At 27.8% G+C, this 57,671-nt stretch carries 49 protein-coding genes and 2 pseudogenes (1 of these 51 running past the window's edge); 42 read left to right on the forward strand and 9 right to left on the reverse strand.

From position 1 onward, the window contains the following. Nucleotides 1–167: 167 nt before the first annotated feature. The 27 genes and pseudogenes from RSF37_RS04615 (at nucleotide 168) to RSF37_RS04745 (ending at nucleotide 22,838) form a co-directional block, all read left to right on the forward strand. Complete coding sequence (locus RSF37_RS04615; RefSeq protein WP_332563224.1) at nucleotides 168–716, forward strand: hypothetical protein; 549 nt, start codon at nucleotides 168–170, stop codon at nucleotides 714–716. A 249-nt stretch (nucleotides 717–965) separates the two neighbouring features. Further along, complete coding sequence (locus tag RSF37_RS04620) at nucleotides 966–1,634, forward strand: hypothetical protein (protein ID WP_332563225.1); 669 nt, start codon at nucleotides 966–968, stop codon at nucleotides 1,632–1,634. A 3-nt stretch (nucleotides 1,635–1,637) separates the two neighbouring features. After that, the gene (locus RSF37_RS04625; RefSeq protein WP_332563226.1) at nucleotides 1,638–2,861 is read left to right on the forward strand and encodes an NAD(P)/FAD-dependent oxidoreductase; all 1,224 of its coding nucleotides are present in this window, start codon (nucleotides 1,638–1,640) and stop codon (nucleotides 2,859–2,861) included. 358 nt (nucleotides 2,862–3,219) lie between these two features. Next, complete coding sequence (locus tag RSF37_RS04630; protein ID WP_332563227.1) at nucleotides 3,220–5,106, forward strand: endonuclease MutS2; 1,887 nt, start codon at nucleotides 3,220–3,222, stop codon at nucleotides 5,104–5,106. A 215-nt stretch (nucleotides 5,107–5,321) separates the two neighbouring features. Next, nucleotides 5,322–6,050, forward strand: a complete 729-nt coding sequence (locus RSF37_RS04635) for a CPBP family intramembrane glutamic endopeptidase (RefSeq protein WP_332563228.1) — start codon at nucleotides 5,322–5,324, stop codon at nucleotides 6,048–6,050. Nucleotides 6,051–6,180: 130 nt separating this feature from the next. Beyond that, nucleotides 6,181–6,966 carry a pseudouridine synthase gene (locus RSF37_RS04640; RefSeq protein WP_332563282.1) on the forward strand — a complete coding sequence of 262 codons (786 nt, stop codon included), beginning with the start codon at nucleotides 6,181–6,183 and terminating at the stop codon, nucleotides 6,964–6,966. Nucleotides 6,967–7,113: 147 nt separating this feature from the next. Further along, nucleotides 7,114–7,431 carry a hypothetical protein gene (locus RSF37_RS04645; RefSeq protein ID WP_332563229.1) on the forward strand — a complete coding sequence of 106 codons (318 nt, stop codon included), beginning with the start codon at nucleotides 7,114–7,116 and terminating at the stop codon, nucleotides 7,429–7,431. Nucleotides 7,432–7,552: 121 nt separating this feature from the next. Beyond that, nucleotides 7,553–7,957 (forward strand): PH domain-containing protein, encoded by a 405-nt coding sequence (locus tag RSF37_RS04650; protein WP_332563230.1) that lies wholly within the window; start codon nucleotides 7,553–7,555, stop codon nucleotides 7,955–7,957. A gap of 518 nt (nucleotides 7,958–8,475) precedes the next feature. Next, nucleotides 8,476–9,021 (forward strand): hypothetical protein, encoded by a 546-nt coding sequence (locus tag RSF37_RS04655; RefSeq protein WP_332563231.1) that lies wholly within the window; start codon nucleotides 8,476–8,478, stop codon nucleotides 9,019–9,021. A gap of 330 nt (nucleotides 9,022–9,351) precedes the next feature. Next, on the forward strand, nucleotides 9,352–9,828 hold the full coding sequence (locus tag RSF37_RS04660) for a hypothetical protein (protein WP_332563232.1): 477 nt from the start codon (nucleotides 9,352–9,354) through the stop codon (nucleotides 9,826–9,828). A gap of 64 nt (nucleotides 9,829–9,892) precedes the next feature. Further along, nucleotides 9,893–10,825, forward strand: a pseudogene (locus RSF37_RS04665) (ABC transporter ATP-binding protein). A 9-nt stretch (nucleotides 10,826–10,834) separates the two neighbouring features. Continuing rightward, a complete protein-coding gene (locus tag RSF37_RS04670; protein WP_332563233.1) occupies nucleotides 10,835–11,572 on the forward strand; it encodes an ABC transporter permease in 738 nt (245 codons plus the stop codon). Between the two features lie 13 nt (nucleotides 11,573–11,585). Further along, nucleotides 11,586–12,563, forward strand: a complete 978-nt coding sequence (locus tag RSF37_RS04675) for an ABC transporter permease (protein ID WP_332563234.1) — start codon at nucleotides 11,586–11,588, stop codon at nucleotides 12,561–12,563. Nucleotides 12,564–12,693: 130 nt separating this feature from the next. Continuing rightward, nucleotides 12,694–13,584, forward strand: a complete 891-nt coding sequence (locus RSF37_RS04680; protein WP_332563235.1) for an ABC transporter ATP-binding protein — start codon at nucleotides 12,694–12,696, stop codon at nucleotides 13,582–13,584. Between the two features lies 1 nt (nucleotide 13,585). Further along, nucleotides 13,586–14,794, forward strand: a complete 1,209-nt coding sequence (locus RSF37_RS04685) for an ABC transporter permease (RefSeq protein WP_332563236.1) — start codon at nucleotides 13,586–13,588, stop codon at nucleotides 14,792–14,794. A 124-nt stretch (nucleotides 14,795–14,918) separates the two neighbouring features. Further along, nucleotides 14,919–16,130: an MFS transporter gene (locus tag RSF37_RS04690; RefSeq protein ID WP_332563237.1), complete on the forward strand. Its 1,212-nt coding sequence runs from the start codon at nucleotides 14,919–14,921 to the stop codon at nucleotides 16,128–16,130. A 380-nt stretch (nucleotides 16,131–16,510) separates the two neighbouring features. Next, a complete protein-coding gene (locus tag RSF37_RS04695) occupies nucleotides 16,511–16,705 on the forward strand; it encodes a YwbE family protein (protein ID WP_332563238.1) in 195 nt (64 codons plus the stop codon). A gap of 23 nt (nucleotides 16,706–16,728) precedes the next feature. After that, on the forward strand, nucleotides 16,729–16,884 hold the full coding sequence (locus RSF37_RS04700; RefSeq protein ID WP_332563239.1) for a hypothetical protein: 156 nt from the start codon (nucleotides 16,729–16,731) through the stop codon (nucleotides 16,882–16,884). Nucleotides 16,885–16,959: 75 nt separating this feature from the next. Next, nucleotides 16,960–17,088 (forward strand): hypothetical protein, encoded by a 129-nt coding sequence (locus tag RSF37_RS04705; protein ID WP_332563240.1) that lies wholly within the window; start codon nucleotides 16,960–16,962, stop codon nucleotides 17,086–17,088. Nucleotides 17,089–17,261: 173 nt separating this feature from the next. Beyond that, nucleotides 17,262–18,239 carry a polysaccharide biosynthesis protein gene (locus RSF37_RS04710; RefSeq protein WP_332563241.1) on the forward strand — a complete coding sequence of 326 codons (978 nt, stop codon included), beginning with the start codon at nucleotides 17,262–17,264 and terminating at the stop codon, nucleotides 18,237–18,239. 12 nt (nucleotides 18,240–18,251) lie between these two features. After that, nucleotides 18,252–19,316 carry an undecaprenyldiphospho-muramoylpentapeptide beta-N-acetylglucosaminyltransferase gene (locus RSF37_RS04715; protein WP_332563242.1) on the forward strand — a complete coding sequence of 355 codons (1,065 nt, stop codon included), beginning with the start codon at nucleotides 18,252–18,254 and terminating at the stop codon, nucleotides 19,314–19,316. Nucleotides 19,317–19,484: 168 nt separating this feature from the next. Next, complete coding sequence (locus tag RSF37_RS04720; RefSeq protein ID WP_332563243.1) at nucleotides 19,485–19,934, forward strand: LytTR family DNA-binding domain-containing protein; 450 nt, start codon at nucleotides 19,485–19,487, stop codon at nucleotides 19,932–19,934. A gap of 1 nt (nucleotide 19,935) precedes the next feature. After that, nucleotides 19,936–20,352, forward strand: coding sequence for a DUF3021 domain-containing protein (locus tag RSF37_RS04725; RefSeq protein WP_332563244.1), 417 nt, complete (start codon nucleotides 19,936–19,938; stop codon nucleotides 20,350–20,352). 72 nt (nucleotides 20,353–20,424) lie between these two features. Then, nucleotides 20,425–21,000 carry a beta-class carbonic anhydrase gene (locus RSF37_RS04730; RefSeq protein ID WP_332563245.1) on the forward strand — a complete coding sequence of 192 codons (576 nt, stop codon included), beginning with the start codon at nucleotides 20,425–20,427 and terminating at the stop codon, nucleotides 20,998–21,000. Between the two features lie 88 nt (nucleotides 21,001–21,088). After that, nucleotides 21,089–21,790 (forward strand): carbonic anhydrase, encoded by a 702-nt coding sequence (locus RSF37_RS04735; RefSeq protein ID WP_332563246.1) that lies wholly within the window; start codon nucleotides 21,089–21,091, stop codon nucleotides 21,788–21,790. 57 nt (nucleotides 21,791–21,847) lie between these two features. Then, nucleotides 21,848–22,393 carry a ferritin-like domain-containing protein gene (locus tag RSF37_RS04740; RefSeq protein WP_332563247.1) on the forward strand — a complete coding sequence of 182 codons (546 nt, stop codon included), beginning with the start codon at nucleotides 21,848–21,850 and terminating at the stop codon, nucleotides 22,391–22,393. Beyond that, nucleotides 22,380–22,838, forward strand: a complete 459-nt coding sequence (locus RSF37_RS04745; RefSeq protein WP_332563248.1) for a staygreen family protein — start codon at nucleotides 22,380–22,382, stop codon at nucleotides 22,836–22,838. Before RSF37_RS04740 ends, RSF37_RS04745 begins: the two co-directional genes overlap by 14 nt. A gap of 99 nt (nucleotides 22,839–22,937) precedes the next feature. Here RSF37_RS04745 and RSF37_RS04750 read toward each other — a convergent pair whose 3' ends face one another. The 5 genes from RSF37_RS04750 to RSF37_RS04770 form a co-directional block, all read right to left on the reverse strand. Continuing rightward, complete coding sequence (locus tag RSF37_RS04750; protein ID WP_332563249.1) at nucleotides 22,938–24,263, reverse strand: MFS transporter; 1,326 nt, start codon at nucleotides 24,261–24,263, stop codon at nucleotides 22,938–22,940. A 149-nt stretch (nucleotides 24,264–24,412) separates the two neighbouring features. Continuing rightward, nucleotides 24,413–25,441 (reverse strand): ABC transporter substrate-binding protein, encoded by a 1,029-nt coding sequence (locus tag RSF37_RS04755; protein ID WP_332563250.1) that lies wholly within the window; start codon nucleotides 25,439–25,441, stop codon nucleotides 24,413–24,415. After that, nucleotides 25,422–26,210 (reverse strand): DUF3919 family protein, encoded by a 789-nt coding sequence (locus RSF37_RS04760; RefSeq protein WP_332563251.1) that lies wholly within the window; start codon nucleotides 26,208–26,210, stop codon nucleotides 25,422–25,424. Before RSF37_RS04760 ends, RSF37_RS04755 begins: the two co-directional genes overlap by 20 nt. 29 nt (nucleotides 26,211–26,239) lie before the next feature. Then, nucleotides 26,240–27,628 carry a sensor histidine kinase gene (locus RSF37_RS04765; RefSeq protein ID WP_332563252.1) on the reverse strand — a complete coding sequence of 463 codons (1,389 nt, stop codon included), beginning with the start codon at nucleotides 27,626–27,628 and terminating at the stop codon, nucleotides 26,240–26,242. After that, nucleotides 27,621–28,289, reverse strand: a complete 669-nt coding sequence (locus RSF37_RS04770; protein ID WP_332563253.1) for a response regulator transcription factor — start codon at nucleotides 28,287–28,289, stop codon at nucleotides 27,621–27,623. The genes RSF37_RS04765 and RSF37_RS04770 overlap by 8 nt, the downstream gene beginning before the upstream one ends. Nucleotides 28,290–28,499: 210 nt before the next feature. Here RSF37_RS04770 and htpG point away from each other — a divergent pair, with 210 nt between their 5' ends. The 7 genes from htpG (at nucleotide 28,500) to RSF37_RS04805 (ending at nucleotide 40,312) form a co-directional block, all read left to right on the forward strand. Further along, nucleotides 28,500–30,380: a molecular chaperone HtpG gene (htpG, locus tag RSF37_RS04775; RefSeq protein ID WP_332563254.1), complete on the forward strand. Its 1,881-nt coding sequence runs from the start codon at nucleotides 28,500–28,502 to the stop codon at nucleotides 30,378–30,380. A gap of 543 nt (nucleotides 30,381–30,923) precedes the next feature. Then, entirely contained in the window at nucleotides 30,924–32,306 is a 1,383-nt protein-coding gene (gene hydA / locus RSF37_RS04780) for a dihydropyrimidinase (protein ID WP_332563255.1), read from the forward strand. Between the two features lie 20 nt (nucleotides 32,307–32,326). Further along, complete coding sequence (locus RSF37_RS04785) at nucleotides 32,327–33,637, forward strand: M20/M25/M40 family metallo-hydrolase (RefSeq protein WP_332563256.1); 1,311 nt, start codon at nucleotides 32,327–32,329, stop codon at nucleotides 33,635–33,637. Nucleotides 33,638–33,743: 106 nt separating this feature from the next. Beyond that, nucleotides 33,744–33,878, forward strand: a complete 135-nt coding sequence (locus RSF37_RS04790; protein WP_332563257.1) for a hypothetical protein — start codon at nucleotides 33,744–33,746, stop codon at nucleotides 33,876–33,878. A 107-nt stretch (nucleotides 33,879–33,985) separates the two neighbouring features. Next, complete coding sequence (locus RSF37_RS04795; RefSeq protein WP_332563258.1) at nucleotides 33,986–35,407, forward strand: MFS transporter; 1,422 nt, start codon at nucleotides 33,986–33,988, stop codon at nucleotides 35,405–35,407. A gap of 206 nt (nucleotides 35,408–35,613) precedes the next feature. Beyond that, nucleotides 35,614–37,854, forward strand: a complete 2,241-nt coding sequence (locus tag RSF37_RS04800) for a glycoside hydrolase family 31 protein (RefSeq protein WP_332563259.1) — start codon at nucleotides 35,614–35,616, stop codon at nucleotides 37,852–37,854. Nucleotides 37,855–37,873: 19 nt separating this feature from the next. Continuing rightward, complete coding sequence (locus tag RSF37_RS04805; protein ID WP_332563260.1) at nucleotides 37,874–40,312, forward strand: glycoside hydrolase family 38 C-terminal domain-containing protein; 2,439 nt, start codon at nucleotides 37,874–37,876, stop codon at nucleotides 40,310–40,312. 278 nt (nucleotides 40,313–40,590) lie between these two features. Here the strand turns inward: RSF37_RS04805 and RSF37_RS04810 are convergent, their stop codons facing one another. Together RSF37_RS04810 and RSF37_RS14770 are read right to left on the reverse strand one after the other, a co-directional pair. Beyond that, on the reverse strand, nucleotides 40,591–41,127 hold the full coding sequence (locus tag RSF37_RS04810; protein ID WP_332563261.1) for a hypothetical protein: 537 nt from the start codon (nucleotides 41,125–41,127) through the stop codon (nucleotides 40,591–40,593). 159 nt (nucleotides 41,128–41,286) lie between these two features. Next, nucleotides 41,287–41,388, reverse strand: a pseudogene (locus tag RSF37_RS14770) (transposase-like zinc-binding domain-containing protein); the annotation flags it as partial. A gap of 350 nt (nucleotides 41,389–41,738) precedes the next feature. On the opposite strand from RSF37_RS14770, the gene yjeM reads away from it, so the two are divergent. Beyond that, on the forward strand, nucleotides 41,739–43,244 hold the full coding sequence (gene yjeM / locus RSF37_RS04815; protein ID WP_332563262.1) for a glutamate/gamma-aminobutyrate family transporter YjeM: 1,506 nt from the start codon (nucleotides 41,739–41,741) through the stop codon (nucleotides 43,242–43,244). A gap of 39 nt (nucleotides 43,245–43,283) precedes the next feature. On the opposite strand, the gene RSF37_RS04820 is transcribed toward yjeM, so the two are convergent. Both RSF37_RS04820 and RSF37_RS04825 read right to left on the reverse strand, forming a co-directional pair. Beyond that, on the reverse strand, nucleotides 43,284–44,588 hold the full coding sequence (locus RSF37_RS04820; protein ID WP_332563263.1) for a glycoside hydrolase family 125 protein: 1,305 nt from the start codon (nucleotides 44,586–44,588) through the stop codon (nucleotides 43,284–43,286). A 162-nt stretch (nucleotides 44,589–44,750) separates the two neighbouring features. Beyond that, a complete protein-coding gene (locus tag RSF37_RS04825) occupies nucleotides 44,751–45,431 on the reverse strand; it encodes a DUF624 domain-containing protein (RefSeq protein ID WP_332563264.1) in 681 nt (226 codons plus the stop codon). Nucleotides 45,432–45,635: 204 nt separating this feature from the next. Here RSF37_RS04825 and RSF37_RS04830 point away from each other — a divergent pair, with 204 nt between their 5' ends. From RSF37_RS04830 to RSF37_RS04860, 7 genes are all read left to right on the forward strand, one after another. Further along, nucleotides 45,636–47,366: a cache domain-containing sensor histidine kinase gene (locus RSF37_RS04830; RefSeq protein WP_332563265.1), complete on the forward strand. Its 1,731-nt coding sequence runs from the start codon at nucleotides 45,636–45,638 to the stop codon at nucleotides 47,364–47,366. A gap of 4 nt (nucleotides 47,367–47,370) precedes the next feature. Beyond that, complete coding sequence (locus RSF37_RS04835; protein WP_332563266.1) at nucleotides 47,371–48,891, forward strand: response regulator transcription factor; 1,521 nt, start codon at nucleotides 47,371–47,373, stop codon at nucleotides 48,889–48,891. Between the two features lie 209 nt (nucleotides 48,892–49,100). Further along, a complete protein-coding gene (locus RSF37_RS04840) occupies nucleotides 49,101–50,060 on the forward strand; it encodes an ABC transporter permease (RefSeq protein ID WP_332563267.1) in 960 nt (319 codons plus the stop codon). Nucleotides 50,061–50,080: 20 nt separating this feature from the next. Next, a complete protein-coding gene (locus RSF37_RS04845; RefSeq protein WP_332563268.1) occupies nucleotides 50,081–51,025 on the forward strand; it encodes a carbohydrate ABC transporter permease in 945 nt (314 codons plus the stop codon). Between the two features lie 110 nt (nucleotides 51,026–51,135). Further along, nucleotides 51,136–54,267, forward strand: coding sequence for an alpha-mannosidase (locus tag RSF37_RS04850; RefSeq protein ID WP_332563269.1), 3,132 nt, complete (start codon nucleotides 51,136–51,138; stop codon nucleotides 54,265–54,267). Nucleotides 54,268–54,357: 90 nt separating this feature from the next. After that, nucleotides 54,358–56,778, forward strand: a complete 2,421-nt coding sequence (locus tag RSF37_RS04855) for a chitobiase/beta-hexosaminidase C-terminal domain-containing protein (protein ID WP_332563270.1) — start codon at nucleotides 54,358–54,360, stop codon at nucleotides 56,776–56,778. Nucleotides 56,779–56,798: 20 nt separating this feature from the next. Beyond that, nucleotides 56,799–57,671 carry the 5' end (the start) of an endo-beta-N-acetylglucosaminidase gene (locus tag RSF37_RS04860; RefSeq protein ID WP_332563271.1) on the forward strand. Its footprint extends 2,760 nt past the window's final position, so 873 of the gene's 3,633 nt are visible here — the first part of the coding sequence; the start codon lies at nucleotides 56,799–56,801; its stop codon lies beyond the right edge, outside the window.

Genomic DNA, 57,671 nt, shown 5'->3' on the forward strand with positions numbered 1-57,671 from the left:
AAAATTGCTTTTTACTTTAGCATAAATTTTATTAAATAACTCAATATCTTCTTTTAGTAATGTACAACTTGGAATATATGTTTTAGCAGCTGTCTAAACTAAATTAACTTGTATAAATTATTATTTTATGCTAAAATATATCAAAATTGGTATAAAGGTGAGGAAATGTGAATTACAAGTATTCAGTAGATGATAGAATATATAATAATGAAATAAATAACTTTATAAAAAATAGTCTTACTTTAAGAAAAATTAGATTAAAAACAATGCTTTACAGTTTGCTCATAGGAGGAATTGTAGCAATTGTTTTATTTATCAAAAGTGTTATTGAAAACAAATATGATAGAGATTTTATTTATATATTTTTAGAATATATTATAATTTATATCGCAGTTGTAGCTGTTACAGTGGTGTTTATTAGCTTCTATTTTAAATTTAAAGTAAGGAAAACTTTGTTTAAATATTGGAAAGTAGATCATGTTCATAAATTAGGCATTGAAGATGAAAAAATATATTATTATGGTGTTAATGATAAAAAAATAGAACTAAATAATATTAATTTGAAGGAAATAATAGATTTAGGTAATATGTGGGGAATTTTAATTATTGGCAAAAAAAATGTATGTTCTATAATTCTTATTCCTAAAAACATATTTGAATCAAAAGAATCATTAAATAAATTTGAAAATCTTTTAAGCGGTAAATCAAAAAAATAAAAAATAATAGATTTTAGTTCAATAGCGTTTAGTTAGTAAAAGATATTGAAAACAAATTTTTGAAGTGAGGTATAAAATATATACCTCACTTTTTTCTATGAAGAAGATCACTTGTAATAGAAGTGAGTTTAGAAAATTGAAGGATTATTATAGAAAAAATACTATATTTACATTTACTATTTAGGATAAAGCAATGCAATTTACAAATAATAAAGATATAAATGTAATAAGTGAAAAGAGGATTAGAATATGAGTAAAAAAAGATATTTTGTAATAGTTGCACATTGTTTATTAAATCCATCAACAAGAGTACATTTATTAGGCAGAAGGTTTGGTGTTGCCAAAAAGGTTTGCGATTACTTTTTAAGTAAAAATATATCTGTTATTCAACTACCTTGTCCAGAATTTACAGCAATGGGATATTGGAGAAATCCTCAAGGGAGACAACAGTATGATAATATTTTCTTTAAAAAACATTGCAAAGAGTCATTAGAAGATTACTTGGATATGATTAGTGAATTAAAAAATAATGGTCATACGCCATTATGCTTTATAGGAATACAAGGTAGCCCAACTTGTAGCATTAAGTGGGGAAAACATAAATGCAATAAATATAAGACAGAATCAATGCATGAAGATATAAATGCAAGTGGAGAAAAAAGTATGTATGGAGTATTAACTACTGTCTTAGATGAAATGCTTAAAGAAAGAGAAATAAATATTCCGTATGTAGAGGCACCAATTAAAGAGGCATTAGATTCTAAAATGTCAGTAGAATTTTTTAACACATTAGATGATATATTAAATATTCCTGAAAAGTATAGAAGTGAAGAGTATATTTCACAAGAAGAAAGAAATATTTTAAAGAAATTAAATAGTGAAAAAGAGAAACAAATAGCACAAGAAGAAGGAGTGTAATTTATGGATTTACATTATGTACAAGGAAAATCTATTTTTACAACAATAAATAAAGTTCCAAAACAATATCCATATTTAACAGAAGATATAGAAACAGAAGTAGTTGTAATAGGTGGAGGGGTAACAGGTGCTATTGTTAGTTACTATATGAATCAGTCAGGAATAGATTGTACACTTATAGAAAAAGGCAGAATAGCACATGGAAGCACTAGTATAACAACCTCTTTGTTGCAATATGAATTAGATAGTAATGCAAGAGAGTTACAGCAATATACTACATTAGAAAATGTTATACATTCATATAAGTTAGGGATAAAAGCTTTAAATGAGATAGACAGTTTTATTAAAACTTATGGGAATAGTTGTGATTATGTAAAAAGAGATACATTGCTTTATACAAATAAAGAAAAAGAAAGTTTGGAATTGAAAGAGGAGTACAATATAAGAAAAAGTGCAGGTTTTGATGTGGATTTTATCAACGAAGAAAATAATCCTTTAAGTTTTGATATAAAGGGAGGAGTATACTCTCATAATGGTGGAGCTGAACTAGATCCATACAAATATACACATCATTTATTAAATATTAGTTATAATAATGGATTAAAAATTTACGAAAATACAGAAGTAATTAAGGTTAACTATTTAGAGGATAGAGTAGAAGTAGAAACAGAATATAATTATAAGGTAAAAGCTAAAAAGGTAATTATAGCAACAGGATATGATACTGATAAGTTTAGCTTCAGAAAATTTGGTACAAAGACAGTAACTTATAATATAGCAACAAATCCATTAAGTTCACTAGATGGATGGGCAAATAAAGTACTTATTCGTAATAATAAAGATCCATATAATTATTATAGAACAACAAAAGATAATAGAATTATAGCTGGAGGAGAAGATATTCCTTTTAACCCAGGAATCTTTAATGAAGAAATAGCAGAAGAAAAGTATAATAAGTTATTAAATAATATAAAAGAAATGTTTCCTAGTATATCAAATGTTCAAAAGGAATATTGCTATTGTGGAGCTTTTGCATCTACTAATGATAATTTAGGGTTTATTGGACCTGACTCTAATAATAACAACTTATGGTACTGTTTAGGTTATGGAGCTAATGGAATTTTATTTGCTATATTAGGTGGTATGATGCTATGTAAACTATATAAAGGTGAAAGAGATGAATATTTAGAATTGTTTAGAATCGATAGGTTTGATGGTAAATTATGATTTGTAGAAACAACAATAATATTGTTGACATTATTTAGTTGATTAAGTATATTTGTATTAGATAGATTTAAAAGAGAGAGGTATTTTTGTGAGTGTATAGTATCTAAAATAGTTAATTGAATATTAATTCCTTAAAAATGGGTATATAATACCTTTTATTTGTTGTGGAATTAATTAGTACTATTAAAGATACAAATCCGCGAATTTACTTTAAAGGGTAGAGGTCTACCTTTATTAATGTAAAATTTTAAGCTGTGGAAGTATCCACAGCTTTTTTTGATACATAAAAAATATAATCTATCATAGAGAGATCCTTTCGCTGATTTGTAATGTAATAAATAAAAAGGAGCAAATTAAAATGGATAAAATCACATTAAATAAATTACATTATTATGAGTTAAAAGAAATAGTTAAAGGATACTGCGTAAGTGGTTTAGGAAAATCACTAATAGATAAATTAGAACCTAGCAGTAATATAAATGTTGTAAATAAAAGATTAAATGAAACATTAGAAGGAAGAAGATTATTAGATGCTTCGTATCATATACCTTTAGAAGGGATTTTTAATGTTTTACCTATCATAGATAAAATAGAAAAGGGAAATTCATTAGAACCAACAGATTTAACTATGATGTCAGATTTCTTAAGAGGATGTAGAAAAGTTAAGATGTTTATAAAAGATAAAGAGGGGTATGCACCTACTTTAAGTAGTTATGGTGAAAATATTTCAGACTTAAGTTATATAGAGGAAGAAATAAATATATGTATTAGAGGAACAATGGTAGACTCTAATGCTAGTAAAGAACTGAAAAAAGTAAGAAGATATATAGACATATGCGAAGGTAAAATAAAAGAGAGACTAGAAAGATTTCTAAAAAATAGTACTAACAAACAATACATTCAAGAATCTTTTATTAGCCAAAGAAATGGAAGGTATACTATTCCAATTAAATCCTCATATAAAAAGTATGTTGAAGGAAATATTATTGAAGTATCTCCAAAAGGAACAACAGTATTTATGGAGCCTAATGTAATTGCAAAACATACCAGTGAATTAGAATCATTTAAAATTGAAGAAAGTATAGAAGAATATAAAATATTATCTATATTAACAGGGCTATTATACGAGAGAATAAGAGATTTAAAAATGAATATTGAAGTCATATCAGAATACGATATGATATGGGCAAAAGCTAAATACAGCAGTGAAATAGGTGGTATAAAACCAAAGATAAATGATAATGGATACATTAAAATTATTAAAGGTAAATATCCCTTAATTAAAAATGGTGTACCATTAGATTTTGAAATAGGAGAAGAATTTAGAAGTTTAATAATTACAGGTCCAAATGCAGGAGGTAAAACTGTAGTATTAAAAACAGTTGGTATGTTAACTTTAGCAACACAATCTGGATTTCATATAAGTGCTAAAGAAGGAACAGAAATTTCAGTATTTGATAAAATGTTTGTTCATATTGGAGATGATCAAAGTGTTTTAAATGCATTAAGTACATTTTCTTCACAAGTTAAAAATTTAGCTGGTATTATAAAAGAAAGCACTAAGTCAACATTATTACTATTCGATGAAATTGGAAGTGGTACAGAACCAAACGAAGGTGCTGCATTAGCTATAGCTATATTAGAGGAGCTTTATCATAAAGGATGTATAACAATAGCAACTACTCATTATGGAGAAATAAAAAACTTTTCTAATGAGCATCCTCACTTTGAAAATGCTGCAATGGAATTTGAAAGTGATACTTTAGAACCATTATATAAGCTTCATATTGGTAAAAGTGGTGATAGTAATGCATTATATATTTCTAAAAAGATGGGTATATCAGATTCAATTATCGAAAGAACAAGAAAGTATATAGAAGATAAAAATTATAATTATAACTTAATAAAAGACAGTAAAATATTAAAGAAAAAGGATTTTTCAAAGGATGGTAAATATTATGATTACTCAACTGGAGATAAAGTAATTCTTTTAGAGAATAACGAAGCTGCAATAATATACAGAGGGAGAGATAACCTTAATAATGTAGTTGTATTATATAATAAAGAATTTATAGAAGTTAATTATAAAAGAATTAAATTAGAATTAAAGGCTAGTGAACTTTACCCAGAAGGATATGACTTAGATCAATTATTTGTAAGTTATAAAGAACGAAAGTTAGAACATGATATTGAAAGAGGTTCTAAAAAGGCTTTAAAGAAATTAAAGAGAGAACAATTAAAATAAGGGAAAAGCACTTACTAAGTAGGTGCTTTTTCTTTATTGAATTTTTAAAGGATAAAAATATATTTTTAGGTAAAAATATGATTTATGATTAATAAAGTAATAAGATGTATAGGATAAACTTAAGAATTCATAAAGTCTATTGATAGCATGTATATGGGTATATATAATATGGGTAAACCTGTGCAGGCATTTTAAAAACGAGGAGCGTATTTAATATGAAAAACACTGATTTTTTTAAATTTGAAAATGCGAACGATGATTTCCCATTTTATAATGGAAAACCATCTTCAATTACACTTATGCAAAGTATTTTTTTTATTATTATGTCTATTGTTAGTATTGTTATATTCGATTTTGCAGGAGACAGATTACCGAGCTTTATAGGACCTTTTATAAATATAATAATTCCACTTGGTTCATTTATGCTTGTTACTAAATCGGGATGGACTAAGCTATTTAGAAAGATTCATTTAAAAGATATTAAGTTAATAATAATTGTACTTATATTTAACTTAATTGCAACTGTTATAATGGGATCCTTAACTTCTAAATTTGCTGGTGCTGGTGCAAATCCAGCAGCGGGCTTTATTCAACATAATTCATTAAGTGAAAATATAATATTCTACATAAAGGTAATTCCAATGTTACTTGGAGAAGAATTAATTACAATTATTCCATTTTTAGCTATATTAAATATTTCTACTAGATATCTTAAGTTTTCTAGAAAAAAGGGAATAATTATAGCATGGATTATGTCAGCTTTAATTTTTGGAGCTATTCATTTACCAACTTATGATTGGAATATAGTTCAAGCAATTTTAGCAATTAGTATTGTTAGACTTATACTTACATATCCATATATTAAAACAAAAAACATTTGGGTATCTTGTTGTTTACACGTATTAAACGACTGGATATTATTCTTACCATCTTTATTAATGTAATAAAATGATTTAAAAACTCTCTTAAGTAACAACTTGAGGGAGTTTTTATTGTTATTTATAAATGATTGGATTAAGAAAAATGATATAATAAATAGAAATTATAATAGCTTAGGAGACGACGTGAATGGTAATGAGATTAGATAAATTTTTGGCACAATCATCTGTTGGTAAGAGAAAGGATGTTAGAATTTATATTAAAGATGGTAAAGTTAAAGTAAATGGTGAGGTTATAACAATACCTGCAATAGATATAAATGAAAAATCAGATATAATTGAATATTTAGATGAAGTAGTTTCATATACAGAGAAAGTATATTATATGTTTAATAAACCAGCTGGCTGCATTACTGCAAAGAAAGATGAAGTTTATAAAACTGTATTTGATTATTTTAAAGATAAGGATACAAAGGGATTATTTCATGTTGGTAGATTAGACAAAGATACAGAAGGATTATTGTTATTTACTAATGATGGTGAGTTTGAACATAGATTAATGTATCCAGAAAAGCATGTTGAGAAAACTTATTTCTTTATTTCACTTGGTACATTAGATAAAGAAGATATAAAGAAGCTAGAAAATGGAGTTTATATAGGGCAAGGTGAAATACTAACAAAACCTGCAAAAATAAAAATAGATAAATGCGGATTATATAATGATTTTAAAAATCAAATTAATATAGATAACTTTAATAACATAGATTCAAACAGATATAATCAACCAGTTGTTTCTGGATATTTAACTATATCAGAAGGTCGTAAAAACCAAGTGAAACGTATGTTAAAATCAGTTGGATGTTATGTAGTTAGGCTAAAAAGAATATCAATAGATAAAGTAATATTAGATGAATCGCTTAAGCAAGGTGAATATAGGTCGCTTACAGAATATGAACTTAAACAGTTAGGGGGAAGGGAATAAGTATTTTAATATATAATTTACAAAAAAAGCCTATGTGAAGGAAAATTCACACTAAATATATATTTGATTTGTTATAATAGATAGTAAGCAAAGGTAAAAGATAACAAAGCTTTTACTGAACAATTAAGCTGAGAGGGTGGAAAAAGGATGACAAATAAGAAGAGAAAAGTATGTGCAGGAAGCATAGTACTATATGTAATAGCAGCAATTATACTTATTTATATGTTCTGGGCAATAGCAAACTGTCATGAATATATTGCAGCGATGATAGCGCAAGGTGGAATGACATTTAGCGGTAATGAATTTAATATTATAAATTATTACATGGCAAATTGTGCTCAATATGGATTATTTGCAATTGTTTTAATAGCATTAGGAATTATAATGCAAAAGTTAGGTAATGAAAAACTAAACGTAACTTCTAACAATGTTATAATAGAAGAAACTTCAAAAGAAGTTAAATAATTATAAAGCTGACTTTTATATTAGGAAAGTCAGCTTTATTTATTTATTTAGAAAACATTTACATAAAGAGGGAAACAATGTATAATTTAATTGCAAATAAATTGTAATTAGGAGTGGTTTTATGGGGTTTTATGATAAATTAACGGGAAAAGCAACTGTTGGAGCTGATTTGAAGTATGTTAAGGAATTTTTATTAGATGATGAAGATGTAATTGCTTCATATCAATTTATACGAGATTCAGTAATATTAACTAACTTAGGATTATACATAGTTGATGTACAAGGTCTAACAGGAAAGAAAGTAGAAACTAAGTTCTTCCCAAAGAAAAATATTAAAAATGTTTCATTTGAAACAGCAGGGAATTTTGATTTAGATGTTGATATAAAAATTGGAGTTGAAGGAAATACTGTAGTTCATTCTTCAGGAATGTTATATAGTGCACCAATATCATTTAAAGTTCCAAAGGCGCAAAGTAAAGAAGCTAAAGAAATAATTAATTTAGTAAAGATTAATTATTTAATATAATAAAGGAATTTAAACTGTCTACAAGTTATTGTAGGCAGTTTTTTTATAAAATAAAATGTATAGATAAAATAATCGCTTCATCTTGAATAATCAGGTACTGTATGAACTGGATACTCTATCAAAAATAATAAAAGAGTAAATTGATTATTTTTATTAATATTTGCCATATATTTACAAGATTACATATATCATCTGCTCGTACTATACCCACTCTATTTCCATTTATTGTTTTTAAGTCAAATGAATACGTGAATATTTCTTTGTCATATAAAGCTCCAAGACTTTATCCACTTGAATTTAACACCTTAAATTTTCTTCCACTCATATTTTTTTCTAAAAAATTATATTGCAATATTAAATCTTCTTCTATTTATTATTTAGCTATTAATAAGAATAAATAGCTATAAATATAAACTTAAAACACCTAATATTTACTTAGTTTAAAAGTATAACCTAATTTTTTTCCTTTATATTTTTATGATACAATATCTAAAAAAGGAAGAAATGAGGTTATATATATGAATTCTAATTTTATTTGTAGTTTTAATCAAAAGTTATCTTATAATGATTTTATTAATTTTAATAACTATATTAAAATCAATAAAATTAAATCTAATCTCACTTTTAAAGAAAAAATATTGGAGGCAGCAATAAAAATATTATTATTTTTTTTAATATTGTTTTTAGCATCTATTGGATTAAAATCCTCCAGAACAGGTCAAAATATTATTCTCAGTATACTTGTTTTATTTGTTCTTTTTTTACTAGTACTTAATAAGCTTTCATTAGTACTTGCTAGAATTTATTCCATAATATCGGTCGAAAAAAAAATTACTTTATTTGAAAATTGCATTTTTTATAAACCTATTAATGAATCAAAAGATATTGAAAAATATAAATATTTAACAAGAGATATATCAGAAATAATATTTACGTCTGAATTCTGTGCTATAAATTTTATTTCTAAAACTATATTAATAAATTTATCTAATATAACTCCTGAGATCACTACTATGATAAACTATATAAAAAATAATTATTCTAATAAAATTGTTACTACATAAAAATTTAAATATAGCTTTATATAAAATTTTACCTATTTAATATATAGAGAGAATTTATTATCTCTACAAATTGACTTAATAATCGCATTAAATATTTTACAAAAAGACTGTCTACAAGTTATTGTAGGCAGTTTTTTTCATGGATTTTGAAATGGAGTTAGTGCTTTGTTAAGTACATCTTTAATGAGGAAAAAAAGTTAAGAGAATAAGTTAAATAAAGTAGCAAGGTAAGAGAATCGGTTGAAATGTAATCACTATAAGTGGTAAAATATAACTAAAATTAAAAAAAGTGTATAATACAGTAGAGTATATAAATAAAAGGAGTATTATATGAGAAAGTATAAAAGTGCTATTTTGATTATGGTAGTTGGAGTTATAGTTATATTCATAGGATATAGGATTTATAGCAATGTAGATTTAATTATACCGAAATTAAAAGTATATTGCGAAGAAAATAATTCTGAATTTTGGGCAGACACTAATGGGGGAAATTGGTTTAGTTCTTATGGTGGAAATTCATTTGATCTAGGAGACTATGATTATAAAAGATTAAATGAAATTGAAACAAGAGAAGTTCCTAAAGAAAGTTTAATAGAATTTAATTTTTCACATAATGTAGAATTTAAAAAGGTAGAGTTATATTTGATTAAAGGAAATTCCAATGAAAATACAACATTAGAAAAGGTAGATTATAATAATAATAAATTTTATTCCTCTGAAAAAGAAGGAATATATGGATATGTATTAGAAAGTTATTTGGATGAAACTCATAATATAAGGTTTATATTTAAGTTGAAATGTGTATAAAAAGGGGGTGTTGAAAAACAATTAGCTGATCAAATGTGGAAAATATATTAAAAAGGGGATTTATATGAAAATATTAGAGGTTAAAAATTTAAAAAAGAAGTATGGGGATGCTGAAGTTGTAAAAGGTATTTCATTTGATGTAAAAGAAGGAGAGATATTAGGTTTTTTAGGACCTAATGGAGCAGGAAAAAGTACAACGATAAATATACTTTCAACGGCACTTAAAGCAACAGATGGACAAATAAAGTTCATGGACAAAGATATATTGAAAAATAAAAGAAACTATAAATCAAGTATAGGAATAGTACCACAGAATCTTTCAATATTTGAAAGCTTACCAGCAATCGAAAACGTAAAATACTTTGCAAGTTTTTATGGATTAAAAGGTGAAACTTTAAAAAGAAAATCAGAAGAAGCTTTAGAAATGGTTGGACTTTTAGAAAGAGCAAAAGATTTACCAAAGACATACTCAGGTGGTATGAAAAGACGATTAAATATAGCCTGTGCATTAGCACACAATCCTAAATTACTTATCTTAGACGAGCCTACAGTCGGAATAGATCCACAATCAAGAAATCATATTTTAGAATCAATAAAAAAATTAAGAGATAGAGGAACAACAATTATATAGACAACTCACTATATGGAAGAAGTAGAAGCTATAAGTGATAGAGCACTTATAATAGATAAAGGTGAGATTATAGCAGAAGGAACATTAGAAGAGTTAAAAGAGAATATATCAGATAATACTGTATACAACATTTCTGCAGAAGGAATAGAGTGTTTAAGTACTGAAGAATTATATTCTATTGATGGAGTTGAAAAAGTAGAAACTAAAGATGGGCTGAGAGTTAGCACTTCAAAAGATGCTAATAACTTAGATAGAATAATAGTAAATCTCATGGATAATAAAGTTAAAATAAAAAATATAGTAACAGAAGAACAAAATTTAGAGACTGTATTTTTAAATCTAACTGGCAGAAGCCTGAGAGATTAGGGGGAAGCTATGAATTTAATAAATATGATTAAGTTTGAACTTAAAATGATGTTTAAAACACCGGTAATGATACTATCATACTTTATTTATCCAGTACTATTAACTGTAATAATAGGATATTTAGCACAAGATAGTTTTGGTGGAGATGTATCTTCCTATGAGTATTACTCAACAGGTATGATGTTATTTATATATTCAGGTGCAGGTCTTGCAAGTGCATATAATTTCATAGATAAACCTATAAAAGAAGGTAATTTAAGAATGATATTTACACCAATTAAGACGATTAATATATATTTATCTCAAATATTAAGCGGAACAATATTTTCATCTATTGGAGTAGCAATGACTATGTTTTTATTCCAAACATTTGGAATAGTTAATTATAACGGAAATGAATTAATTGTATTTCTATCATTTTTAACATTATCATTTTTATCAAGTGCATTAGGAATTTTTCTGTGTACTGTTATTGATGATAGTGGAGTTATTAATATGATTTTCAATATGATACAAGCTATTTTATGCATGCTTGGTGGGGCATTCTTCTCCTTTGAGTCATTAGGGGCTGTGCAAGCTTTTATTGCAAAGCTTTCACCTATAAAGTGGATACTAGATGGATTATTAAATAGTATATATGATAATAATAATTTCCTTCTTTATGTAATAGTTGTAGTAAATATAGTTTTAGGGTTAGCACTTGTAGCTATTTGCAAGGTAACTTTTAAGACTGAAAAATATATATAGATAGGAGATAGTTATGAGAAATATATTATTAATAATAAAAAATAATTTATATAGGCTAACGAAGATGAAGATTATGCTTGTTATGATAATAGTAGTACTACCTATTATTATTTATGGAGGAATATACTTTAGTAAAGCAGATAATATTAAAGGGAAAATAGCTATAGTAAATGCTACTAGTACTCAAGAAGAAGCTATGAAAAAGTCAACAGAAGGTAATGACAATATAACTTTTGAGTTTTTAAGTAAAGAACCAGCAAAGACAGATTTAATAAAAGGTATTTATATAGCTGAAATAAATTTTGAGGGCACTGAACCAAAAGTAATTAGCTATGGAAATAAAGAAATTAAAAAACAATTAGAAGCAAGTCTAAGAGGTGAAGTTTACGAAAGTGATGTAGAAATAACTACTATAGAAGGTAGGATAATAGGATTTTTGATTATGTTTTTATTTATGGGATCTATAATGGCTATGGAATTTTTCCTTACAGATAGAGAAAATGGAACATATGTAAGAGTGTTATCAAGTAATGTATCTTATTACGAATATATTATAGGACAAATAGCATATCTTGTCTGCACATTAACAGTACCAACTTTAATAATATCGTTGATTATGTTAAAAGTACTATCTATACAACTGAATATGACTATTGGATTATTCTCATTACTAATATTAATTATAGGATTATTAAGTAGTAGCTTTTCAGCATTAGTATGTACTTTATGCAAAGACAAAGTATCAGCAACAATGAGTGGATCTGCAATAACTATGATTACATGTTTATTAGGTGGATGTATTATAAACATTGTAGATAACAATAAAATAGTTGAGGCGTTAAGAAACTTAATACCACAGAAAAGATTAATTGATTTAGCTAATAGTTATAATAATGAAGATCTAATATTTATAATTGTAGTAATAATAGTATTTACGTCAATTAGTATAGTGCTTGGTAAAAGGCAATATGAAAATGGAGATTTTGTTTAATGTGATAAGTTAATAAATAGCTATCTAAAAATTACTGTTAGGTAGCTATTTAGATTAATAATACAATATATTACAAAAAACCTAATCTATGTTATAATTATAATAAAATTTTAATCAAAAGGGGGATATTATGAAAATAGAAGCAAAAAATATAAGTAAATCCTTTGGGGATGTACAAGCTCTTAAAAATTTAGATTTTACGATCAATAGTGGAAAAGCATTAGGATTACTCGGGCGTAATGGAGCAGGAAAAACAACAGCAATCAGAGTTCTTCTTGGAATACTACCAAGTGATGGAGGACAAGTTTTAATCGATAATAAAGAGAGAAAATTTGATCAAAATTCCTTTGGGTACTTACCGGAAGAAAGAGGACTTTATTTAAAGTTTACAGTTAAAACTCAATTACTATACTTTACATCTCTTTATGGAATTAATAAGAAGGATGGACTTAAAGAAATAAAATACTGGCTAGAAAAATTTGAAATAAGTGATTATCTTAATAAGAAAGTTGAAACTTTATCAAAAGGTAATAAGCAAAAGATACAACTAATAGTAGCAATAATACATAATCCCGATGTAATAATTCTTGATGAACCATTTAGTGGATTAGATCCAGTAAATGTTGAGGTGTTTAAAGAACTTATAAGAGATTTATTAAAAAAGGGAAAAACTTTAATTTTCAGTAGTCATAGAATGGCTGATGTTGAAGAGTTTTGTGATGACATAATAATGCTTAAGCAAGGTGAAACTATACTTCAAGGAAGTTTAAAAGACATAAAAGATGATTATGGAATAAAAGGACTTGTTATTGAAGGTGATAAAGAAATAGAGAATATATTAAAAGAGGAAAATATAGATTGTTATGAGTATGTAAATGGAGAATTCCATGTAAATATGAATGACGTAAGCAGAGGAAAAGAAATTCTTAAAAAGATTACTAACTCTAATATTGATATCAATGGATTCTACTTTAAGAAGCCATCTTTAAATGATATTTTTATAGAAAGGTTAGGTGAGTAATTTGAAGAAGTTTTTAACTATATTTGGATTTACGTATAAAGAGACAATAAAAAATAAAGGACTTATAATATCAACAATAATAACACTTATTATAATGGCTGGATTTATGAATGTTGATAAAATTATGGGTCTGTTTAAAGGTAACTCATCAGCAGATGAAATTATGATAAGTGCTGTTGGAGATAATAAATTAATAAATGATGATTTTATAAAGAGTATAGATGATAGTGACTATAAATTTGTTATAGCTAAAAATGCTAATGATGTTGATACAGTTAAAAAGGAATTAGAAACTGGTGATTCAAAGTATGTAGCATTATTAGAAGTAACAAATAATGCAGATTTAGAAGGTAAATTATATGTTACTAAATCACCAGGAAGTGATTTAGAAGGAAAAATAAATTCAGTATTAAATGATCTTAAAATAGTTTCAAATATGCAAAAGTATAAGTTAAGTCAAGAAGCATATAAAAGTATAATGACTCCAGCTCAACTTGAAGTAATTCAAAAAGGAAATTCTTCTAAGGAAAGAATGGTACTTGTATATGCACTTATATTTGGTATATACATGATTACTTTGACATTTGGTTCTATGGTTGCAAACTCTGTTATTGAAGAGAAGACTAATAGAATTATGGAAACTTTAATAACTATGGCAAAGCCTATGGAGTTATTCTTTGGTAAAGTTTTAGGTGTATGTGCAGTTGGATTAACACAGATAGCTGTTATTTTAGGAGCAGGATTTGTATTACTCAAAACATCGGGAGTTAGTATGGAAACATTAAATGCATTAAACTTAAACTTTGGAATAGTATTTGCATTTATTTTCTACTTCTTACTTGGTTATTTAACTTTCTCAATGCTTTATGCTGCTGTTGCATCACTTGCATCAAGCCCACAAGATGTTAATTCATCAATGGGTGCAATTACTTTAATATTTGTTGTTGTATTTATAGTTGCTATGAATTGCATGGGTAATATAGAGACTACATTTGCAAAAGTACTAAGCTATATTCCATTTGCATCACCACTATTGATGTTTGAAAGAATAGTTTTATCTAATGTAAGTGTTTTTGAAATAATAATAACAACTATAATAAATGTTGCATTTATAGTTATAGTTGGTATATTCAGTAGTAAACTATATAGAAGAGGAACTCTTCATTATGGAAATAAGATTTCTCTAATGAAGGCATTTAAAGGAAAATAGACTTTATATAAAAGTAGGATTGCTTTAGCAGTCCTACTTTTTTTATGTATACACCATTTTAATATAAGTAATACTAATAATATGCGAAAGTTATATATATTAAATTTGCATATAGGAGTTATATATGAATATTAAAAATAATGTTTTATTTAAGAAAAAGGAATTATTACAATTTTGCACTTATAGGTTTACTTTTGGAATTAGCTATAGTTTTATGATTCCTATAATTCCATTGTTTTTTAGTTCAATAGGTATTAGTACAATGATGATAGGAACTATTATGTCTTTGTATGGTGTAAGTAAGGCACTTGCACAAATTCCTTTTGGAATTGTATCAGATGCTATTGGAGATAAGCTACTATTAATAATAGCTTTAGGACTTATGACATTTATACCATTTGCTTATACGATAGCTAGTAGTAAGGTAATTGCTAGTGGTATTTATGTTTTACAAGGTGCAATACTTGGGATAGCGGCACCAGCTACATTTTCAATATTATCAAGGTCTTTAGATGAAAGTAAAAGAGGTGAAAGTACTGGATTTGCATCTGCAGTATTTACACTTGGGGGTGGAATTGGGGCTGCAATTGCAGGATTTATTGTTGCAAAGTTTAGCAATTATAATATGGTATTTTATATGGCATCTGTTGGGGTTTTTCTAACAGGTTTATTTGTATTTTTTAAAATAAAAAAACCAACTATTTCAAATAAGAAAGAAAAAAAGATTAAATGTAAAAATAGAATAAAAAATATATATGAAGATATAAAAAAACATAAACTTGGATGTAAGATTATATTATTAGGTGCAATTGCATTGCTGGGTGACTTTATATATGGTTGTGTAGTATCAATTTTTCCATTCTATGGTCAGGAAGTACTTGGTGCATCAACTTTGTATACTTCAATTATAATATCTCTTTACTTATTTATATTTGGTTTTGGAGCACCCTTTGCAGGGTGGGTAAGTGATAAGATAGGTAATAAAAAGCAATTATATGTTTCATTTTTTGTTATGAATGGAACATTACTCGCACTATACTTTGTAAGAAATATTATTTTCTTTGCGGTTGTTATTATAATATATTTTTTAGGTGCAACATTTTTAAATGCAGCACTTCAAAGCCTTCTTTCAGAATTTGGAGAAAATGATAATATAAAAGGAATTGTGTTTGGATTCGTTGGAGCATCGGAATCACTTGGATATGCACTAGGACCAATAATCTCTGCATATATATATGATATAAATAAATCGTGGTTATTTCTTTGTTTATTAGTAGTATCAATTATAGTATTAGGTGTATATTGCTTGTTATGTAAAAAGTCATGTATAAGTTAATATTAAAATAAAAGTTGTTATCTTTCAAAAATGTAATCTAATTAAAAGCTAAATCAATACGTAATATTAAAGAGTGAAGCTATAATTATAAATGTAGTCAGGAAAACTTAACAAACAGCTACAAAAAATATAATTACAAATTTAATTTAGTATAAATAATAATTGATTAAACGGAGGATGATAATTATGAAAAAGATATTTGAAATAGTAAAAGCGGTAACAATAGCAACATTTGTAGGATACAATGAAGATTCATTAACTAAGTAATAAGTTATATAACTTTCCAAAAGCACTGATAAATAGTATATTATAAGTAGTAAACATATTTCTTTATATGAAATCAAAATAGAAAAGGTAAAGAAATAGAAAGAGGATATATTATGGATGGAACTAAAAGATCAAATTTAAAACCAGGTATAAGAGTTATGGTTGTACAGAAACAGGATCAACGTTCTGGTAAATTAACAGAAGGTATAGTACAAAGAATACTAACTAACTCAGCAAATCACCATCATGGAATTAAAGTAATGCTAGAAAGTGGTATTGTTGGTAGAGTTCAAGAAATACTTGATTAGATTGCTTTTGAAAAGGAGACACTATGAACAAGAACATAGAAATGATGAAAAAGCTTATTGAAGAAAAGAAAAATAAAGGTGCTAATACTAAAAATAGTATGAAAGCTAAAAAAAGTATTGGAAAAGCAGCGTCTAAAGGTGTAAAGACTGGAAACGGTGGAGGCTTATTTGATAAATAAATTTTAATAGATATCTTCTATTTAAATATAATAAAATATATGTAGTAAACCTACATCCGAAAGAAGGACATTATAATGAATAAGAACGTAGAAATGATGAAAAAACTTTTAGAAGAAAAGAAAGCACAATCAGCTAAGAAGCAAGGTAAGAAAATACCAGACAGATACGGTAAGCAAAGTGCTGGATCAAGCAATATGCATTAATAACATTATTTAATTAGTTTAATGAATCTTTATTCCTATTAAAAGGAATGAAGATTTTTTTTCGTACATTTTTATTACAATTTCGCCTATAATTTAAAAAATTACTTGCCGTAACAATAATGTAACATACAAGTTATAGTATTCTAACTAACAAGTTATTAGGAGTGATACAAATGAAAAATAAAATAATATTAGTAACAGGTGGAACAGGATCATGGGGAGTAGAATTAGTTAAACAATTAATAGATAGAGATGCAAAAGAAATAAGAGTTTTAGCAAGAAACGAATTTTTACAATATGAAATGAGCGAAATATTTAAAAATTCTAAAGTAAAAGGTGTAATTGGTGATATAAGAGATAAAGACCTTGTAAGACAGGCAATGGTAGATGTTGATATAGTATTCCATTTAGCAGCTTTAAAACATGTACCAATATGTGAAGAACAGCCATTTGAAGCTATAAAAACTAATGTAATTGGAACAGAAAATATAGTAGACTGTGCAATAGCAGAAAATGTTGATAAAGTAATTTACTTATCTACAGATAAAGTATCAGAGCCATCAAGTACTTATGGATTAACTAAAGCTATCGGAGAAAAAATAGTCATAAATGCAAATAGTAGAAAAGGTAACACTAAGTTTTCAGTTTTAAGAAGTGGGAATGTATTAGGATCGAATGGAAGTGTAATTCCTCTATTTAAGAAAGAATTAGAAGAGGGAAAGGACATTACATTAACTCATAGAGATATGAATAGATTTTTTGTTAGCTTAAATGAATCCGTAGATTATTTAATAGATGTATGTGAAGTAACAAAAGGTGGAGAAATTTTCATAATGAAGATGCCATCATTTAAAATAGTACATATTGCAGAGATAATGCTTGAGGCTTGTGGGACTGGTACTAATAAAATAATTGAAGTTGGACCAAGACCAGGTGAAAAGTTAGATGAAGTATTAATTACAAAAGAAGAGGGCGAGAAGATATACGATTTTAGTGAAAGATTTTATGCTATATTACCTAATGGATACAAGGAGAAATATAATTTAGATCATATAGTAAAGAGACCAATTGGAAGATATAGTTCTGATAAAGCCATTATAGAGAAATCAAAAGTTCGTGAAATCTTATTAAAGAACAACTACATAGCTTAGGAGGAATATATAGTGAATAAAATAGTAATGACTGGTGGTGGAAGTGCTGGACATGTTATTGTAAATACTGTACTTATTCCTAAGCTAATTAATGAAGGATGGGAGATTATTTATATTGGTTCTAAAAATGGACCAGAAAAAGTTATGATAGAGGCTATTGATGGAGTTAAGTACTATGGGGTAAGCACAGGGAAACTTAGACGATATTTATCTATGGAAAATTTTAAGGATATTTTTAAAATAATAAAAGGAATAATTCAGTCATTCTTTATAATAAAAAGAGAGAAAGCAAATGTTATATTTTCTTGTGGTGGGTTTGTTACAGTGCCAACTGTAATTGGCGGATTTTTTAATAGAGTACCAACTATTATTAGAGAAACAGACTATAGTATAGGGTTAGCTAACAAAATATGTATGCCTTTTGCAAAACATATTTCAGTTACGTTTTCAGATACAGTGAATGAGGTAAATATAAATAAGTTTATTAAGAGTGGTCCAATAATTAGAGAAGAACTAAAAAGAGGTTCAAGAGTAGCTGGACTTAAAATTACGAACTTTAAAGGTGATAAGCCGATTATTTTAGTAATGGGGGGAAGCCAAGGGGCAAAGATTATAAACGATTCTTTAAGACAATCTATAAATGAGTTAGTAACTGACTTTGATATAATCCACTTATGTGGAAAAGGTAAAGTAGATAATAATATTAAAGTACAAGGATACATTCAATATGAGTATGTTGGTGAGGAGTTATCACATATGTATGCTATGTCTGATATTGTAGTTGGTCGCTCTGGATCTAATGGTGTGTTTGAAGGAGCTCTCTTAATGAAGCCTATGTTACTTATACCTATTTCTAAAAAAGTAAGTCGTGGAGATCAAATTTTAAATGCTAAGTATATGGAAGGAAAGGGTGTTGCAAAAGTTCTTTTAGAAGAGGACTTAAACTGTAATTCTTTAGTTTCAGGAATAAAGAGTATATATAATAATATGAATAAGTACTTAATCAATCTATTAAAGATTAGCGATGAGAACAATATTGAAAGGCAAATTAATATTATAAATAAATATAAAAAATAATTAGATATAACCTTACCCATATTAATTGGAGTAAGGTATTTTTTTGTATAAAAAAATATAATAGTACCACTTAGTGCTATAAAAGAGCCGCTTGATTAAAATATATAGAAATAAAGGAATTGTTTTACTATAATAAATTTAAAGTAGAACATAAGAAGAGAGGTTCATATGAAGATAGATATTGATATAAATGAAGAATATGAAGAAACTATTGTATTAATTAAATCGCCAAAGTTAAATGAGGAGGTTTCAACATTAGTTGGTAAATTACAAAGTACAAGCTGCAAAAAGATTGTAGGTAAAATTAATCAAAAGATGCGCATTTTAAATCGTGATGAAATTTTAGTGTTTTATAGTGAGAATCATAAAATATTAGCTGATACAAGTGAAGTAACTTATGAGATAAAGCAGAAATTGTATGAAATAGAAGAGAATTTAAAAGGAACATCCTTTATTAGAATATCAAAGTTTGCTATAGCTAATATAGAAAAAGTAAAAGAGATAGAAGTAAGCTTTAATGGAAGTTTAGTAGTTAACTTTATAAATGGAAGGCAAGAGATAATATCAAGAAGGTATGTATCAAAAGTTAAAGAGTATTTAGGAATTGGAGGAAAATAATATGGAATATATGAAGAAATTTTTATTAAGAGGATTAGCAGGAATGACATTAGGTGTATTTATAAATCAATTTATATTTATAATATATTCTTTAGGAAATGAAACAATTATAGTACAATCATCAGCTGTTATTTTTCAATTTATAATTTCAAGTTTAGTAGGGTTTTATTGTGCAGGAATAACTGTAATTTTTGAAGTTGAGAAGTGGAGTAGATTAAGACAGACTATAACTCATGGAGTAGCAATGCTTGTATATTTTCCACTTGCAATATATGCAGGTTGGATGCCAAGTAATGTAATTGGAATAGTTATGTTTATTTTATTTTATGTACTAGTGTATTTTATTACTTGGATTTCATTTAAAAAGTATTGGGAAAAGGAAGCGAAAGAGTTAAATAATGTATTAAAGAAAAGATAATACAAAAATATAGTTTTAATTAAATAAATACTGTATAATACTTCTTAAATATTATAAATTCGGGGTGAAGTTATGAGAGAATATGGGTTAAAAATATTAGATAAAATTTTATTAAGTAACAAGGAATTTGTAGAGGGCAGAGAATATGAAAAGTATATAACAACAAAGCATCCAAATAAAAAAGTAGTAATATTATCTTGTATGGATACAAGGCTTACAGAACTATTACCAAAAGCCATGAATATAAAAAATGGCGATGCAAAAATAATAAAAAATGCAGGAGCAACTGTAATGCATCCCTTTGGAAGTATAGTTAGAAGTATAATTGTAGCTATTTATGAGTTTGGAGCAGAGGATGTAATAGTTGTTGGTCATCATGGTTGTGGAATGAGCAATTTAAATTCAAAAGATATACTTGATAAAATTAAACAAAGAGGAATACAAAAAGAAACTATAGAAACAATTAAAGATTGTGGAATAGATATTGATAAGTGGCTACATGGTTTTGAATCAGTAGAAGAATCAGTAAAAGAAAGTGTAAATTCAATTAAGAATCATCCATTAATACCGAAAGATGTTAATATACATGGGCTTATTATGGATCCATACACTGGAAAACTTGAAGTTGTAATAAATGGATATAAATAAATTGACTAAAAAGCTTTAGAAATTCTAAAGCTTTTTTTTATACTAATTTAATTTAATGGTTAACATAATATAAAAGGAGGCTATGTAAATGAGAAAGAAGGCATTTATAATAACTTTAATATTATGTTTAAGTTCAATTTTATTAACGGGATTTATTAAGGATAGTACTACTACTATTGAAGCTTCAAACCAATTATCACCAAGTAGTATTAATTTAAAACAGAAGACACCAGATGAGGCATTACAAATACTTAAGGATGGAAATACTAGGTTTATTAATGATAAATCATGCTTAATAAATGTAAATAAGGATAGAAGAGAACAATTAAAATCAGGTCAAAATCCATATGCAGTTGTAGTAAGTTGTTCAGATTCAAGGGTAAGTCCACCATTGATTTTTAATGTAGGTCTTGGTGATTTATTTGAAATAAGACTTGCTGGTAATGTAATAGATACTAGTGCACTTGCATCTATTGAATATGCAGTTAAGTATCTTAATACACCATTAATTGTAATTATAGGTCATGAAGATTGTGGTGCCGTTAAATCAGCATACAATATGATAAAAAATGGAGAAGTATATTCAGATAACTTAACAGAACTTCTAAAGAAAATAGAGGGGAGTGTAAGAAAAAGTAGCACCATTGAGGAGGCAATTAAACTTAATATATTTAATTCAGCTAATTTAATTAGTGAGGATTCTATAATTAATAACAAGGTACATACAGGTAAACTTAAAGTAATAAAAGGTTATTATAACTTAGATGGGAAAGTAGATTTTTTATTGTAACATATGTAATCATAAAATAATAAATTGAAGTGTAACAATAAATTCAAGGGGATATATATGAGTTATACTACAAAAAGACAGCCACAAGGGTTTATAAAAAGTGTTGAAGCGTTATTAAGAGAAGGTATGATTGCTGAAATAGTTGCAATAAATGATTATAGTAATTTTATAAGCGCAACTGATAATAAAGAAGTAAAAGATATTTTTCATCATATAATGGAAGAAGAAAAAGAGCATTATGGATTATTTTTGGAGCAATTAAGAAAAATAGATAAAGAGGAAAGAGAATTACAAGAAGAAATAAAAAAAGAAAATACAATTACATCGAAACAAAAGTATAAAGAAAGCAGCAGTAAAAGTACTAAGGGGAATTTACTAGATAATATAAGAGAAGCTATAAAGGGAGAACTTGAAGCGATAATATTATATGAAGACTTAATACAATATATAGAAGACAAATCTATAGTAGCAACAATAAAATATATTACAAAAGATGAGAAGGAGCATGTTGAGGAATTAACTAAAGCACTCCTAATATTAGATAAAGATGAGTACGGTCCACTTAATGATGAGAATAAGAGGAAAACATATGGAAGTCATTAATCCACAAAAGGTATTTACAGAGTACAGAGATAAAGTAACGAAGGTCTCTCCAATCAAAGGTCGTAAGTATACTATGACACATTCTGATGAGACTGCTGATTTATTCGTAACAGTAGGATTAAATTATGCAGAAGATAGGATTGATAAGATCAGAGATGAAGTTAAACTTGAGTGGATCGAAGAAGATGGAAAGCTTATACTATATGGAGAAGTCTTAATTGATGGAGAAGGCATTTCAGGTAATGAAAGAATTAGAAATAATATATTTATGAAAGAGATGCCATTAGCGCTTCAATCAGTAAGGTACGGAGATCGGGAATTATTTAAAAATAATGAGCATTTAGATTGTGCTATTATTTTAATTCATTTTAAATCAGATATTCCAAAATACGATAGAGTATGTAATTTTGGCTCTATGGAAATGTATAGAGTATATTTAGTATAAAAAGTAAATAAGCCATAATAAGAAGGTCATATAATTCTTATTATGGCTTATTTTAATATTAAAATTGGTTATATGTTTGTTACGTAGTAGTTTTGATTTTTAGATTGTTTGTTTTTCTTTTTTAATATTTAATGTTAAGGATAAAAGAATTAGAGCTGCAAAAGCACCTAGAATTATAAATATAAATGCTCCATTCCATCCAAAAGTATCAGCTATAAATCCAACAACTATATCTGCTAAAGTTTCACCTATAAGATATGCACAAAGCCCTGATAAACCAACAGCTGCACCGACAGCAAAGTTTGGAACTATATCAATTAGGTTCATTCCAATTAGAAGTTGTGGACCATATATAAAGCAACCAATGACTGCTACTGATATCATAGTTATAAGGTGGCTAGAAGTTGTCCAATAAGCAATAATTGCAAATATAACACCAACCATACAGAACATACTTAAAGGAGCACGTTTACCTTTAAATAATACATCTGAAAGCCATCCAAGTAATATAGATGCTGGAATTGCAGCATATTCGAATAAGAACATTGCCCAATTTGAATCAGCAACTGAGAAGCTTTTAGCTTCTTGAAGATATATTGGAATCCAGTTAACTACACCTTGTCTAATTAAATAAACAAAAATATTAGCTAAACATAAATACCATACATATTTATTTTTAATAACATATTTAATAACAATTTCTTTTGTACTTAAAGTTGTTGCATCAGTATTAGTTTTTACTTCAGCATAATCATTTCTATATTCATCAATAGGAGGTAATCCTACTGATTCAGGAGTATCAGCTCCGATAAAGAATACGAATATTGAAATTACAATACATATTGCAGCTGGAACAAAGAAAATACTTTGGAAGTTATTAGCACCAAATATTAATAGTGATAATGTAGCTAAAGGAGCTATAAGACCACCACCTATATTATGAGATGTATTCCATACTCCCATTTTAAGACCTCTCTCATTTTGAGAGAACCATTTACCTATTATAATAGAACATGGAGGAGCTCCCATTGCTTGGAACAATCCATTTATAATCATAAGAATTAAAAATACCCAAACAGCACTTGTAAATCCCATGAATATACTAATAATAGAAGAAGCTAAAAGACCAAAGCCAAGAAAGTACTTAACATTAGATTTATCAGCTAAACTTCCTAATATGAACTTACCTAATCCATAAGCAATAGCAAGTCCTGCACTTATTAATCCTATATCTGTTTTACTAAAATCATAATTATTAATTAAAAAAGGTGATGCAATTGTGAAGTTTTTTCTTACTAGATAATAACCTGCATATCCAACATACATCATAAGAAACATACGAATACGGTAAGCTTTATAAGCTGAAGGTATTCTTTCTTTTGGCAACCTGTCTATAGCAGGTGCTTGTTTAAAAAAATTAAACATTATAAGTCCTCCTAAATACGTAAAAAATCTGATTACGTTTTCTGTATTTGATTACATTACTATAATAAAATAAAGAGGATACAATAAAATCTCTTAAATGTTTCATAAATGTAACATTTAAGAGATTTTTTAAAATAATGTGTATTTTTTTATTTAGAAACACTTTCACTAAACATTTTCATAATATTATTGCGCGTAAGGGCAGCATCTTTAAAATCATAATTTAAATAAATACTATTAGTGATATCATTACTTTTCTTTGTTGATATAGCATTTGAATAAGTAGATAAATTATTAGAAATATCATCTGATAATATAAAATCTATGAAAGCTTCAGCTACCTCTTTATTTGCACAATTATTAATTTCAGCAATAGAATCAACATTCCAACCAGTATTCTTTGGAGTAATACTTATTAAATTAGGATCGAATTTACGTTCAATAAGTTGATCACCTAAAAAGTTTACTGTAACTGCATACTCACCAGATGATACTCTTTGTATTGAATTAAAACCACTTACAGTATAAGCACCAACATTTTCAGTGAATTTATTTAAAAACTCTTTATATTTAGTTTCTCCAAGTTCTTGATATAATGTGGCAAAGAAAGTATAGCCAGTTCCTGAAGTTTCAGGGTTTGGCATTATTATTTTGCCTTTATATTCACTTTTAAGTAAGTCATTAAAATCTTTAGGCATTGGAATGCCTTTTGAAGCAAAATCCCTATCCCATATTTCTTTATTTATACCAATTGATAATGTATCTAATTGAAATCCAGTCCAGTAATTAGATGAATCTTTATACTTTGAAGGAATTGAATTAGAATTATAAGATTCATATTTAGCTAATGCATCATTTGCTTTTAGTAACTCATAAGCATCACATGTTCCTCCAATAAATATGTCGCCATTAGGCTTATCCTTTTCAGCAAGTATTCTTTTAACAGCTTCTTCAGTAGGAAGTTTTATATATTCGTAAGTACATCCAGTTTCTTTTTTAAACTTCTCTAAAAGAGATTTAGCTTCTTCTTCTCTTAAAGCAACGTATACAGTAAGATGTTTTCCTTTAAGATTCGGATATTTCACTTCATGCTTAAAGCAATAAAAATAAAATATTACTGAGATTATAATAAGTATAGGAATAATAAGTAGTAATTTTTTATTTAAAATATTTTTCATAAAGATCACCTTTTACATAAATATTTTTACCATTTTCATCACCTAAATATTGAATAACTAAGTAGTTCTTATAGACAATAAGATATATAGTATTGTTAGCACTTAAATCATCATTTCCATTTATGAAAATATTAAATACGCCTACAGGTTTTTCATTTAAATTAATATTAAGAAAGTCTTTATTATCTTCCATAGTCTTAAATTTCTTTAGAGAAGAAATTAATTCTGATCGTTTTTCCTTATTAACTAGTTGTGATGAATTATTACTTTTATAAATAATTTTTGACTTAGGATTACCTATAATTTCAACTATATTAGAGTAATTATAAAGACAACTAAATAGAGTATTCCTTAATGAGTTAATGTAATAAGAGTTATTGGAGTAAGTTTTATTTTCAAGTACTAAAGAATTATTCACAGTAAAACTTTCATCACTACCATTAGAATAAAAAACTTTACCTGATAAATTAACAACATTATCATTTTTAACTTCATTACGCTTAACTGATTTAGATGATGTTATATTAGAAAAATATTGAAGTATGTCATTCATTATTATATTATCCTGGAGTGTAACGTCACCTAAATATTTATTATGAATTATTATTTTATCTGGTACTTTAGTATTAAAAGATTTTTTACTTGAGTCAAAGTTGTCGATAACTTTCACATTGTTATAAACCGCCTTTGTTGAGTAGAAATAAAAAACTAAAGTTAGTACGACAAATAGTAAATATAGTGTAAGTATATTTTTAAAATTCTTTTTCATAGAAGTATCCTTTCTATAAGAAATGAGTATTAATTATGTTGTTTTAAAAAGGTTATTGTTGCAATAGTACCAGTATCTAAAGTGCTAGTTACTTTAAAACTTCCTTTTTGAGTAGATAATATATCTTTACAAATATTAAGTCCAAACCCATTTCCTTTAGTATTTTCCGCATTTAAAATATCAAACCCAACACCATCATCACAAATAGAAACATCTACTTTATCATTATATGATTTTGCAGAAATTTCAATATTTTCACATCCGCTATACTTAATAGCATTATCAATAATATTAATAAATACTTGCTTTGTCTTATCATAGTCACCATATATAAATATATTGTCATAGTTTTTAATTATATTTATATGATAATTATGGAGTTTAATATTTAGTATATTTAAACATTCATCAATTAAAGATTTAATATTTATATAAGTAGCTTCAATTGCAAAGTTCTCTTTGTTTGATTTAGATAGTAATAGAATTTCTTCAACTAAAGATAAAAGTCTACGACCTTCTTTTTCTATAAGTGTTGAACATTCTATTATTTGATTATTACTATTATCTATTTTAGGGATTAACTCTGAAAAACCTATAATAGCAGTTAGGGGAGTTTTAAATTCATGAGATATATTATCAAAGAATTTCTTCTGACGAGCTTTAGCTTCTTGAAGTTCATTTATATATATTTCAATATTTTCACTCATAACATTAAAAGTACTAGCGAGGTCTTCAATTTCATCACCGCTATTAATTAAAACCTTTTCTCCAAAGTCACCATTAGATATTCGCTTTGATTGTTCTTTTAAAGTTAAAAGAGGGTGCACTAATTCTTTTGAAAAAATATGTATTAACATAATTCCGATACCGATTGCAACAATACTTACTATTATCATAATCATAAGTGTATTGTTTAATATAGTGACGGAAGATGAATTTTTAAGTACTAATCTTAAAACTCCACATTGATTGTTTTTATAAAATATTGGGGTAGATAAAAATATACATGGTATACCATCTACTTTCTTTATAATATATGATTCCGTTCCTTCTAAAGCTTTATCAATATCTCCATTATAGAGGCTAGTCTTATTCTTATCAGAGTCATAGTATATTTGACCGGAAGTACTAATTGTTTGGACTCTAATATTAAATCTGTTACTTAAGTTTGTTGCTATAAAAGGAGAGATAGATTTAAAAACTTCTTCCTTATGTGTATTGCTGTTACCTTCAATGAGATTTTCTGTATAAACTCTCATAGTAGTAGTCTCTTTAAGCAAGTATTCAAGAGAATTATCTAATAAATTTTTTGATAAAGTATTAAAAGTAATTATGTATATGAAAGCAATTATAGGAACTAAAATAGCTATATTAGTTAATATAATTTTACGTTTAAGTGACAAGTGCAACTTAAACATCTAACTTATAACCTGCTTTATATAATGTTTTTATGTAACTTTGGCAAGAACCTAATTTTTTTCTTAGTCTTTGAATTAAAATATCAACAGCTCTTGTTGTACCTTCAAAGTCATATCCCCAAACTTTATTAAGTAGATCTTCACGACTGAAAACTATACCTTTATTTTCACATAGGCAACTTAATACCTCAAATTCCTTGAAAGTTAAGTCTACATACTCTGAATCAACTAACACTTTTCTCTCGTTAATTATAATTGTAATTCTCCCTATAGTTAGAGTTTGATCAGTTTTCTTTGAGAACTTATTTATCCTTTTTGATATTACTTTTATTCTTAAAAGCAATTCAGTACTATTAAATGGTTTTGTTATGTAATCTTCAGCACCTAGCTGTAATCCTAATAGTTTATCATTAATGTCACCTTTAGCTGTAAGCATAATAATTGGAATATCATTTATTAATTTTATTTTGTTAATAAGTTCAAAACCACTTATATCAGGTAACATGGCATCTAAAATTATTATGTCAGGCTTTTCCTTTATTGTAAGCTCTAAAGCTTCATTTCCGCATGTTGCTGTAATAACATTATACTTTTGGAGTTCGAGATTCATCTTTATAAGATGTAATATACTAATTTCGTCATCAACTACTAAAATATTCAAATTTTTTCTCCTTTAGTTAAATTATTATTAAATTTATATGTTAATTATACAAAAGTATGGAAGGGTTTACAATTGTAAAGGATTTATTTATAAAGTAAATTTGACATAAATTTGGAAATATGATATATAAAAACTATAGGTTAGCACTCGATAGGTAAGAGTGCTAACTGATGAAAATATTATAGTTTATTGTGAAGGGAGATATTTAAGATGGAAAAAAAGCAATTTAAAGCTGAATCAAAAAGACTTCTAGATCTTGTAATTAACTCAATCTACACTAATAAGGAGATTTTTTTAAGAGAGCTTATATCTAACGCTAGTGATGCAATAGATAAAATTTATTATAAGGCTCTAGTGGACAACTCTATAACATTTAATAGAGAAGATTACTATATTAAAATAACTCCAAACAAAGAAGATAGAAAATTAACAATATTAGATACTGGTATTGGAATGTCAAAGGAAGAACTTGAAGATAACCTTGGTACTATTGCAAAAAGTGGTTCATTTAAGTTTAAAAATGATACAGAAATTCAAGATGATCACAGTATAATAGGACAATTTGGTGTTGGATTCTACTCAGCATTTTTAGTTGCAGATAAAGTTACTGTAATAACTAAGGAGTTTGGAAGCGATAAGGCTTATAGGTGGCAATCAGAAGGAATTGATGGATACACTATAGAAGAAACAGAAAAAGATAGCTTCGGTACAGAAGTAATATTACACATGAAAGAAAATACTGAAGATGAAAATTATGATGAATATTTAGACTCATATAGATTACAAACTTTAATTAAAAAGTATTCAGACTTTATAAGATATCCAATTAAGATGGATATAACAGAAAAGAAGTTAAAAGAAGGAACAGAAGATGAATACGAAGATGTTATTGAAGAAAAAACAATAAATAGTATGGTTCCAATATGGAGAAAAAATAAGAAGGAACTTACTGATGAAGATTATGATAACTTCTATATTGAGAAGCATTATGGATTTGATAAGCCTTTAAAACATATTCATATAAGTGTTGATGGAATGATTAGTTATAATGCAATATTATATATTCCAGAAAATATGCCATATGATTTCTACACAGCAGATTATGAAAAAGGATTAGAACTATATTCAAATGGTGTATTAATAATGGATAAATGTTCAGACCTTCTTCCAGATTACTTTGGATTTGTTAAAGGGGTAGTGGACTCACCAGATTTATCACTAAATATATCAAGAGAAATACTTCAAAATGATAGACAATTAAAGTTCATAGCAAAAAATATAAAGAACAAAATTAAAAATGAACTTAAAAAGATGTTAAAAGATGAAAGAGAAAAGTATGAAAAGTTCTATAAATCTTTTGGAAAGCAATTGAAGTATGGTGTTTATAGTGACTTTGGAGCAAATAAGGATATATTAAAAGACTTATTAATGTTCTATTCTTCAAAGGAGAAGAAGCTAGTAACTTTAGATGAATATGTAAAAGGAATGGCTGAAGATCAAAAGTTCATTTACTATGCAGTTGGTGATTCTAATGAAAGAATTGCAAGAATGCCACAAACTGAAATGGTGCTAGATAAAGGATATGAAATATTATACTTTACAGATGATATAGATGAATTTGCAATAAAGATGCTTATAAACTATGAAGGTAAAGACTTTAAGTCAGTGTCAAGTGGGGACCTTGGAATTGATGAAAAAGAAGATGAAAAGGATACTGAAGAAAGTAAAGAAAATAAAGAAATACTTACTTTCATGAAGGATACTCTAGAAGGTAAAGTTAAGGATGTTAGAGAATCAAAAAGATTAAAGAACCATCCAGTATGTTTATCAAATGATGGAGATCTTTCAATTGAAATGGAGAAAATTTTAAATTCTATGCCAAACAACGAACAAAGCATACATGCAGATAAAGTTCTTGAAATAAATGTTAATACAGATGCATTTAAGGCATTAAAAGAATCATATGAAAAAGATAAAGATAAGGCTAAGTTATATACAGATATATTATATAATCAAGCACTTCTTATTGAAGGTTTACCAATAGAAAATCCAGTAGAATTTACAAACAATATATGCAAGTTAATGAAATAGAAATATAAAAATAAAAGCTTAAAAATATTATGATATCATAAATATTTTTAAGCTTTTTTTATTTTATAAATTCACACGCTAGTCTTAAAATTAATCCGAATAATAAAAATAAATACATAAAAAGTAGACCGCGTATATGATGTAAATTTAATAATGATATTACTAATAATGCAATTATATTAAATGTAATTAAGAGGTTAGAACAATAAAGTAGTATTTTCTTTTTCATAAATTATATCACCTACTTATTAGATAATAACAAAGAATAATATATAATTTAAATACTAAGTTTTTATTATATATATAGGTAAAATGATATATGTAATCTTATAAAACTATAAAATATATTAAAGTAATATAAAAAGATAATATAAACTTAAATAAAAGTATAGAAAATTAAATTATGTTGAATAAAATGACTCACAGTCATTAATAAAATGAGGAAATGTTAATTGAGAATAAGAAAATGTTTACATATAAGTGATATACTACAAGTATAAATATAAACTATGATTCACTAAAAATAATTAGGGAGGAGATAATATGAGGTTTGATACTATTATTAGAAATGGAACTATCATAACTGCAACTGACATTTTTAAGGGTGACATAGGAATAAAAGACGGAAAGATAAACAAGATAGGAATAGCATTAGAAGAGGGGGGAGATATAGAAATAGATGCTAAAGACAAATTAATTTTCCCTGGAGGAATAGATCCTCATACACACTTAGACATGCCATTTGGAGGAACATTTTCAAGCGATAATTTTAAAACAGGAACAATAGCTGCAGCTTGTGGAGGGACTACAACAATTATAGATTTTGCAGTTCAACCAAAGAATATGGACTTATTAGAAACAGCAAGAATTTGGAGAGAAAAATCAGATGGTAATGCAGTTATTGATTATGGAATCCATATGAATATAACTCATATAGATGATGAAATTTTAGATGAAATTCCATTAATGATTAAAAAAGGTTATCCAAGTTTTAAAGTTTTCATGACTTATAAAGGCATGAGAGTAGATGACGGAACACTTTATAAAACATTAAAGAAAGTAAATGAGAATGGTGGACTTACATGCGTTCATGCTGAAAATTTTCATATAATAGAATGCAATGTTGAGAAACTTATTAAAGAAGGAAAGACAGAGCCTAAATATCATGCAATTTCAAGAGGACCTTTAGTTGAAGGTGAGGCTGTAGCTAGAGCTATAAATATAGCAAAGATGGCAGACTCACCACTATATATTGTTCATAATACTTGCAAAGAAGCAGTTTTGGAAATAGCTAGAGCTAGGGAGGAAGAATATCCTATAATGGGTGAAACTTGTACACAATATTTATTATTATCAGATGATGAATATAATAGAGATGGATTTGAAGGCGCTAAGTATGTAATGTCGCCACCACTTAGAAGTAAAGACAACTTTAAATATTTATGGAAAGCTATAAGGAACAATACACTTCAAGTTGTAGCAACAGATCATTGTCCATTTTTTATGAAACAAAAGGAACTTGGAATTAATTCATTTGATAAGATACCAAACGGAGCACCAGGAGTAGAGCTTAGAATGGCACTATTATATACTTATGGTGTTTTACAAAATGAAATAAGTATAAACAAATTTGTAGAAGTAACATCAACTAATGCAGCAAAGATATATGGAATGTATCCTAAGAAAGGAACTATAGCTGTTGGTAGTGATGGAGATTTAGTTATTTTTGATCCTAGTAAGGAATTAGAAGTTACTTTAGATATCCTTCATGAAAATGTAGATTATACCCCTTATGAAGGATTTAAAATTAAAGGATTTCCAGAGGTAACTTTAAGTAGAGGAGAAATTATTGCAAGTAACGGAAAGTTTGTTGGAAAGTCAGGGAGAGGAGAGTTCATTAAAAGAAATTCTCCTATAATTTTATAATAAACTAAGGAGGTAATTTTATGGGACTATACGAAGATATAAATAAAATTTCAAAGGAATTACACTTAGATGCAGTAGATTTTGCAAAGAGGCTTTTAAAGGTACCTGCATTATCTGGAGATGAAAAAGGTGTAGCAGATCTTTATATAAAAGAGATGAATGACTTAGGATATGATGAAGTTTTTAGAGATGATTATGGAAATGTAGTTGGAATAATAAATGGAGAAGATGATGGAAGAACAATAATGTATAATTCTCATTTAGATCATGTTGATACTGGTGACTTAAGTGAATGGGGCGGATATGATCCTTATGGAGGAGAAATTGATATTTGCGAAATATTTGATCAAGACCAAGTTTTATTAGAAGAAACTGAAGTTATACATGGAAGAGCAGCAGCAGACGTTAAAGTCGGTGGAGCATGCCAAATTTATTCAGGTAAAATACTTTTAAAACTTAGGGAAATGGGATATAAATTCAAAGGCAGATATATGTTTACAGGAGTTGTTCTTGAAGAACCAGCAGAGCAATTAGGAATGAAAATGCTTTTAGATAATACATTTAAGGAAAGAGGAATAGAGTACGATGGTGTAGTATCAAGTGAAGCTACTAGCTTAAAATTGTACTTAGGTCATAGAGGCCGTGTTGAATTACTAGTAACTGTAAGTGGTGTAACATCACATGGTAGCGCACCTTGGCTCGGAGTAAATGCAGTTAATAAGTCAACAAAACTTATAGATAGAATAGAAAAAGTTGTTAGTGAAAACTCTAAAGAAGATGAGCATTTAGGTAAATCAAGTATAGCATTAACTATAATTAATTGTACCCCAGGTTCTATGTGTATAGTACCTGATAGATGTCATATAACTTATGATAGGAGATTTGTACCAGGCGAAAATTATGAAGAATGTGTAGATCAAATACAAAATGTAATTGATGAACTTTCTAAAGAAGATAAAGATTTTAGAGCTAAAGTTGAAGTCGCATCAGTTCCAAGAACAACATATACAGGTAAAACTGTTGAAGTTTTAAATATTAAAGAAGCTTGGAAGATTGATAGAAATAGCGAGTTCGTAAAAGCTTGCGCGGCAGCTTTAGAAAATGTAGGACAAGAAGTCAAATATGGATATTGGGACTTTGGTACAGATTTATCAGTAATTGCAGGCCGAGATAAGAAACCAGCTATAGGATACTCACCAATGCAAGAATATTATTGTCATAGACCAGTAGATAGAGCTAGATTAGACTTTATGAAAAAAGCTTTAGCAGGTAATGTAAGTATATTCTTATCATTAAGTGATCTACCAAAGGAAGAGTGTAATATTAAATAATAAACTAATTAAAAGCATAAAAGTATTAGTGTATAACACTAATACTTTTATGCTTTTTTAGAATATGTTTATATAGAAATGGAAAAAGTAATTTTGAGGTGATTTTATGAATAAGAGTAAGTTAAACGGAAGTGTAAAAACTAAGGGAATAGGCACTTTCACAAAAGGCGCAGTAGAAAGTTTCGAGGAAAATATAGTAGAACAAAAAGATTACCTTGAAAAGGTTAAGAAGAATAAATAAGTAATAACTTACATAATTTAAACAATAGACACTGCTATACCCTAGAAAGTTAATAAATTTTTCCTATAATTAAGTTAAATAAAATTTGATTATAGGAGAAGTTTATTATGGAGATTACAAAAGAAAAGAAAACGCAGGAAGATAATAAGTGGAAAATACTAATATGCGTAGTTACTATGACTTTTATGGTATGTGTTGATGGTAGTATTGTAAATGTGGCTCTACCTAAAATTGCTTCTGACTTAAATAGTTCTATGATTGGAGTGCAGTGGATAGTTACAAGTTATCTTATAACTATTTCATCATTAGTTTTACTATGTGGGAGAATAGGAGATATTAGAGGAAAGTGTACTGTATTTAAAATTGGTGTACTAATATTTACTATAGGTTCTTTATGTAGTGGATTATCCAAAGCACTTCCATTATTAATAATATCAAGAATAATCCAAGGGTGTGGTGCAGCTTGTACTATGGCAACTAGTATGGGGATAATAACAGCTACCTTCCTTAATGAAGGCAGAGGGAAGGCTATGGGAATATCAGCTAGTGCAGTTGCATTAGGCGTAATGGTTGGACCAGCTATCGGAGGTATATTAGTATCAATTAGATGGGATCTTATATTTTGGATTAACATACCAATAGGAATAGTAGCTTTTATTGCTTCAAATAAAATATTATCTAAAAGTAAAAAAGTTACTAATGAAAAGATTGATATAAGAGGAACAATTGTATTTTCTATATTTATAGTATCAAGTACTATTGCCATTACTAAAGGTGAATTTATGGGATATACAAATAAATATATATTACTTGGATTTTTAATTTCAATAATATCATTAGTATTATTTATTTACTTACAGAAAACAATAGAATCACCAGTTTTGGATTTAAAGCTTTTTAAAAATAAATTATTTTCATTAAGCATACTTTGTTCTGTTTTATCATTTTTATCTATTAGTTGCGTAACAATAATACTTCCATTTTATTTAGAACAAGCACTTAATATGTCATCATTTGATGCAGGGATGTTCCTTATGATATACCCATTAGCATTGTCAATTTCAGCACCATTTAGTGGATCACTTTCTGATAAATATAATGGTAAATTAATATCGCTTATTGGACTAGTTCTACTAACAATAGGTCTCTTCCTAATGGGAACAGTACATGACGGAACACCATTAATTGTTGTAGGAGCATTTAATGGAATTATGGGACTTGGAAATGGAATGTTTAAATCACCAAATAACTCTCTTGTTATGTCAAAGATAGATAAAAAAAGCCTTGGTATTGCAGGAAGTGTAAATTCTTTATTTAGAAATTTAGCAATGGTTTATGGATTTACTTTAGCAACAACACTCTTATACGATAGGATGAGCTATAAATTAGGATATCAAGTATCAAACTATGTAAAAGGAAAACTAGATGTGTTTATATATGGAATGGACTATGTATTTATAGTTGCAGCAATAATTAGTGCAATAGGAGTTATCGTAGCTTTGATAAGATATTTGGATATTAGGAATTGAGAATTTAGAATTTAAAATTTAGGATTTAGAATTGAGCAGATGATTGGACTAATTACATATATTATGGAGAAAGTATATGTAAATTATAAAGCAAATTACAATATGATGAAAACCTTAAAATAAGGTGTTAAAATTGGGTTGTATTCTACTAGAGTACAGCCTTATTAATTTATTAAAATATAAAATATTGTAAGAGGTGAGAGGGTATGAAGCAATTAAATTATAGAGAAACATTAAACAAAGAGTTTAAAAATTTCTCTGGAGCAAGTAGAATTTATAATGGTTATAGAGTTGATAATGGAAGTTTATATGTTGATTTTGATTCAATGAAAGTAACAATTACTTATTTTAATGATTGCATAGTAAAGGTTTTCTTGGGAGATAAAAATGAAGAGGAAGTAGATACAAATGCAGTAATTATGAAAAATGAAGGCACCTATTTCAAAATAGAAGAAAGAAGAGAAAGTATTTTAGTTAGAGGTAATAGAGTAATTACATCAATAAATAAAAGAACATCAGAAGTTAAATTTTATGATACAAAAGAGAATACTATATGTGAAGATTTTGAGCCATCTTTTAAAGATGAGGATGGAGTTATTTATATATCAAAAATAAATGATGCAAGAGCTTATTATGGTCTAGGAGAAAAGGGTGGACAGTTAAATAAAAAAGGTTGTTATACAGAAAATTATAATACAGATGATCCTGAAACTGATGATGAATCAACAATGTATTATAAAACAATTCCTTTTTATATAGCACTTAAAGAGCAATATACTTATGGAATATTTTTTGATAATAGTTTTAGAAGTTTTTTTGATATGGGTAAACAATATGGGGATAGAGTATTTTTTGGAGCAACTGGAGGGCAAATTCAATATTACTTCATATTAGGGGATAATATTAAAGAAGTTAATAAAGAGTATTCAAATCTTACAGGGAAAATGGAAATGCCACCTCTTTGGAGTTTAGGATACCAACAAAATAGATTTAGTTATTTTACTCAAGAAGAAGTAAGAGAAATAGTTAAAACATTTGAAGAAAAGCAAATACCATTAGATGTAATGTATTTAGATATAGATTACATGGATGGATTTAGAGTTATGACTTTTAAAACACCTCATTTTGATAATGCAACTAAGTTAATAAAGGATCTTAAAGATAAGGGAATAAGAACTATAACAATATTAGATCCAGGTGTTAAAGTTGATGATGATTATGGAATATATAATAGGGGGAAAGATGGTGGACATTTCACTAAAAAGTTAGATGGTGAGATATTTGTTGGAGCTGTTTGGCCTGGTGATAGTGCATTCCCAGATTTCTCAAATGAAAAGTGTAGAGAATGGTGGAAAACAGAACTTAAAGAATTTATAAGTAAGCACCAAATTGATGGAATATGGAATGATATGAATGAACCTTGTGTATTTAATAATGATCATAAAACTATGCTTGATTCATGTATGCACAATAGTGATTACGGAATGATTGAGCATAAAGAATTCCATAATAGATATGGATTAGAGATGAGTAGATGTTCACATGAAGCACAGATGGAATTAAATAATAATAAGAGAGAATTCTCAATGACAAGAGCAACATACGCAGGTGGTCAAAGGTATTCATCAGTTTGGACTGGAGACAATATGAGCCTTTGGAGTCAAATGAGAATGTCAATTCCAATGAATTGCAACTTAGGATTAAGTGGATTCTCATTTGTGGGGAATGATGTTGGTGGATTTGGATTAGATGTAGAGGAAGAACTATTTATAAGATGGATGGAACTTGGAACATTTTTACCTATATTTAGAAATCATTCTAATATGTATACAAGAAGACAAGAGCCTTGGGCATTTGGAAAAAGAGCAGAAGATATTTCAAGAGAAGCTATAAAATTAAGATATGAATTGCTTCCATATATATATGATGCTTTTTATGAATCACATAAAAAAGGACTACCTGTATTTAGACCTGTTGTTATGGAATATCAAAATGACATAAATGTTGAAAATATGAAAGATGAATTTATGTTAGGGGAAAGTATACTTGTAGCACCAATACTGTATAAAGGTGAAAGAAGCAAAGTAGTATACCTTCCAGAAGGGAACTGGTATAACTATAAAACTAATGAGAAGTTTAAAGGAAATAAGAGATATAAGCTTTCTTGTGAATTAGATGAGATTTTAGTATTTGTAAAAGAGGGAAGTATAGTACCAGCTTACAAGGAAGAATATATGAATGTATCAAAAAGACCAAATACTGTAACTTATAAAATATATGGAGAAAAGGCTTCTGGAATTCATTATTATGATGATGGTGAAACTATGGAATACAAAGATGGAAAGTTTAATTTATGTAATATAACTTTTAGTAATAGTGAAGTAGTAATAGATTACATTAACAAAGGTATTGACGAAGAAAATAGTGAGTTTGAATTTATAATATAAACTTTAAGAGGTGAGTTATGTGGAACAAATAAGATTAGATAAGAAGTGGGAAGTACTACTAATCCATCATTCCCACACGGATATTGGATATACGCAAAGTCAAGAAACTATAGAATTATATCATGTTAATTTTATAAAACAGGCAATAGAAATATGTGAATTATTAAGAGAAAATGGAAAAGAAGGAGAGTTCATTTGGACTTGTGAAAGTTTCTGGGGTGTTGAGTGCTTTTTAAAAGATACAGATGATTCATGGAAAACTAGATTTGAACAATGCATTAAAAATGGAGGAATTGAAATTACAGCTAATTATTTGAATTTCAATGAACTTATAGATTATGATGTTTTAAAAAATCAAACTATGAAGGCTATTGAATACTGTAATAATATAGGGATTAACGTTAAGTCAGCAATGACTGCTGATATAAATGGATATGGAGAAGGCTATGCAGATGCACTTTATGATTGCGGGGTAAGAAATTTATTATCATGTGTTCATACTCATCATGGGATGTATCCATTATTTAAGAAACAAACTCCTTTTTATTGGGAAACTAAAAAAGGAAATAAGGTTTTAGTTTGGAATGGAGAACATTATCACTTTGGAAATGAGTTTGGCATAGTAAACACAGCAACAGGATCTTATATTAATAAAGATGAACTTGGAGCTACATTTACGAGAGACAAGCTAAAAGAATATGGAAAGATTAGAATGTTTAGATATTTAAAAGGGCTTGAAAAACAAGGTTATGAATACGATTTTGTTCCCATAACTGTACATGGACTGCCTACTGATAATGGTTCACCTAATATTGAAGTGTTAGAGTTCATTAATTGGTGGAATGAAAATTTTAAAGAAGAAATAGAGGTAAAAGCAGTTACGTTAGATGAATTCTTTAAAAGAGTAGAAGATTCAGAAGCTGAAATACCAACATACAAGGGTGATTGGCCAGATTGGTGGGCTTTTGGTGTTGGAAGTACTCCTAATGTAAATAAAGTATACAAAGAGGCACAAAGATTGTTAAGAACTACTAAGTTAATTGACGAAGATTTAGTATTAAGTGATAAAAATCTTATTAGAAGATGTGAGGATATGTTAGCACTCTATGCAGAACATACATGGGGACATTCATCATCAATAACAAACCCATGGAATAGTTTTGTTAATCTTTTAGATTATAAGAAAGCTTCTTATGCAGTTAATGCACATGAATCAGCTATTAGAAATTATAATAATGTATTAGAAAAAAAGGGCATGAGCAGTTTAAAGCCAAACCGAGAACCTAAGTTTAAAGTAATAAACCCTTATGATACTAAGGTTACAGAATGTGTTAAATTATCTTTGGATTATTGGGAAACTTCAGAGTTGAAAGAAGTAATTGTAGATAACTTAGGAAATGAGTTTGTAACTCAAAGTGAAGCGCACCCTAGAGGAAAGTATATTAATTTTATTATTACATTAGAGCCTAAGGAAGAGAGGACTTTAATTGTTAAAAGAGTTCTAAATGATGAGTATTTCATAAAGATAAAAGATGAGAAGATGTGCTGTCAAGGAATTGAGGATATATATGTGTACGATGATAAAAGTGAAATTAAGAAATATAATAGTGTATATGAAAATAATCATGTAAAAATAGAATGGGATGATAATAAAGGAATTATTAGTTGGTTTGATAAAATAAATAAAATAGAGTTAATTGACAGTAATTCAAAGACTGGAGCGTTTATGCCAGTATACGAAATAACAAAGGCTGATGGACAAACTACTGATGCTCAATATAGAGTTAGACAAGTTCTAGGTAGAAATATGAGAGGGAAGAATGGAAAAGTATATTATCCTAATATTAATTCAGTTGAAGTAGTTGAAATGGGAGATGTGTTTGGAAAGATACATTTAAGGTTAGACCTTGAAGGAACTAGTTTGATGGAAGTAGTAATAAAAATATACAATGATATTACAAGAGCTGATGTAAATATTATTGTTAATAAGGATAGTGTATGGGATCCAGAAAGTTTATATGTAACTCTACCATTTGCTTTGAATAATGAGAAAATGGATTTACTTTGTGAAAAGACTGGATGTGTTATCCAAGCTAAAAAAGATCAGTTACCGGGAACTAATTGTGATTTTTATTTAGTACAAGATGGTGTTGCGTTAAAGGAAGGAAGCTTTGGTGTGAGTATAGCTATGCCAGATTCTTCTTTAATATATACATCTGAGCTCAAGTATGAGAATTCAAAGAAATTATTTAGCGAAAAGTATACAGCTGCTAAGGACTATGAGCTGTATTCTTGGACAATGAATAATATATGGGAAACGAACTTTAAGGCATCTTTAGGTGGTTTTATCGAATTTAATTATTATATGAATTGGTGCAATGATAATAAGAGTGTTGATAGTTTAATAGATAGCAATAAACACATGAATACTGGTTTTGTGAATTATAGAATTGATTAATTAATATATGTGGAAACTGACTTTTATAGTATTATAAGGGTCAGTTTTTTTGTATAGTGACTTCAGTCAATAAAAAAATACTATATTGTAATGTTCTACTTGAATGTTGCTATATAAAAAGTAGAAAAGTAGAAAAATGCTGAACAGTGAAATAAAAAGACCTAATTTGTAGAATTATAAATACTTATAAATGTATAAAAAATACATAAATATTAATACCTATAAGCTTGTACTATTTCATTTATAGAAAAGAAAAACAATAATAGTTCACAAAAAAATTAGGAGCAAAAGATTGCATTTATAATTTTTGAGGTCATTACTTTATTTTCGAATGAGTTTTCAAATACATGAACAAACCAATCTAAATAAGCATCTAAATATTTAGTTGCAACCCCTTTAAAAAGACCAAGCCACGATTTTAACTGAGAGGAGAAAGCATATAAAAGATCTTTTAAATTGATTTTCTTTATATCTGAACATTCTTTTAAATTCATTAAGTATTTATTTAATCTTCTAGCAATTGCTGGAGAATATCTATCTGAGAAACCTATAACCTTTGAATTATAGTTTATTTTCTTATTTAATATGCTAAAACTAATGGGTTGATAAAGCATTCCTTTAGAAATTATTCTCGAAAAAGATATATTTTTTTCATTTATTATAATAGATACAAAAACTTTTTTTCTAGGAACATTAACTAGATTCAAAGGTAGAACTTTTTGACCTTTAAAGCTCTCAAGAAATTGTATGTGTTTTAAGCCTGTATAGTTGTAAAGAAAAATATTATCATTACAGTTAGGAAGTTTGTTTAACACTTTATGTCTCCACTTGAAAGATGTACTAATACTAATATGAAGCTTAGAAGCACATGCACGAATGCTATTGCCAGAGAACATAAGGAAACAGTACTCATACCAGTAGTTAGATGCTTTTTTAGAGTTACACCATACAGAATTTGTAGAGTCGGAAAAAGTTTTATTACAATTCTTGCATTTATAGCGTTGTATATTTTTATAACGTCCATATTTTATAAAATTTTCATCTGAACAAAAGGGACAATTTTTATAATTATACATATATAATTCACCTCATTAGAGTATAGCCAAAGAAAAGCCTTTTTAAACTACCAACAAACAAGTAGAACATAGTAATATGGTGAATTTTTTTATAAAAGAAGCAACTACAGTGAAAATAAAAACGTAATCTAAAATCATATGTATGGGAAATATGAAAAAAAATTGAAATTTATAAATTTAAGATGTATTATTAATAAACTTTTAAAGAAATATGAATTTTTATAATAAAAATATGGTTAAATATAAATAAAAAACCTTTTTAAATGTATAAAAATATAATAAAAATGTATAAATATGCTCATAAAAGTATAGTGGGTTTAATTATAGAAAATATACAGGGAGGGAAAATTATGAGTGACAATAAAAATCAAAAACTTACACTTATTTCTTTAATTTTAATGATCTTTACATCAGTATTTGGATTTACAAACATAGCAAGGGCGTATTACCTTATGGGATATGCGGCAATTCCATGGTACATATTATCAGCAGTAACATTCTTCATACCATATGCTTTCATGATGGCAGAATACGGTGCTGCATTTAGAAAAGAAAAAGGTGGAATTTATTCTTGGATGGATAAATCAGTGGGACCTAAATATGCGTTCATAGTTACATTTATGTGGTATGCATCAAATATTATTTGGATGGTATCAGTATCATCATCAATTTGGGTTCCATTATCAAACCTTGTATTTGGAGCAGATAAGACAGCCACATTATCAATATTTGGACTAAGTGCACCAAAGACAATGGCATTACTTGCAATTATATTATTAATAATAATTACATTTTCAGCATCAAAAGGGTTAGATAAAATAACGAAGTTCACTTCTATTGGTGGTGCTTTTTCAGCATTTGCAAATATAATTCTATTTATACTTTCAATAGTAATATTTGCTCTAAATGACTTTAAGTTAGCAACACCTATTAATATGGATGCTTTTGTTACATCTCCTAATCCATCATACCAATCACCACTTGGTATACTTGGATTCTTAGTATTTGCTATATTTGCATATGGCGGAATAGAAGTTATCGGTGGACTAGTTGACCAAACTAAAGATGCAGCAAAAACATTCCCAAAAGGAATTAAAATATCAGCTATAGTTATAGCATCAGCATACTCAATTGAAATTCTTTGCGTAGGATTATTTACAAATTGGAACGTAACATTAAATGATAAGACAGTAAATATGGCAAATGTTGCTTACGTTGTTATGGGTAACTTAGGATATTCATTAGGACAGGCGCTTAATCTTGATCCTGGTACATGTCAAACACTGTACAGCATATTTGCAAGATTTATAGGACTTTCAATGTTCTTAGCTTTAATGGGAGCCTTTGTTACAATAGTATATTCCCCATTAAAACAACTTATAGAAGGAACACCAAAAGGGATCTGGCCTAAATCATGGGTTAAACTTGATAAAAACAACATGCCAAAGAATGCAATGATGATACAATGTGCGTTAGTTATAGCAATTATAGCAATAACATCATTTGGTGGAGAATCAGTTTCTAAGTTCTTGAATTACTTAATACTTATGGGTAATGTAGCAATGACCATTCCATATATATTTATTGCATTAGCATTTATATCATTTAAGAAAAATAAAGATATAGAAAAACCATTCGTAATGTTTAAAACTCATAGATCAACTGTAATTTGGACAGTTATTATTGTTACAACAGTAACTTTCGCAAATATATTTACTATTATTCAACCAGTAATAGATTCAGGCGATTATGTAGCTACTATATTCCAAATAGCAGGACCAATAGTATTTAGTGGTATTGCATTAATTTTATATGATAGATATGAAAAGAAATTGGCAAAAGGAAATATAGAATAAAAAAATAAACTCCAAGGATTTAAGCCCTTGGAGTTTCTATTATAAATTAATTTTATTAATTACAACAGCTTCATATATGAAGTGTGCAAATAGTGAATTAGACCAAGCAAACCAATCTCTTGTAAACTGTTTTGAATCATTACAGTAGAATCCTTCATGCATAAATCCAGTATCACCATCAGTAGAAATTAAAGTATTTATTAATGACTTAATTTCATCACTATTATTAGTTGTAAGACCTTGCATTGATAGTGCAATATGCCATATATATTCAGGTGGAGTATGAGGACTTCCAATTCCTGAAGCAACACTACCTTCATAGAAGAAAGGATTATTTTTAGTTAAAATAAATCTTCTAGTATTTTGGTAAATTTCATCATCAATTCCTCTATAATCAAGGTATGGGATTGAAAGAAGGCTTGGAACATTAGCATCATCCATGAAGTTATAGTTTCCGTTACCATCAACTTCATAAGCATATATATTACCGAATTCTTCATTGTGAACTATACCAAATTTGTTAATACCTTCTTCTATTTGAACTTTTAAAGCATTAGCTTTTTCCTTAAGTTCTAAATCCTTATAAACATTAGAAGCAATTTCTTCTATGTATCCTAAAACAACTGTTGCAAACATATTAGATGGAACTAAGTATCCATACTGACAAGCATCATCACTAGGTCTAAATCCAGACCAAGTCATACCAGTGTAAGAAACAGGATTTCCAAGACCATTATTACAAAGGGTATCTGTCTCTGAACAGTTTAATCTTTGGAATGAGTAATCTGAGTCTTCGAAATGATTTTGCTCACATTTAAAAAGATCAATTATTATATTAAAAACATTTTTGATTTCATCATTAAAGAAAGATGTATCACCACTTTCTTTATAGTACTTGTACATTAAACGTACAGGATAACATAAAGAATCTATTTCATATTTTCTTTCCCAAACCCAAGGACTGTCCTTTGTTATATCATTATCCCACTTTTGTCCATTAGCTTCTTTATTAAAAGCATTAGCATATGGATCTATAAGAATACATTTAACTTGTCTCTTTATAAGACCAGTAAATATATCTTTTAAACAAGGGTGTTCTTTAACAAAAGGAAGATAATGCTCTATTTGAGAAGTGGAATCTCTAAGCCACATAGCAGGTATATCACCAGTAATTACGAAAGCATCATCATCTGATACAGAAACAGTAGTCTCTATTGTATTTATAAAACAATTATAAAATAAAGTTTTTAACTTTTCATTTTCTATAGATTTACATAAGTCATGTCCGATTTCTTTGACAGTATCTTTAATAAGTCCTAATTTTTCATTTACGTTGTTATCCATAAAAGTTCCTCCTAAAAATATATTTATAAAAGCATTGTATATGTTTTCATTAACTATTTAAATATGTCTATACTATCTTTCTAGAATAATTTAATCTATTTCAAAATTTGTTCAATAAAAAAAGCCTAAAAAATAAATTTAGGCTTTTGTATATTCATATAATTAATTACTAGCTTTAGAGTTATTTTCTAATTCTGATAGTAGCAATCTGTTACAGAATACTAATAAGAAAGCAAATATACTTATTATAAATAGTATTGATGTACCTGGAACTACTTCGAATATTATTAATGATATTGCAAATAGTAATATGTTAGTTATTGTAAGAAGTGGTCTAGTGAATGTTAATACGAAAGCACTTCTTATTAATGGAAGACTCTTCATGGAGAATCTACTCATAAGTATATAAATAAAAGGTGTTATAGCAATTAATAAGATAAGTAATCCTGCAAATAAACAAGTTAAAATAGTATTTGGTACTACGTTAGAGAAAAATTGAATATTAGAATATAGTGTAAATATTATAATTAATTCTCCGATCCACAATAATAAAGCTTGTTTAAAATTTAATTTAAACCCTTTAACAAAATCAGTTATAAGTTCAAGATTTCTAGTGCGAATAAGTTTACCCATACAGTATAGTAGTATAGTGAAAGCTGGTACTGTAGGAATTAAACATACTAAAAATAATGGAAAGTATGAAAATAAATTACTAATACCAACAAAAATAAAGAACCAAATTACCGGAATATTTAATAGCATAAAGAAGAAATTCAATACGAAGAACCAAAATATATAGTTAAAAGTATCAAAAATTTTGTCTAAATTAAATATATCTTGCATAAAATACACCCCTTTGAAAATGTTTACTAATTATAGGCATAGTATAATTTAAATAATGATTAAATTCAAACTTTTATGTACTTTTTATAGAAAAATATAGAAAAATTACAAGAAATCTATAAAATATTACATGCTATAATCTTTTAATAAAACAATTAGTATGGTTAAATATATATAGATAAAATTTATAAGAGGTGTTAAATTATGTCTATTAAAAAGTCAATGATATATAAAAGGTTATTCATTATTTATATATTAGTGATAGTTTTCTTAATAGGTGCTTTGGATGTGTTTTTCATAAAACGTGTTACAACTAGCAACAAGGAAAATAAATCATATATAAATGAAAAAGTTGCTTATGATGTAAACGATGAACTTAATAAAATAAATAATTCTAATAAACTCATTGTTGAATCGATGTATAACAATTCATACATAGTATACGATGTTATAGATTTTTTAAATATGGACAAGGTGTCTTATTTAAAAAAGAAGTTAGATAGATTTTCAGATGGAAATGATTATTTTTATAATGGTATAGAAAATTTCACAAGGTCATCCTTTTCTTCAAATTTGAGTTTAGAAGATATAACATTTATAAGTTATAGTAGAGCTGAAGAAAGTTCATTTAACAGGTTAAATCAAATATCAGTTAAGAAGTTAAATAATCTAAATATAATAAGAGAGCGGAATTTTACAAATGTTGTATGTGAAAAAAATAGAATAAGCTTTCTTACGGAAATCAGAAATCCTTCAAACCTTAAAGGGGAAGGCGTAATGGTTTTAACATATAATCTTGATAAAATTAAAGATGTTATAAAAAAATATGAAAATGGTCATGAAGTTATGGTTTTAGATGAAGATGGGTTTATTGTATACGATTCAAATGGTGATTATGAATATAAATACTATGAATATTTTCCTAAAATATTAAAAGATAGAGGTGAAGTAAAACTTGAAAAGGATTATTATGTAAATAGAATATCTGGTATAGCTAATTTAACTACGATAGCAAAAATACCAGAGAAAGATTTAAATAAAGTTCCAGATGGGTTTTATAACTCTATAATATTTGTGGACATACTGTTATTAGTTATATCACAAGCAATAGTATTAATTAAGCTTAGAAAATTTAGTGATAGAACTGATAATATTTTAGTTGCTATGGAAAAAGTTAAAAATGGAGACTTTAATGTAAATATACCAGTAACAGGAGAAAATGATGAGATAAATTATATATCAGAAAACTTTAATGATATGTGTACTGAACTAAATAAATATATTGAGAAGAGTTACTTAGCAGAGATAGATCAGAAGAAAGCTGAGATGATTGCACTCCAAAATCAAATAAATCCACATTTCTTATATAACACGCTAGAATCTATAAGAATGAAAGCTATATGCAATGGTGATAAAGATGTCGGAAAGATGTTATATCATTTAGCATTCTTATTTAGAAAACAAGTTAAGGATAATAATGTTATAACAATAAGAAATGAACTAGAATATTGCACTAAGTATATTGAAATATTTAAGTTTAGATATGAAGATAAATTTACTTTCGAAGTAAACTGTGATGATGAATTACTAGATAAACAAATATTGAAATTTACAATGCAGCCATTAATAGAAAATTATTTTGTACACGGCATTAGATTAGATAGAGAAGATAATTTACTAAAATTAAATATTAAAAAAGAAGATGATAATATAGTTATTACAATTGAAGACAACGGTAATGGTATTACTGAAGAAAAAATGTATGACTTAAATTATAAATTAAAAAATAGGCTTTATGATGGAGCATCTATTGGAGTAACAAATGCTAATGAGAGAATTGTAATAGCATATGGGGAAGACTATGGGATTAAAGTTGAAACAAGTGAGATGAAAGGAGCAATGGTAGTTGTAAAACTTCCATGTAAAGAGGTGTAAGGGTATGTATAAGGTAATGCTTATTGATGATGAGAAATTAATTACTCAAGGATTAATGCATTTAATTGAGTGGGAAAAATTTAATTTAGAGGTAGTAGAAGTAGCTGAAAATGGGGAAGAAGCACTAGAAAAATTTAAAAGGAATCAAGTTGATATAGTTATAACAGATATAAATATGCCAAAGATGACTGGACTTGAATTTATTAAAGAAGTTAAAAGTATAAATGAAAATGTACAGTTTGTAATATTAAGTGGTTATGATGAATTTTCATATGCTAAAAAGGCTATGGAATATGGGGTTAAAAATTATATATTAAAACCGATAAATGAGGATGAACTTGAAGAAGCTCTAAAAAATCTTGTTGATATAATTAATATAGAAAAGAAGAAAAGATATAAAGACTTAGATAAAAATAGAAAGTTAATTGACTTTATAAATGGGAAGATTGAAAAATCAGAAATATATAAAATGAAACACTTAATGAATTTAAAGTTTGATGAAGAGGGTTATACAGTAAGTAATATTGCTATAACTAAAAAACAGTATGAAGATGGACATTATAATATTGATGATATTATAGAAAAAAATACAAAAGGAAGCTTTGAAATATTATATAAGTTTGATGGACAAGTTACCCTAATAAATTCATGGAGAGAAACTGATAGTAAGGAAGATATATATAATTATTATAATTGTATAAAGAATATTTTAATTAGTGAATTAGAAGCTGATGTATTTATAGCAATTGGTGATAAAGTAAATAGTGTTGATAACTTAAAAGATAGTTATGCAGTTGCAAATAGTCTTAAAAAATATATTTTAACAGAGGGAACTAATAAGTGTATTTCTAAAGATAGCATAGAAGATAAGAAGGAAAATAAAATAAACTTTACAGAAAAAATAGATGAGTTAAATAAAATAATAATAGAAAAAGATAGTGAAAAATCTAAAAAATATTTAGAAAGCTTATTTAATGATGAAGAGTTAACACCTAAAAATATATATGATTTATCCATAAAGATCATACTTCTTATAGATAAATTATTAGAAGAATTTAACCTTGAACAGAAGTATGGAAGAGATAGTTTAAGTAATACAATAGTTGAACTTTGTAATAAAAGTACAAGGGAAACTGTAAAGGAGTATATAATAAAGGATATTGAAGAATTAATAAATATAATGAGCAATACATCTGTAAAATATAGTCCTGTTGTACAACAAATAGTTAATAATGTAAATGATAAATATTATGAAGAGCTTAGTTTAAAAACTCTTGCACAACAATATAATATTAATAGCTCATACTTAGGACAAATATTTACTAAGGAAGTTGGAGTATCATTTTCAGAGTATTTAAATAAGACGAAGAATATGAAAGCTAAAGATCTTATATTAGAAACTAATATGAAGATTAATGATATAGCTAAGGAAGTTGGATATACGGATACAAGTTACTTTTATAGAAAGTTTAAGAAGTACTATGGAGTTTGTCCATCTACTCTTAGAGAACTTAAAAATTATTAGAAAAAATACAATTGCATAATAAATTTTCAAAGAGAAAAGTGGCTTATTGCCACTTTTTTTCTGTATTTTACTAAAAAAAGTGGACAAAAATAATATACCTCTAATTTATACACTAAATCTAAAGTATTTCAACTTTAAAGGTAATTTATAAGTATGGTATATTTTAAACAGTGATAGAAACGTTTACAAAAAAGGGAGGAGAGAATTAAATGTCTGAAGTTAAAAAAATAAAAGAAAAAGAAAAAGGTTCAAGATTTAAAAAATTAAAAGCAAATAAAGAACTTTTATTTTTAACGATACCAGGAACAATTTGGTTTTTAGTATTTGCATACTTGCCAATGTTTGGAATAATGATAGCATTTAAAGATTGGAAAATACATGGAGGATTTTTAGAAAGTTTAGTTAAGAGTGAATGGGTTGGACTTGATAACTTTAAATTCTTATTCGGTAGTACCGATGCATGGTTAATAACAAGAAATACTGTACTATATAACATAGTATTTATAATACTTGGAATAGTAATTCCAGTTACACTTGCAATATTACTTAAAGAACTTTTAAATAAGAAATTATCAAAATTTTATCAAAGTGCGATGTTCTTACCATACTTCCTATCATGGGTTGTAGTAAGTTATTGCTTATTTGCATTCTTAAGTCCAGATAAGGGTTATGTTAATGCAATTCTTGAGAAGATGGGAAGTTCAGGAGTTTCATGGTACACAGAACCTAAGTACTGGATTTTTATAATAATCTTCATGAGTCAATGGAAAGGTATAGGATACGGAACAGTTGTTTACTTAGCATCAATATGTGGTATAGATAAATCATACTTCGAAGCTGCAATGATTGATGGAGCTAGTAAATGGCAACAAGTAAAATATATAACTATTCCACTATTAAAACCAGTATTAATAATAATGTTTATAACAGCTATTGGAGGAATGTTCAGAGCAGACTTTGGATTATTCTATCAATTACCAAAGAACTCAGGTGCATTATATCCAGTAACAAACGTTATAGATACTTACGTATATAGAGGACTTACAAACCTTGGAAACATAGGTATGAGTTCAGCAGCAGCTTTATATCAATCATTTGTAGGACTAGTTCTAATATTAGTAACAAATGGAATTGTTAGAAAAGTAGATAATGAAAATGCATTCTTCTAAAAGGAAAGGCGGTGCTATGAATGTTTAATATGATAAAAAGTAAATTTTTTAGTAAAAAAGAAGAAATAAATAAATTCAATGCAATATCAAAACCAGCAAATATAGGACTTAATATACTATTTGGAGTACTAGCAGCCTTATGTATAATACCATTTATATTTGTTGTAATAATATCATTTACAAGTGAGCAATCACTTCAAATGAATGGATACAAATTCTGGCCAGAGGAGTGGAGCTTTGAAGCTTATAAATATATTTTCACTTCAGGAAGCCAAATAATGAGATCATATGGAATAACAATATTTATAACAATAGCAGGTACAATAACAGGTCTTGTAATAATGACAACATATGCATATGCATTATCAAGAAAAAACTTTGCATATAGAAAATTCTTTACAAAACTAATATTTATACCAATGTTATTCTCAGGTGGTATGGTTGCATCATACTTGGTTGTAACAAGATTCTTAGGACTTAAGAATAGCTTATTAGCTTTAATACTTCCGATATGTGTAAGTTCCTTCCACATTATAATACTTAGAACATTCTTTAAAACTACAGTGCCAGACGCAGTAGTTGAATCAGCTAAAATTGATGGAGCATCTGAGTGGGTATTATTCTTAAAAATAGTATTACCTATATCACTTCCAGCAATAGCAACAATCGCATTGTTCTTAACACTTGGATTCTGGAATGACTGGTTTAACGCGATGTTATACATTGATAAGAACAGTCTGGTGCCATTACAGTATCTGCTTATAAGGCTTGAGACCTCAATGGAATTCTTGGCCAATAATACAGCAGCACTAGGTACAAACGCAGTTGAAGCTGCAGCTAGAATGCCAAAAGATACAGCTAAAATGGCAATAGTTGTTATAACAACACTTCCAATTATATTTGCATATCCATTCTTCCAAAAGTACTTTGTAAGTGGATTAACAGTTGGAGCAGTAAAAGAATAATAAATTGGAGGTGATTAATATCACCTCCGTTATAAAAAATATATAGTAAAAATATAAAATAATCCGAAGAGGAAATTATACAATATAAGGGATATAGAGGAGAAGATATTATGTATTATTTATTAGAGAGAATCGATAAAACATGTGGAGAAATAGCTAAGCACGTATATAAAGATCAAATTAATCTTGAAAACTATATGTACATTGATGGTAATTATCATAACATTGATTTAATAAAAGACGCACCAGAAGAAGGATGGAGAGAGTTTAAAACAGGAGATTTATGGGGTGGAGAAGACTGTCATGGATGGTTCAAATGTTCAGTTGAAGTTCCAGAAAATTTTGCAGGACAAACTATTGCTCTAAACTTCCATACATTTGAAGAAGGATGGGATGCAACGAATCCTCAATTTATCTTATATGTTAATGGAGAACAAATACAAGGTGTTGATATTAATCATAGAGAAATAATATTAACTCATGAAGCAGTTCCAGGAACTAAGTATGAAATAGATTTACATGCTTATGCAGGAATGCTTGCTGACAAGAAAGCTACATTACACGGAAAACTTGTAGTAATCGATATGGCAGCTAGAGACTTATATTGGAACTTAAAAGTACCAGTAGATGTTTGTAAAGAACTAGATAAAGAAGATAAGAACAGAATAGATATGATAACTGTTTTAAATGAGGCAATCAACTTAATTGATTTAAGAAGACCAAAGTCAAAAGAGTATGATGAGAGCATAAGAGTAAGTAATGAATTATTAAATGATAAGTTCTATGGACAATTATGTGGACATGAAGATGTAGTTGCTACATGTGTTGGACATACTCACATTGACGTTGCTTGGCTTTGGACAGTAGCTCAAACTAGAGAGAAAGTTGCAAGAAGTTTCTCAACAGTTTTAAAACTAATGGAAGAGTATCCAGAATACATCTTCATGTCAAGCCAACCACAACTTTATAAGTTCCTTAAGGAAGATCACCCAGATATATATAGAAGAGTTAAAGAAAAAATCGAAGAAGGTGTTTGGGAAGCAGAAGGTTCAATGTGGCTTGAATCTGACTGTAATGTAACATCAGGGGAATCATTAGTTAGACAAATATTACACGGAAAGAGATTCTTTAAAGAAGAATTCAATGTAGATAACGAAATATTATGGTTACCAGACGTATTTGGTTACTCAGCAGCAATTCCTCAAATATTAAAGAAATCAGATATAAACTACTTCATGACAACTAAAATTGCATGGAATCAATTTAATAAAATACCAAATGACACATTTATGTGGAGAGGTATTGATGGAACAGAAGTATTAACACACTTCATAACAACAACATGTCCAGGACAAGAGAAAGAATCACACTTCACAACTTATAATGGACACGTTCAACCAGATGCAATAATGGGAGCTTGGAGAAGATACCAAAATAAGAATATTAACGATGACGTATTAGTTTCCTTCGGATGGGGAGATGGTGGTGGTGGTGCCACATTAGAAATGCTTGAAAATGCAAGAAGACTATCAAAAGGTATACCAGGAGCTCCAAGAGTTAAAATGGGTACATCACTTGATTACTTCAAGAGATTAGAAGAAAAAGTTAAAGATAATGAAAAGTTACCAAAGTGGGTTGGAGAGCTTTACCTTGAGTACCATAGAGGAACATACACTTCAATGGCTAGAAATAAGAGAGATAATAGAGCTTGTGAAAACAAATATACTTCAGCAGAGAAGTTAAACTCATTATCAATGCTTCTTGGAAATAACTATCCATACAAGAGTATTACAGATTCATGGGAAACAGTTTTATTAAATCAATTCCATGATATAATACCAGGTTCATCAATTAAAGCAGTTTATGATGTAACTGCAGTTGAGTACAAAGAGTTATTAGAAAATGCAGATAACCTATTAAGTGAAGGATTAAATAATATTGCTTCAAATATTAACTTAAAAGATAGAAGTGTTGTTGTATCAAATACTTTAGGATTTGACAGAGATGACATAGCTACATTTGAAGTTCCAGAAGATATAAATAATCCAGCTGTTATTGATGAAGATGGAGAAGAGCTAGTATGTCAAAGAGTTGAAGGAAATAAAGCTATATTCTTTGCTAAAGCAGTACCTGCTAATGGACATAAAACATTTAAAATAGTTGAAGCTACTAAATTAAATGAAGAAGTAGTTGAAGTTACTGAAACAGGGGCAGAAAATAAATTCTTCAAGATCAAACTTGATGAAAAGGGTCAAATAGTATCATTTATAAATAAGAAAGCTAATAGAGAAATATTAAAAGAAGGCGCTATTGGTAATGAACTTCAAGCATTTGAAGACAAGCCAATGTGCTTTGATAACTGGGATATAGATATATACTACAAAGAAAAGATGTGGAAAGTTGATGACGTACAAAGCATCGAAGTTATAGAAAAAGGACCAGTTAGAAGTACTTTAAAAATTGAAAGAAAGTTCTTAGAGACAATAATAGTTCAAAAGATTCATGTGTACACTGATTTAGAAAGAGTAGATTTTGATTCATACACTGATTGGAAAGAGAATGATGTATTACTTAAGGCAGCATTCCCATTAGATATTAATAGTAAGGAAGCAACTTTTGAAATACAATATGGAAATGTAACAAGAGCAACTCACAATAACACATCATGGGATGTTGCAGGATTTGAAGTTTGTGGACATAAATGGGCTGACCTTTCAGAAGGAGACTTTGGTGTATCACTTCTTAATAACTGTAAATATGGACATGATATTAAAGATGGAAATATGAGATTAACTCTTCTTAAATCAACAGGAGATCCAAATCCAGATGCAGATAAAGAAGAACATTTCTTCACTTATTCAATATTTGCTCATGAAGGAAATTGGAAAGATGCAAAAACTGCAAACAAAGCTTATGAGTTAAATGTTCCTCTATACACTAAAGTTGAGGAAGCTCATAGTGGTGAATTAGAAGATAAGCTAAGCTTAGTTAAAGTAAATAAAGAGAATGTAATGATTGAAGTTATAAAGAAAGCCGAAGATACAGATCACTTAGTAGTGAGAATGTATGAGTTCCATAATAAGAGAACAAACGCTACTTTAGAGTTCTTTAAAGAAATTGAAGAAATATGTGAATGTAACTTAATGGAAAGAGATTTAGAAAAGATTAATGCAAATGGAAATAGCATTGACTTTACAATTAAGCCTTTCGAAATAAAGACATTCAAATTTAAATTAAAATAGTAATTCAATAAGTTTTAAATGGAAGTATTTACGACTCTTAGGAGGAGTAAATACTTCTACTTATATAAAGAGGTTTTAAGGAGAAAATAAATGCTTAATAAAGATAGAAATAAAAGAGCTCCTGCAATAGTTAATATATATAATTTCATAAGAAAAACTGTATATCCAAGTGGGGAATTTGTACAAGATGATTTTGATACTGTTATGTATCAAATGGAAATATTAAAACAATATGGACTTCCAGCAACTTATGCATTGAAATATGATGCTTTAATGGATGAGCGCTTTAGCAATTTAATTAAAAATAATATTGATGAATATGATGAAGTCGCAGCATGGTGGGAAATTGATGAAAGTATAGCACTTAAAGCTAATGTTAAATGGAAAGGTAATACTCCAGTAGACGATCATGTTAATATTGGATATTCATTAGGATATTCAAAAGAAGACAGAATTAAGATGGTTGATGTATATATGGCTGATTTTAAAGAAGTCTTTGGGTATTATCCAAAATCAGTTGGATCTTGGGTTATGGATATAATTACATTTACTCACTTTAGAGAAAAATATGGTGTTGTATGTGGTGCATTATGTAGAGATCAAATAGGGACAGATGGATTTACTTTATGGGGTGGTTATTTTAATCAAGGTTATTATCCAAGCAAAATTAATGAATATATGCCAGCTCAAAGAGAAGAAATGCAATTAGATCTTCCAATATTTAAATTACTTGGACCAGATCCAATATATGCGTTTGAAGATGGACTTAGAAAATCAGTAGAGGGAGTTCATACATTAGAACCGGCTTGTGTAATAGGTCAAACAGAAGAATGGGTAAAATGGTTATTTGATAGATTCTTAGAAGAGTCTGTTTTAGGTTTTTCACATGTACAGGTAGGACAAGAAAATACTTTTTTATGGAACACAATGTATAAAGGGTATGAGCTTCAAATTCCGTATGTTGCAAAGCTTGCAGAGGAAGGGAAAGTTAGAGTAGAAACTTTAGAAGAAACAGGAACATGGTATAAAAATAAATATAAGCTAACACCACCAACGACATTTACAGCATCAGAAGATTGGAATAAGAAAGAAAACTTAAAAACTACTTGGTATAACAGTAGATTTTATAGAACAAGTTTTCTTATGGAAAAAGGTAAGTTATCAATAAGAGATCTACACTTATTTAATGAGAATTATAAATCAAGATATTATGATGAAACATTAGAAAGTAGTGAAAGTATATTTGATGCACTACCAATGCTAAATGCTCATAAGTTTAGTACAGATGCATTTAGGGCATCAATTGACTTTGTTAAAGTTGATGAATATATTAGAAAAACTTATTTAAGTGGAGAAGAAGTTGAATTTATAGGTGATGGTGAAAAGTCTTATAAAGTTAAGTGGAACTGTAATTTAAAAGAATCAGTATGTGTAGATCTTAATGAAGATAATATGAAAATAGTTATGAGTGGTGGAAATTTAAATAAAGAGAAGTTAGCACTTCATATAAATACGCTACCTGTTTTAAAAGATATAAATAATACTACATTAATATGTGAGCATAATGGATTTAAATATAAAGTTTTCTTAAAAAAAGGTAAGTTTAAATTATGTGAAGATGGAACAATATTTATAATTAGTGAAAACAATATCATTGAAATATTGTTTAATAATGAAGAAGAAAAGGAATTTGGATTTTATAAAGATAGTTATTTAGAAAATAAAGATATTATAGATAATTATATTCCAAAATATAAGAGGGTTAACGGTTTATCAAAGGTTAAACCTAGAGCGTTTAAACCTAAAATAATTCCAAATGTATTGCTTAAGGAAAAGTTTAAAGATGGAACATTTAAAATAGAAAATGATTGTGCTAATGGAACTATTCATTACACTTTAGATGGAAGTGAACCGTTAGAAAGTTCACCAGTTTATAAAGGTGAAATAGTACTCAAAGGTAAAGCTATTATTAGAACTAGAGTTTTTAAAGAAGGTTTTAAACCAAGTGAAATAGTTGAAGGGTACTTATATGAAACTATTAAGTTAAAAGATATTAAAAGCTTAACTAATCCAGTACAGATAAAAAAGTATAACAAAAAAGGGGTATATGACCTTATTGATGGTGTAAAGGGAAGTAAAGATTATACAGATGGTGCTTGGCTTGGGTTCAATGAAGATATGGATGTAATAGTTGACTTAGGAGAAGTTAGAGAAGTAAATGAAGTGACAGTTGGGTTTCTTCAAGATACGAGGGCATGGATATATTATCCGAAATATGTTAAATTTATGATTTCTTTAAATGGAGACACTTTTAAAGAGATAAAAGAGATAAATTGTGATGAGAGTATTAAGAGAAAAGAAGTGTGTGTAGAAAATATTTCTAGTAAGTGTGAGGGGAAAGCGAGATACATTAGAGTATTTGCTAAAAATCAAGACAATTGTCCTGACTGGAGCATTATGGCGGGAGAGGGACCGGCATTTATGTTTGTAGATCAGGTTACAATAATATAAAGATAAAGGGGAGAAATTTTATGACTTTAAAAAGCAAGAAGATTAACCGAGTAGCACTAGAAAGGAGGAACAAAGGAAAAAAGGCTGTAGCTTGTGCACTTACACTTGCATTAACTACTTCAATGGCGCCAGCTTTTACTACAATTGTAGAGGCAACAACTAAAAATTCCAATGAAAACGTTTCGGTTAAAAATGAAGTTAATTCATTACAACCAACAGGAAATGGGTACAGTATTAAAACTTTATTAGATTGGACTCCAGAAAGCGATCCAAATGCTAGATACAATAGAGCTAGTATAAAACTTCAAGACAGATTTACAGGACCAGTTGTAAATGAAAATGCAAACCCTAATGCAAAAATAATGAACTGTGCCTTAACTAATCCACAGTCAGATAATGCGCCATCACAAGGAAGTGATACAGAGAATGCTTATGTATTTTCTTACTGGCAATATGTTGATTCTTATGTATATTGGGGTGGAACTAATAAAGGGATATTCTTAGCACCAACACCAGATGTTATTGATGCTGGACATAAAAATGGAGTTCCAGTACTTGGAACAGTAGGATTCCCATGGGGACCAGGTGAAGGTCATGTTGAACAAATAAGAGAATTTTTAGTTAAAGATGCAAATGGAAAGTTTCCTGTAGCAGATAAGATGATAGAAATGGCTAGATTCTATGGATTCGATGGTTGGTTTATTAATCAAGAGAGCTATGGTTGTTCAAAAGAAGATGCACAGTTAATGGTAGAATTCTTTACTTATATGAAAGATACAGCACCAGATATAAGAATAGGATGGTATGATTCTATGACTACTGATGGTCCTGTTAAGTATCAGGATTCACTTAATCCTCTAAACGTAGGATTTTTCCAAAATAGTGGAAAGAGA

It is taken from the genome of Clostridium sp., assembly GCF_036643715.1.
In the GTDB taxonomy this organism is placed as follows: Bacteria; Bacillota; Clostridia; order Clostridiales; family Clostridiaceae; genus Clostridium.

Coding starts and splice junctions, on each gene's coding strand:
- RSF37_RS04620 (WP_332563225.1), top strand. CDS start 966: ATGAGTAAAAAAAGATATTTTGTAATAGTTGCACATTGTTTATTAAAT.
- RSF37_RS04625 (WP_332563226.1), top strand. CDS start 1,638: ATGGATTTACATTATGTACAAGGAAAATCTATTTTTACAACAATAAAT.
- RSF37_RS04630 (WP_332563227.1), top strand. CDS start 3,220: ATGGATAAAATCACATTAAATAAATTACATTATTATGAGTTAAAAGAA.
- RSF37_RS04635 (WP_332563228.1), top strand. CDS start 5,322: ATGAAAAACACTGATTTTTTTAAATTTGAAAATGCGAACGATGATTTC.
- RSF37_RS04640 (WP_332563282.1), top strand. CDS start 6,181: ATGAGATTAGATAAATTTTTGGCACAATCATCTGTTGGTAAGAGAAAG.
- RSF37_RS04645 (WP_332563229.1), top strand. CDS start 7,114: ATGACAAATAAGAAGAGAAAAGTATGTGCAGGAAGCATAGTACTATAT.
- RSF37_RS04650 (WP_332563230.1), top strand. CDS start 7,553: ATGGGGTTTTATGATAAATTAACGGGAAAAGCAACTGTTGGAGCTGAT.
- RSF37_RS04655 (WP_332563231.1), top strand. CDS start 8,476: ATGAATTCTAATTTTATTTGTAGTTTTAATCAAAAGTTATCTTATAAT.
- RSF37_RS04660 (WP_332563232.1), top strand. CDS start 9,352: ATGAGAAAGTATAAAAGTGCTATTTTGATTATGGTAGTTGGAGTTATA.
- RSF37_RS04670 (WP_332563233.1), top strand. CDS start 10,835: ATGAATTTAATAAATATGATTAAGTTTGAACTTAAAATGATGTTTAAA.
- RSF37_RS04675 (WP_332563234.1), top strand. CDS start 11,586: ATGAGAAATATATTATTAATAATAAAAAATAATTTATATAGGCTAACG.
- RSF37_RS04680 (WP_332563235.1), top strand. CDS start 12,694: ATGAAAATAGAAGCAAAAAATATAAGTAAATCCTTTGGGGATGTACAA.
- RSF37_RS04690 (WP_332563237.1), top strand. CDS start 14,919: ATGAATATTAAAAATAATGTTTTATTTAAGAAAAAGGAATTATTACAA.
- RSF37_RS04695 (WP_332563238.1), top strand. CDS start 16,511: ATGGATGGAACTAAAAGATCAAATTTAAAACCAGGTATAAGAGTTATG.
- RSF37_RS04700 (WP_332563239.1), top strand. CDS start 16,729: ATGAACAAGAACATAGAAATGATGAAAAAGCTTATTGAAGAAAAGAAA.
- RSF37_RS04705 (WP_332563240.1), top strand. CDS start 16,960: ATGAATAAGAACGTAGAAATGATGAAAAAACTTTTAGAAGAAAAGAAA.
- RSF37_RS04710 (WP_332563241.1), top strand. CDS start 17,262: ATGAAAAATAAAATAATATTAGTAACAGGTGGAACAGGATCATGGGGA.
- RSF37_RS04720 (WP_332563243.1), top strand. CDS start 19,485: ATGAAGATAGATATTGATATAAATGAAGAATATGAAGAAACTATTGTA.
- RSF37_RS04725 (WP_332563244.1), top strand. CDS start 19,936: ATGGAATATATGAAGAAATTTTTATTAAGAGGATTAGCAGGAATGACA.
- RSF37_RS04730 (WP_332563245.1), top strand. CDS start 20,425: ATGAGAGAATATGGGTTAAAAATATTAGATAAAATTTTATTAAGTAAC.
- RSF37_RS04735 (WP_332563246.1), top strand. CDS start 21,089: ATGAGAAAGAAGGCATTTATAATAACTTTAATATTATGTTTAAGTTCA.
- RSF37_RS04740 (WP_332563247.1), top strand. CDS start 21,848: ATGAGTTATACTACAAAAAGACAGCCACAAGGGTTTATAAAAAGTGTT.
- RSF37_RS04745 (WP_332563248.1), top strand. CDS start 22,380: ATGGAAGTCATTAATCCACAAAAGGTATTTACAGAGTACAGAGATAAA.
- RSF37_RS04750 (WP_332563249.1), bottom strand. CDS start 24,263: ATGTTTAATTTTTTTAAACAAGCACCTGCTATAGACAGGTTGCCAAAA.
- RSF37_RS04755 (WP_332563250.1), bottom strand. CDS start 25,441: ATGAAAAATATTTTAAATAAAAAATTACTACTTATTATTCCTATACTT.
- RSF37_RS04760 (WP_332563251.1), bottom strand. CDS start 26,210: ATGAAAAAGAATTTTAAAAATATACTTACACTATATTTACTATTTGTC.
- RSF37_RS04765 (WP_332563252.1), bottom strand. CDS start 27,628: ATGTTTAAGTTGCACTTGTCACTTAAACGTAAAATTATATTAACTAAT.
- htpG (WP_332563254.1), top strand. CDS start 28,500: ATGGAAAAAAAGCAATTTAAAGCTGAATCAAAAAGACTTCTAGATCTT.
- hydA (WP_332563255.1), top strand. CDS start 30,924: ATGAGGTTTGATACTATTATTAGAAATGGAACTATCATAACTGCAACT.
- RSF37_RS04785 (WP_332563256.1), top strand. CDS start 32,327: ATGGGACTATACGAAGATATAAATAAAATTTCAAAGGAATTACACTTA.
- RSF37_RS04790 (WP_332563257.1), top strand. CDS start 33,744: ATGAATAAGAGTAAGTTAAACGGAAGTGTAAAAACTAAGGGAATAGGC.
- RSF37_RS04795 (WP_332563258.1), top strand. CDS start 33,986: ATGGAGATTACAAAAGAAAAGAAAACGCAGGAAGATAATAAGTGGAAA.
- RSF37_RS04800 (WP_332563259.1), top strand. CDS start 35,614: ATGAAGCAATTAAATTATAGAGAAACATTAAACAAAGAGTTTAAAAAT.
- yjeM (WP_332563262.1), top strand. CDS start 41,739: ATGAGTGACAATAAAAATCAAAAACTTACACTTATTTCTTTAATTTTA.
- RSF37_RS04820 (WP_332563263.1), bottom strand. CDS start 44,588: ATGGATAACAACGTAAATGAAAAATTAGGACTTATTAAAGATACTGTC.
- RSF37_RS04825 (WP_332563264.1), bottom strand. CDS start 45,431: ATGCAAGATATATTTAATTTAGACAAAATTTTTGATACTTTTAACTAT.
- RSF37_RS04830 (WP_332563265.1), top strand. CDS start 45,636: ATGTCTATTAAAAAGTCAATGATATATAAAAGGTTATTCATTATTTAT.
- RSF37_RS04835 (WP_332563266.1), top strand. CDS start 47,371: ATGTATAAGGTAATGCTTATTGATGATGAGAAATTAATTACTCAAGGA.
- RSF37_RS04840 (WP_332563267.1), top strand. CDS start 49,101: ATGTCTGAAGTTAAAAAAATAAAAGAAAAAGAAAAAGGTTCAAGATTT.
- RSF37_RS04845 (WP_332563268.1), top strand. CDS start 50,081: ATGTTTAATATGATAAAAAGTAAATTTTTTAGTAAAAAAGAAGAAATA.
- RSF37_RS04850 (WP_332563269.1), top strand. CDS start 51,136: ATGTATTATTTATTAGAGAGAATCGATAAAACATGTGGAGAAATAGCT.
- RSF37_RS04855 (WP_332563270.1), top strand. CDS start 54,358: ATGCTTAATAAAGATAGAAATAAAAGAGCTCCTGCAATAGTTAATATA.